The sequence below is a fragment of the Mariniphaga anaerophila genome, assembly GCF_900129025.1.
Classification (GTDB): Bacteria; Bacteroidota; Bacteroidia; order Bacteroidales; family Prolixibacteraceae; genus Mariniphaga; species Mariniphaga anaerophila.
Map to the genome: position 1 here is coordinate 634,385 of NZ_FQUM01000002.1, position 57,671 is coordinate 692,055.

The 57,671-nt window shown below is 42.3% G+C and carries 41 protein-coding genes, 1 CRISPR repeat array and 1 riboswitch (1 of these 43 cut by a window edge); of the genes, 19 read left to right on the forward strand and 22 right to left on the reverse strand.

Going from position 1 to position 57,671, the window contains the following annotated elements; genetic code table 11:
* The 6 genes from BUB08_RS05730 to BUB08_RS05755 all read left to right on the forward strand — a co-directional run.
* Positions 1-167, forward strand: partial view of a sulfatase family protein gene (locus tag BUB08_RS05730; RefSeq protein WP_072999706.1) — the 3' end only. It extends 1,819 nt beyond the left edge of the window; 167 of the gene's 1,986 nt are visible here — the last part of the coding sequence; its start codon lies beyond the left edge, outside the window; it ends in the stop codon at positions 165-167.
* 11 nt (positions 168-178) lie between these two features.
* Positions 179-3,007, forward strand: a complete 2,829-nt coding sequence (locus tag BUB08_RS05735) for a polysaccharide lyase family 8 super-sandwich domain-containing protein (RefSeq protein WP_072999708.1) — start codon at positions 179-181, stop codon at positions 3,005-3,007.
* A gap of 2 nt (positions 3,008-3,009) precedes the next feature.
* On the forward strand, positions 3,010-3,252 hold the full coding sequence (locus tag BUB08_RS05740; protein ID WP_072999710.1) for a T9SS type A sorting domain-containing protein: 243 nt from the start codon (positions 3,010-3,012) through the stop codon (positions 3,250-3,252).
* A gap of 10 nt (positions 3,253-3,262) precedes the next feature.
* Positions 3,263-5,563 (forward strand): heparin/heparin-sulfate lyase HepB, encoded by a 2,301-nt coding sequence (gene hepB / locus BUB08_RS05745; RefSeq protein ID WP_072999712.1) that lies wholly within the window; start codon positions 3,263-3,265, stop codon positions 5,561-5,563.
* Positions 5,564-5,603: 40 nt separating this feature from the next.
* A complete protein-coding gene (locus tag BUB08_RS05750) occupies positions 5,604-7,085 on the forward strand; it encodes a sulfatase (RefSeq protein WP_072999714.1) in 1,482 nt (493 codons plus the stop codon).
* A 309-nt stretch (positions 7,086-7,394) separates the two neighbouring features.
* Positions 7,395-8,150 (forward strand): DUF4405 domain-containing protein, encoded by a 756-nt coding sequence (locus BUB08_RS05755; RefSeq protein WP_072999715.1) that lies wholly within the window; start codon positions 7,395-7,397, stop codon positions 8,148-8,150.
* A 384-nt stretch (positions 8,151-8,534) separates the two neighbouring features.
* On the opposite strand, the gene feoB is transcribed toward BUB08_RS05755, so the two are convergent.
* Both feoB and BUB08_RS05765 read right to left on the reverse strand, forming a co-directional pair.
* Entirely contained in the window at positions 8,535-10,769 is a 2,235-nt protein-coding gene (feoB, locus tag BUB08_RS05760) for a ferrous iron transport protein B (RefSeq protein ID WP_072999717.1), read from the reverse strand.
* 1 nt (position 10,770) lies between these two features.
* Positions 10,771-11,802: a metal-dependent transcriptional regulator gene (locus BUB08_RS05765; protein WP_072999718.1), complete on the reverse strand. Its 1,032-nt coding sequence runs from the start codon at positions 11,800-11,802 to the stop codon at positions 10,771-10,773.
* 141 nt (positions 11,803-11,943) lie between these two features.
* Here BUB08_RS05765 and BUB08_RS05770 point away from each other — a divergent pair, with 141 nt between their 5' ends.
* Entirely contained in the window at positions 11,944-12,606 is a 663-nt protein-coding gene (locus tag BUB08_RS05770; RefSeq protein WP_072999719.1) for a metal-dependent transcriptional regulator, read from the forward strand.
* A 57-nt stretch (positions 12,607-12,663) separates the two neighbouring features.
* Here the strand turns inward: BUB08_RS05770 and BUB08_RS05775 are convergent, their stop codons facing one another.
* The 9 genes from BUB08_RS05775 to crcB form a co-directional block, all read right to left on the reverse strand.
* Positions 12,664-14,544, reverse strand: a complete 1,881-nt coding sequence (locus BUB08_RS05775; RefSeq protein ID WP_072999920.1) for a mechanosensitive ion channel domain-containing protein — start codon at positions 14,542-14,544, stop codon at positions 12,664-12,666.
* Between the two features lie 338 nt (positions 14,545-14,882).
* On the reverse strand, positions 14,883-15,407 hold the full coding sequence (locus BUB08_RS05780) for a hypothetical protein (RefSeq protein ID WP_072999721.1): 525 nt from the start codon (positions 15,405-15,407) through the stop codon (positions 14,883-14,885).
* A gap of 111 nt (positions 15,408-15,518) precedes the next feature.
* Positions 15,519-17,930: a TonB-dependent receptor gene (locus BUB08_RS05785; protein ID WP_072999722.1), complete on the reverse strand. Its 2,412-nt coding sequence runs from the start codon at positions 17,928-17,930 to the stop codon at positions 15,519-15,521.
* Between the two features lie 81 nt (positions 17,931-18,011).
* Positions 18,012-19,298 (reverse strand): sensor histidine kinase, encoded by a 1,287-nt coding sequence (locus BUB08_RS05790; protein ID WP_072999724.1) that lies wholly within the window; start codon positions 19,296-19,298, stop codon positions 18,012-18,014.
* A complete protein-coding gene (locus tag BUB08_RS05795) occupies positions 19,295-19,981 on the reverse strand; it encodes a response regulator transcription factor (RefSeq protein WP_072999725.1) in 687 nt (228 codons plus the stop codon). The genes BUB08_RS05790 and BUB08_RS05795 overlap by 4 nt, the downstream gene beginning before the upstream one ends.
* A gap of 12 nt (positions 19,982-19,993) precedes the next feature.
* Positions 19,994-21,154, reverse strand: a complete 1,161-nt coding sequence (locus BUB08_RS05800) for an MFS transporter (protein ID WP_072999727.1) — start codon at positions 21,152-21,154, stop codon at positions 19,994-19,996.
* A gap of 16 nt (positions 21,155-21,170) precedes the next feature.
* Positions 21,171-22,451 carry a phosphopyruvate hydratase gene (gene eno / locus BUB08_RS05805; RefSeq protein ID WP_072999728.1) on the reverse strand — a complete coding sequence of 427 codons (1,281 nt, stop codon included), beginning with the start codon at positions 22,449-22,451 and terminating at the stop codon, positions 21,171-21,173.
* Positions 22,452-22,577: 126 nt separating this feature from the next.
* Positions 22,578-22,943 (reverse strand): DUF190 domain-containing protein, encoded by a 366-nt coding sequence (locus tag BUB08_RS05810; protein ID WP_072999922.1) that lies wholly within the window; start codon positions 22,941-22,943, stop codon positions 22,578-22,580.
* Between the two features lie 121 nt (positions 22,944-23,064).
* Positions 23,065-23,442, reverse strand: a complete 378-nt coding sequence (gene crcB, locus BUB08_RS05815) for a fluoride efflux transporter CrcB (RefSeq protein ID WP_072999730.1) — start codon at positions 23,440-23,442, stop codon at positions 23,065-23,067.
* A gap of 23 nt (positions 23,443-23,465) precedes the next feature.
* Positions 23,466-23,528, reverse strand: a riboswitch (Fluoride riboswitch).
* Positions 23,529-23,800: 272 nt separating this feature from the next.
* Here crcB and BUB08_RS05820 point away from each other — a divergent pair.
* The 9 genes from BUB08_RS05820 (at position 23,801) to BUB08_RS05860 (ending at position 35,302) form a co-directional block, all read left to right on the forward strand.
* Entirely contained in the window at positions 23,801-26,308 is a 2,508-nt protein-coding gene (locus BUB08_RS05820) for a TonB-dependent receptor (RefSeq protein WP_072999732.1), read from the forward strand.
* Positions 26,309-26,342: 34 nt separating this feature from the next.
* Positions 26,343-27,833, forward strand: coding sequence for a S41 family peptidase (locus BUB08_RS05825; protein WP_083570604.1), 1,491 nt, complete (start codon positions 26,343-26,345; stop codon positions 27,831-27,833).
* A gap of 153 nt (positions 27,834-27,986) precedes the next feature.
* Positions 27,987-28,547, forward strand: coding sequence for a DUF3267 domain-containing protein (locus BUB08_RS05830; protein ID WP_072999734.1), 561 nt, complete (start codon positions 27,987-27,989; stop codon positions 28,545-28,547).
* Between the two features lie 261 nt (positions 28,548-28,808).
* Positions 28,809-30,101, forward strand: coding sequence for a hypothetical protein (locus tag BUB08_RS05835; protein ID WP_072999736.1), 1,293 nt, complete (start codon positions 28,809-28,811; stop codon positions 30,099-30,101).
* 334 nt (positions 30,102-30,435) lie between these two features.
* Positions 30,436-31,698: a hypothetical protein gene (locus BUB08_RS05840; protein WP_072999738.1), complete on the forward strand. Its 1,263-nt coding sequence runs from the start codon at positions 30,436-30,438 to the stop codon at positions 31,696-31,698.
* Positions 31,699-31,712: 14 nt separating this feature from the next.
* On the forward strand, positions 31,713-33,017 hold the full coding sequence (locus BUB08_RS05845) for a phenylacetate--CoA ligase family protein (protein WP_072999740.1): 1,305 nt from the start codon (positions 31,713-31,715) through the stop codon (positions 33,015-33,017).
* A 10-nt stretch (positions 33,018-33,027) separates the two neighbouring features.
* A complete protein-coding gene (locus BUB08_RS05850; RefSeq protein WP_072999742.1) occupies positions 33,028-33,468 on the forward strand; it encodes a hypothetical protein in 441 nt (146 codons plus the stop codon).
* A gap of 32 nt (positions 33,469-33,500) precedes the next feature.
* On the forward strand, positions 33,501-33,680 hold the full coding sequence (locus BUB08_RS05855) for a symporter small accessory protein (RefSeq protein WP_072999744.1): 180 nt from the start codon (positions 33,501-33,503) through the stop codon (positions 33,678-33,680).
* 11 nt (positions 33,681-33,691) lie between these two features.
* Entirely contained in the window at positions 33,692-35,302 is a 1,611-nt protein-coding gene (locus BUB08_RS05860) for a sodium:solute symporter family protein (protein WP_072999746.1), read from the forward strand.
* 155 nt (positions 35,303-35,457) lie between these two features.
* A CRISPR array of direct repeats spans positions 35,458-40,338; the repeat unit is 30 nt; unit sequence ATTTCAATTCCAGTATGGTGCGATTAATAG.
* Positions 40,339-40,563: 225 nt separating this feature from the next.
* Here the strand turns inward: BUB08_RS05860 and cas2 are convergent.
* The 10 genes from cas2 to cas6 all read right to left on the reverse strand — a co-directional run bounded on the left by cas2 (position 40,564) and on the right by cas6 (position 50,746).
* The gene (gene cas2, locus BUB08_RS05865) at positions 40,564-40,827 is read right to left on the reverse strand and encodes a CRISPR-associated endonuclease Cas2 (RefSeq protein WP_072999748.1); all 264 of its coding nucleotides are present in this window, start codon (positions 40,825-40,827) and stop codon (positions 40,564-40,566) included.
* Entirely contained in the window at positions 40,827-41,831 is a 1,005-nt protein-coding gene (gene cas1b, locus BUB08_RS05870) for a type I-B CRISPR-associated endonuclease Cas1b (RefSeq protein ID WP_072999749.1), read from the reverse strand. Before cas1b ends, cas2 begins: the two co-directional genes overlap by 1 nt.
* Before the next feature lie 68 nt (positions 41,832-41,899).
* Positions 41,900-42,403 (reverse strand): CRISPR-associated protein Cas4, encoded by a 504-nt coding sequence (gene cas4 / locus BUB08_RS05875; protein ID WP_072999751.1) that lies wholly within the window; start codon positions 42,401-42,403, stop codon positions 41,900-41,902.
* A gap of 39 nt (positions 42,404-42,442) precedes the next feature.
* Entirely contained in the window at positions 42,443-43,027 is a 585-nt protein-coding gene (locus BUB08_RS05880) for a plasmid pRiA4b ORF-3 family protein (protein WP_072999752.1), read from the reverse strand.
* 144 nt (positions 43,028-43,171) lie between these two features.
* Positions 43,172-45,403, reverse strand: a complete 2,232-nt coding sequence (gene cas3, locus BUB08_RS05885) for a CRISPR-associated helicase Cas3' (protein ID WP_217651566.1) — start codon at positions 45,401-45,403, stop codon at positions 43,172-43,174.
* Between the two features lie 16 nt (positions 45,404-45,419).
* A complete protein-coding gene (gene cas7p / locus BUB08_RS05890) occupies positions 45,420-46,403 on the reverse strand; it encodes a type I-PGING CRISPR-associated protein Cas7/Csp1 (RefSeq protein WP_072999755.1) in 984 nt (327 codons plus the stop codon).
* A 27-nt stretch (positions 46,404-46,430) separates the two neighbouring features.
* Positions 46,431-47,948 (reverse strand): type I-PGING CRISPR-associated protein Cas8c/Csp2, encoded by a 1,518-nt coding sequence (cas8c, locus tag BUB08_RS05895; protein WP_072999757.1) that lies wholly within the window; start codon positions 47,946-47,948, stop codon positions 46,431-46,433.
* Positions 47,945-48,703 (reverse strand): type I-PGING CRISPR-associated protein Cas5p, encoded by a 759-nt coding sequence (cas5p, locus tag BUB08_RS05900; protein ID WP_072999759.1) that lies wholly within the window; start codon positions 48,701-48,703, stop codon positions 47,945-47,947. The genes cas8c and cas5p overlap by 4 nt, the downstream gene beginning before the upstream one ends.
* Positions 48,704-48,917: 214 nt before the next feature.
* Positions 48,918-49,565 (reverse strand): hypothetical protein, encoded by a 648-nt coding sequence (locus BUB08_RS05905; protein WP_072999761.1) that lies wholly within the window; start codon positions 49,563-49,565, stop codon positions 48,918-48,920.
* Positions 49,566-49,948: 383 nt separating this feature from the next.
* Positions 49,949-50,746, reverse strand: coding sequence for a CRISPR-associated endoribonuclease Cas6 (cas6, locus tag BUB08_RS05910; protein ID WP_072999763.1), 798 nt, complete (start codon positions 50,744-50,746; stop codon positions 49,949-49,951).
* Between the two features lie 280 nt (positions 50,747-51,026).
* Here cas6 and BUB08_RS05915 point away from each other — a divergent pair, with 280 nt between their 5' ends.
* The 3 genes from BUB08_RS05915 to BUB08_RS05925 are packed head-to-tail and all read left to right on the forward strand — an operon-like array spanning position 51,027 to position 56,314.
* Entirely contained in the window at positions 51,027-53,162 is a 2,136-nt protein-coding gene (locus tag BUB08_RS05915) for a S9 family peptidase (RefSeq protein WP_072999765.1), read from the forward strand.
* A 9-nt stretch (positions 53,163-53,171) separates the two neighbouring features.
* Positions 53,172-54,620: a GDSL-type esterase/lipase family protein gene (locus tag BUB08_RS05920; protein ID WP_072999766.1), complete on the forward strand. Its 1,449-nt coding sequence runs from the start codon at positions 53,172-53,174 to the stop codon at positions 54,618-54,620.
* A gap of 5 nt (positions 54,621-54,625) precedes the next feature.
* The gene (locus BUB08_RS05925; protein WP_072999768.1) at positions 54,626-56,314 is read left to right on the forward strand and encodes an MBOAT family O-acyltransferase; all 1,689 of its coding nucleotides are present in this window, start codon (positions 54,626-54,628) and stop codon (positions 56,312-56,314) included.
* A gap of 2 nt (positions 56,315-56,316) precedes the next feature.
* Here BUB08_RS05925 and BUB08_RS05930 read toward each other — a convergent pair whose 3' ends face one another.
* Positions 56,317-57,588 (reverse strand): DUF819 family protein, encoded by a 1,272-nt coding sequence (locus tag BUB08_RS05930; protein ID WP_072999769.1) that lies wholly within the window; start codon positions 57,586-57,588, stop codon positions 56,317-56,319.
* Positions 57,589-57,671 lie beyond the last annotated feature (83 nt).

Sequence of the window (57,671 nt, forward strand, 5' to 3'; positions counted from 1 at the left end):
ACAGAATGGGGCTGGGCGTTAAAGTGCGTTCCATTTTGGTGAATTTGGGCGAATTGCCGCTGTCTGAACTTTATACCGAGGAGGATCGCGAAAAAGGCATCGAAGCCAATAAAAAAGGGCGTACGTTTGTTTATCCTCCTGATATTCAACCTTCAGTTCACCAATAAAAACACAAACAATGTTGCAATTAATTAACAGAAAAGAGATTACCCGGATGATGAACAGAAAGTTTTTGTTGGTGCTTCTGTTTTTATTTACAGGAATTTGTGGCTTTGCACAAAATAAATGGCAGGATGCACTGGGAGTGGTTCACACCGCTCTTCCCAAAACGCAGTTGCTGAGTGCTGCGGATAGTTATTTTGAAGTGGAAGAATCGGCTCAACCGGGCGACGAAGTTATCGGAAGGGTAAATCTGGCGAACAATTCGTTCGAAAAAGCCGATTTTGAAATAACCGGAGGAACCGGTGCGAGTTTGTTTCGAATTGAAAAATTTGTGAACTCCCGCGGAAAACACTTTGGTATTCTGACAGTAAATCAACTGCCGCTTAGTAGCGACAAATACACGCTGCAGGTAAAAGCAACTTTTAATAACGGTGCAACCGATACGCAGGAATATACAATAACAAAGGTAGAAACATCTCTTGCCGAGAAGTACTTTGAGTTTGTTTATGACAGGATATCCCGGGCGCGCCGGTTGTATTATCCTGAAAAAGATGCCAAGCTGGAAGAGTTCCTCTCCAAGTTTAATGCTGATGGTTCTTTTTCGGATTTAACCTACGGTTTGTCGAAGGCAGGCTGGGAAGGCGCTAATGTTGGTGCTTTGCGAATCAACAACCTGGCAATGGCCTATCTCGACGAGAAATCGTCGTTTTACAAAGATGAAGCATTGAAGGAAAAGGTTTATACCGCGATTATTTTTAATGCTAACGAGTTTGCAAAATACCGGACCGAGTGGTATGAAACACACCTGTGGCGAAATACCGATTACATTGCCGGAATTGGTCTCAACTATTTCAGAATACTTCAGCAAGAGATGAAAAGCCAGGACGCTGAAGTTGCGCAACGGGCTGTTGAAGTTTATGATGCGATTATTGATAATTGCGACAATTTGTTTGCCGAACGCATGGACGAACGGCCTGCTATTGGAAATGCAAACCGCAACCACCGGATGCGGAGCCTGGCCGTAAGGGCTGCAATTTCGTACGATTACAACCGGGCGCTTACCGACTGGGATTTGTGGTACGACAAGGAAGATGTCCGTATCCCGGGATTTTACCCGACAGGTGCATTGGACGATTTAATGGAACTGGTTGAAACAGGTTTTGTTATTTCAGATACCTACAACAACAAAAACGGGTTTTTCCCCGACGGAACCATTTGTCATCATCCGGCTGTGGGAATCCAGTTTACTGCCGACGCCTATGGTTGGGAATGGCTTACCGAGTGGAGTATTCCTCTGGCCGATCAGTTTAAAAATACTCCTTTTCAGGCGCAGGATAAAACCTACAATACCATTGCCGAACGAATTCTGGATGCTTACCGCCCGTTAACCTTTTACGGGTATCTCGACATGTCGGTTGGCGGCTTGGAGCCCGACCGTGCAAAATGGGGAAGCCGACTGCTTTCTGCTGTTAAAAGATTGATTGAGGCAAAGAGTGATGAAACGGTTATTGCGCGCGAAAATGAACTGCTCGATTATAAAACCAATCTGGAAAAAGAAGGGTATGATGACCCGTTGGCAATGAGCAAAGCATTCTGGAATATCGATTACTTTGTGCAGCGCCGGCCCGATTATTTTGCCTCTGCAAAAATGATTTCGAAACGTTCCAGAGGATTGGAACGGGGAATTGAAAAACGGTCGTATTACTATTTGGGTGACGGCGCACTGTTCGTGAGGGTGAATCCCGACGATTACAACAATATTCAGAATTATTACAACTGGCATGCAATTCCCGGAACCTCTGCCGAGCAGCGGACTGACGACTTGCCTCCTTCGGCGGTGTCGGCTTATCCCGGAGCACCCGGAACCAATGTTTTTGCCGGGGTTGTGTCCAACGGCTCAGTCGGGTTTGGCGCATTCCGGTACGAGCGCAATCACCAGAGCGAAGCGGCTTTGTATTCAACGGTAAATGCCAATAAAGGCTATTTCTTTTTTGAGAACGAAATTGTTGCTCTTGGAAACAACGTGAGGCGCGTACGCCCGGGCGACGGAGCTGATATTCTGACTACCCTGAACCAGTTGGAATGGAAAGGCGATATAGTTTTTGGAAGGGCAGGAGAGGATCATGCTGAAACGGTTTCTTTTTCTGATGAAAATAGCGTTGAACATTTTGCTGTGGAGCAGCGCCCGCTTTGGGTTTATCACGACAGGGTTGGCTACGTAATAGTTCCCGGGGAAGGGCAAAAAGTTAATGTTGAGCTGGCTGCCGAAACACGGGCTCCCCGCTGGACAAATGCAACTGCCCCAAAGAAAATGTTTCAGCTGGCGATAAACCACGGCCCGAAAGTGACCGACGATTCGTACCAGTACATTGTGTTGCCGGCCACGAGTGTCGAGAAAGTCAAGGCCTTTGCCCAATCCATAGAAACAGGCAACATTAAAGTATTGAAAAATGAACCTGAACTGATGGCGGTGTACAATAAGGAGTTGCAAATTGTTGAAGCAGCTTTTTACGAGCCGGGAACGCTTCTTTTTGAAAACTCAGAAGGAGAAAATGTTTGTCTTGCAGTTGACCGTCCCGCTTTGGTAATGATGAAAGACAATGGAAAGAATCTGGAGATTTCTGTTACAGATCCGTGCCATTCAACCACAGCGTTAACCATCAATTTAGATGTAAACATAAAATTTAAAGGTGAAGCTTTTGATGAAACCAGCAGCCTGACTAGTGTTGCAGTTACTCATTCTTCGGAAGAAGTTTACGCCGGAAAACCGGTTGTGCAACTTTTCGAAACAGAAGGGCGGTTTTTAGCTGACGTTCAACCAGGTAATATTCAAAAAAAAAAGTAAGAGTGTATTTCAATAGCGCCAGCAAAAAAATCCGGCTCAATGCCGAAATCTCCGACGGAACAATGGATGTTTCGTTGTACAGTTTTGCGGGGCAGTTGTTGGAGAAAAAACGAATTTTTGGAGGTGGCGGCGTGGTAGATTCTGTAGATGTATTTTCCACCCGCGGACTGGTTCCCGGAATGTACATGGTAAAAGTAGAAACAGAGGACGCTGTTCAAAGCGATAAAATACTTGTTCATAATTAAATACAATAAAATGAGACGAATAATTTGTGGAATGTTTTTTCTGTTTGCCCTGAATGTATTTGCTTTTTCGCAGGTGACAAAATGCGAATGGAAAAGCGTTAACGGCGTTGAAATTCCTATTCCGCCTAAAGAGCATCCCCGCCTATACATAAGAGCACACCAAATACCAGAACTAAAAATGCGGTTGGAAAATCCGGCATTGAAAGATGCGTGGAATACACTGCTTGAAATGCAGGAAGACTGGAAACCCGAAGATATTCCCGAGGAAAAAGGCTGGCGTTTTTACGTGCAGCAAAAAGGGATTACCGTGCGTGCCGAACTCAATGCGCTGAAGTACCTGGTTACAAAAGATGAAAAGCTGGGGCGCGAAGCGATAAATTTGGTTATCGATACGCTGGAAACAGCTTCGTGGCCACACACCGGCGATATATCGCGGGCTGTGGGCCGGATGATGGTGTCTGGCGCTATTGTGTACGATTGGTGCTACGATTTGTTGACCGATGCAGAGAAACAACGTTTTGTAAAAGCACAGGTCCGGCTGGCAAAAATGATGGAATGCGGGTACCCTCCCGTGAAACAAAATTCGGTAACTGGACACTCGTCGGAATGGATGATTATGCGTGATATGATTTCGGCCGGGGTTGCCATTTACGATGAATTCCCGGAAATGTACAACCTGGCTGCGGGCAGATTTTTTAAAGAACATTTGCCAGTGCGGAACTGGTTTTATCCGGGGCATGCTTACCATCAGGGAACATCGTATTTTAACGTTCGTTTTTCGTGCGACCTGTTTGCGCTTTGGATTTTCGACCGGATGGGCGCAGGAAATGTGTACAACCCGGCGCAGCAGTTCGTGGCGTACGATCTTATTTACAAACGCCGCCCCGACGGGCAGATTATGCCGAGCGGAGATGTAAATCATACCCGGGCATCTGCAAAATATTACAGTCTTCCCATGATGCTGGCTTCCAGCTACTACAAAGATGAATACCTGAATTACGAGTATCAAATGAATCCGAATATTGACAGCAATAACATTTTGTACGATTTGCTTTGGCGCGACACCGAGCTGGGAACCAAGAGTCCGGACGACCTGCCTTTGACTAAATATTCGGGGTCGCCATTTGGATGGATGATTGCACGCACGGGCTGGGATGCAAACAGTGTGATTGCCGAGATGAAAATAAATGAGTACAATTTTCTCAATCACATGCATCACGATGCCGGCGCTTTTCAGATTTATTACAAAGGGCCGCTGGCTATCGATGCCGGTACTTATCAGGGCTCATCCGGCGGTTATAACAGCCCGCATAACAAAAACTTCTTTAAAAGAACAATTGCCCACAACAGTTTGCTGATTTTCGATCCGGACGAAAAATTCCACTCCATTGGTTATGGTGGAGCTGATAAATCAGAATATGTGGAAAACGACGGTGGACAGCGTTTGCCCGGGTACGGCTGGTTTCCGCCGCAAAATCTGGATTCGTTGCTTGCGCAGGATTATGAAACCGGGAAAATACTTGCCCACGGTTTTGGCCCTGATTTTCAGATGCCCGATTACTCGTATCTGAAGGGCGACATCACCAAAGCATATTCGGAGAAAGTAAATGAGGTAAAACGTTCATTCGTTTTTCTGAATCTGAAAGAGGAAAAAATACCGGCAGCATTTGTTGTTTTCGATAAAGTGGTGGCATCTAATCCGGAGTTTCAGAAATACTGGCTGTTGCACAGTATTGAAGAGCCTGAAATTGAAGGGAACAGGATAACCATAAAACGAACCAAAAACGGCGACACCGGAATGTTGGTCAATACAGCGCTGCTTCCGGCTGCTGATGATTGTGATATTGTTCCGGTGGGAGGAAAAGGAAAAGAGTTTTGGGTGTTTGGCACCAATTACGAAAACGAATCGACCCGGACCGCCGACGAAGCCAACGAACGCGGAGCCTGGCGGGTAGAGATTTTGCCGAAAAAACCTGCTGCTGAAGATCTCTTTCTGAATGTGATGCAGGTAACCGAAACCGGGCAGAACAACCTGCATGATGTGAAGAGTATTGAAAACGAAAAAATAGTTGGTGCGCAACTGGCTAACCGGGTTGTAACATTCAGCAAAACCGGGCAGATTATTGACCGTCCGTTTGAGCTGGAGGTAACCGGCAACGGAACGTTTAAATTTGTATTGACTGACCTGGATGCCGGAACCTGGCAGGTGAAAAGAAACGGAGAAGTTTATTTGCCCGGAATTCCGGTTTGCTCTGACGACGGAGTGATGTATTTCGAAGGCGAAGCGGGAGACTACAAATTTCTTCGGTAATGGTTAATATATTTTGAATCGGAAATTATAGATTATTCCAATGAAACAGGCGAAAGGATTTTTAATACCCATATTGTTGCTCGTTTTGTCGATGGGCATCCAGGCACAGAAACCCAATGTTCTGTTTATTATTTCAGACGATTTGAATACCCGGATTGGGCCTTACATGGACATTGAAAAACATACTCCTAACCTCGACCGCCTGGCAGAGGAAGGGGTTAAGTTTTCGCGTACCTATTGCCAGTATCCTTTGTGTGGCCCGTCACGGACGTCGTTAATGAGCGGATTGTATCCCGAAAGTAATGGTGTGCTGGCCAATTCATACGTTTACGGCAATTACCGGGCAATGAATTCCAACCTGAAAGAGCACCCGTCGATGACCGGCTTTTTGCGGGAGCAGGGATATTTTACGGCAAGGGTTTCAAAAATATACCACATGGGAGTTCCCGGAGGAATTGAGCGGGGAGAAGCCGGTCCTGATGATCCTGATTCGTGGGATTATGCATACAACGTAATGGGACCGGAAAAAAACAGCCCCGGAAATATGGAACTGCTTTCTCCCAAAAACCCGCATTATGGCTCCAATTTCGCCAGGATGATTATTCCCAATAATCTGGATTATACACAAACCGATTATCTGGCGGCAAACCAGGCAATCGCCATTTTGGAAGGACGGGCAGGAAAACTGATTTCCGATGCCCAGGATAAACACCGGCTGAAAGAAAATGCGCCTTTTTTTCTGGCTGTGGGATTGGTACGACCGCATGTTCCGCTGATTGCGCCTCAACGGTGCTTTGAGCATTATCCCACAGAAAATATGGAGTTGCCCGAAGTAGTAATAGGAGAGAATGTTCCGGAGGACGCGTTGCAACGCAGAAATAATGAACGATGGGGAATGAGCGAACTTCAGCAAAAAAAAGCCATTGGCGCTTACATGGCAAGTGTCCGTTTTATGGATGAACAGGTGGGGCGACTGCTGGATGCGCTGGATCGAATGGATCTCCGCAAAAATACCATTGTTGTTTTTGTGTCTGACCACGGCTATAATCTCGGTGAACACGATTGCTGGTCGAAAGTTAGCCTGTGGGAAGGAAGTGTCAGAACCCCGATGATTATTTCTCATCCGGGATTTCCTGAGAAACACGGCACAACTTGTAGCAGTATTACAGAGCTCATCGATCTTTACCCGACGTTTGCTGAATTTTGCGGATTCTCGGAAGAGCAACCTGAAATTCTTCAGGGAACAAGTCTGGCTCCGTTTCTGGAAGGCACTGGCGAAGTGACAGAAAAGGAATGCGCTTATACGGTGAGTTACGGCGGAAAAGCCGCAACCATCCGGACAAATAAATGGCGGTACACGCGCTGGGGAGAAAAAGCGGGCGGCACAAACGAAGAATTGTACAACCACGAAAACGATCCGGAAGAATTAACCAACCTGGTTGGTAACACTGCATCCCGAAAAACACTTAACGAGATGCGCCAAATGTTTGATAACAAAAGAAATAGTATTCAACGATATTAGTGCGAATTGCGAGTTCGTACTTTTTACATGGGAGTATGAGGTAAGAAGGTGATTAATAGTTGAGAAGAGCTGCGCCGATTCGGTTTGCAGCTCTTTGTTTTTGTATCCTTTTGAAGTGCTTTTTTGTTCAGAACGATTCATGATCGTCGATTTTTTTGTTTTCTAAAAGTCCGTGTTTTTTTCTTCTTTATTGAATTGTTTTTAATAATACAGAATGTTGTATTTTGAGCAAAAGTTTAATTAATTTTGCTTTGTATTCTTATTTCGAGTGCATTTTAAAAAGAAAGTAACAGAAAGGAAACAGTATTTATGAGCAAGAAAAGTAAACCTCAAATCAACCTTATTCTGGATGGAATTATGTTGATACTGCTGGCATTGATTGCCGGCGTAGGTTTTTTAATAAAATATGTGTTGGTACCCGGATTCAAACGAAATGAACTGTATGGTAGCGGTGTAGAACTTAATTTGTTCGGGCTCGACCGGCACCAGTGGGGAGATATTCATTTATATCTCAGTTTTGCGTTTTTATTGCTGATGTTGCTGCATATTGTTCTGCACTGGAAAATGATTTGCTGCATTTTTAAACAGATGGTTGGCCGGCAATCGTCGCGAAGAACAATTTCGGTTTGCGTTGGAGTAGTGACCTTGCTTTTGCTGGCGGCTCCGTTCCTGATAAAACCAGATGTCTCTCCGGTGGAACGAAAATACTCCCATAGGCAGGAGATGCTGCAACGAAACGAAATATTGCTGGAAGGTTCGTTATCGCAACATTCTGCTTCGGTAAACACCGGAAAATTGTCGAATGAAAAACAGGCAGTAGAAAAACGCCGCAAGAATCAGTCAGGGGTTCGCCACGAGCATTCGAATTCTGAGCTCGATATTTTTGGAAGTATGACGTTGACTGATGTTTCAAAAAAATACGCAATTTCTGAAAGCAAACTGGCAACTGCAATGGGAATTCCTCAGGGTAAATCAGGTGAGCGAATCGGACGGCTAAAAAGAGAGTATGGATTCGATATGTCAGAATTAAAAAGTAAGGTTGCTGAGCTGCGCTTGAACCGTTGATTTTGTTGCAAAAACGAAAATTGGCAAAGGGCCGGAAATGTATGCGGCATTGCAATACTCGCCTTTGTCGTAGTCTTTTTGTTTTTGGTTGAAAATATTTTTTATCCCCGGCATAAAACTGCATCTCAGTTTCATTGCCAAAATGATTATCGTGTGAGAATAAAATATCGGCAACTACAAAGTAATTTGTTTTAGCGGAGGGCATGAACCAGAATTTTTCCACTGCTGGTCAACTTGTGAGCGTGTAGAAAAACAACATTATTTACAATGAATAATCCGACTGACAGCAGCAGTATTCCTGCCATCAGCCTTTTTTATCCTGTTTATGAATGCTGTTTGCATAGCCACGAAGAAAGCAAAAATTGTTAGTGGTTTATAGTTTATTTAGTGAATCAGTATCATCCATATTTGTGTGGTCAGGAAACAAATCATCAATCCCAAAATAATGGGTAAGAATGTGGATACCAATGTCCATTTTAAGCTTTTGGTTTCTTTGTAAATGGTGTAGATTGTAGTTGAACACGGATTGTGCAGTAAGCTAAACAACATGAGATTTACGGCGGTGAGAAGTGTCCAGCCTCCGGCACGAAGGATTTCTCCGGTTCCGTTTATCGAATCCAGTTCGAACATAACTCCGTTTCCGCTTCCAATTCCTGTTAATCCGCTGGATAGTACAGTTAACATAAGTACTGTCGGGATAACAATTTCGTTTGCCGGAATGGCAATAATATACGCCAGTAAGATAACACCGTTCAGACCGAAAATAAGTGCAAACGGATTGCTCCAATTGATGAAATGTTCGGCAATGCTTAGTCCGTCTACCTTTAGATTGGCTACCAGCCAGATTACAATACCGGCCGGCACCGCAAAAACGATAGCTCGCCATAACACAAAAACAGTACGGTCGATAAGTGAAGTATAAAGTGTTTGCAGTATTCGTGGAGGACGGTAGGGAGGCAGTTCGAGGCTGAATGCCGAAGCTTCTCCCCGCAGTACAGATTTGCTTAACCCCCACGAAACAACCAAACTCATGAAAATACCAAACAAAGCTATTCCCACAACTGCCCCGGCAGAAACAAGCCCTGCAATACCTGCCGGAACTGCTCCCCCGATAAATATGGTGGCAATCAGAATTTGTGTAGGCCATCTCCCGTTGCACAGCGAAAAGTTATTGGTAATAATGGCAATCAGGCGTTCGCGGGGACTGTCGATTACACGTGCAGCCACAACGCCGGCGGCATTGCAGCCAAACCCCATGCTCATGGTAAGTGCCTGTTTGCCGTGTGCCCCGGCTTTTCGAAACATTTTGTCCATGTTAAACGCCACGCGGGGCAGGTAACCCAAATCTTCCAGCAAGGTGAAAAGTGGAAAAAATATAGCCATTGGCGGTAGCATTACAGAAATTACCCACGCCATTGACATGTAGCCGCCATCGATTAAAACACCGCTGAGCCACCAGGGCATGTTAATGCTTGTTGCCGCTTCTTTAAGCACCGGGTGCAGTTTGTCTATGAGTAAATTAAACAGAAGGCCCGAAGGGTAGTTGGCTCCCGAAACGGTAATCCAGAAAACTCCTGCCAGTAGCAGAAACATGATTGGGAATCCCAGCCATTTTCCGGTTACAATTTTATCAATTTTTATGTCCAGCCCGTAAGCGGATTTGCTTCCTTTTTGGAAAACGGTTTTTTTTGCGATTTCCGAAGCCTCTTCATAAATCGATTCAATAACGGAATCGTGAAAGTCGATTCCCTGTTCCCAGCGGAGGGAGTTGGCTGTGGAAATTATGTTTTCTCTTTCTTGCTGTTGGGTGTTACTATCTTGTATTTTTTCTGAAACCGTTGAAGGCAGATCTTGTTTTAAAAGCCCCAGATCGCCCGAACGGATGGCGTCAATAATACTCTGGTCGCCTTCGAGCAAACGTAGTGCCACCCAGTTTATGTTTGGTAAATCAGAAAATTGTTCGTTCAGTTTTTCTGTAATTACTGATACGGCATGTTTTAATTTGGCAGGCTGGTTTTTTGCGCGCCTGGGCTTGCAAACATACTTTCCTGAAGCTACTTCTTCGATGGCTGCCAACAGCTCCTGCATGCCCTGTCTGCGGCGGGCCGAGGCTGCAATTACCGGAATGCCCAGTTCTCGGGAAAGGGCGCGTACATCAATTTCAATATCGTTGCGTTTGGCTTCATCCATCAGGTTCAGGCAAAGCACGGCGCGGTCGGTTATTTCCAAAATTTGCAGGGCAAGGTTCAGGTTGCGTTCCAGCCGGGTGGCATCGGCAACAATTACCGTAACATCGGGGCGGCCAAACAAAATAAAATCGCGCGCTACTTCCTCGTCGGTACTGGTAGAAAGCAACGAGTATGTTCCGGGAAGGTCAACTACTTTGTAACGTTTTTCGTTGTACGAAAAACCGCCTTCGGCTCGTGTTACCGTTTTTCCCGGCCAGTTTCCGGTATGTTGTCGCAAGCCGGTGAGGTTGTTAAACACGGTACTTTTCCCGGTGTTGGGGTTTCCGGCAAGTGTAATTACAAAATCAGAATTTTGCATGTCCACACCTAAGCGAGTCAGGTTTTCTTTGTGGTGTACGGGGCAGTTTGCGCAATTATTTAGAGTGTTCATTTTAGCTTACTTTGTTTTTTATGAAAATTTGGTCGGCCTGGCTTTTTCGAATGCCAATGGTGGTTCCCATAATGCGGTACCCCACCGGATCGCCCGAAGCGCTTTGCATGATGGCAGCAACCCGGCGGCCGGGAACAATGCCTAAATCCATTAACCTCCGGCGCTGTTGTCCTCTGAAGTTGGGTGATATTCCGGCAATTTCAGCTTCTTCGCCAATATTGAGAGACGACAACTGCAACGGTTTTTCCGAAGTGAATTTGTCCTTATCGATGGCTTCAACAGTTATGCTTGCAGCAAATTGAGGAATCAGAGTGCATTCCTGTCCGTCGGCGGCAAAAGTAATTTTGTCCTTTTCGGCTTTAAGCACATACACCTGCATTCCGGGGTACAGTCCTTCTGCGGCCAGCTGTTGGTATACTTCCACCGGTTCGTCTTCAATATGAATAATACGGGCAATGCTTCCTTTTTTAAGTTCGCTCAGCGCTTTCCCTTTGTGGTCGGGCAGTTCGCCATTTGATGTCGGAATCGGGTCGCCATGCGGGTCGAAAACAGGGTTGCCTATTTGTGCAGCAAGCTTGTCAATTTCGTCATCCGACATTTTGTGTTCCAGGTAATCTGCTTTTGTGTGCCACTCTGTTTGGTTCAGCCCTGTTTCGTCAGCCAGGTAGCGTTCCCAGATTCTGTGCATACGAACCACGCGCAATGCATACGACCGCCCGGCATCGTTTAATCGATACGTATTTTCTTCTTTTGAAACCAGCTCCATTGTTTGAAGCAGTTTCAACAACTTTTCCGATTTCTCTTTTGTGGTATTTAAATTTTTGGCCAGATCCTGAATTTTGTATTCCACTCCTTTGTATTCACAATCGTACAAAAATTTAAGCGTGTCTTCCAGTAATACCCGGCGGCTGTTCATGTTTAATTTGCTCAGCTTTGCCCAGAGGCCTTTCTGCGGCCACAGCAGCCAGAAAATAATTGCTATTGCAACAAGCACAAGCAATATTGCTATTATCGGGTTGAAAAAAGGTTCCATAATTTTTCAATAATTATTTATGATCCGATTCGAAACCGGGATTCAAATTCTAAATTGTTAGTTGACGCAAATATATAAATTTAGATGATTCTAACTTTGTTGTTTTGATATTCTTTTATCTTTGTAAGAAATTCTTAATAGATGCCTTTGAAAACGAAAGAGAATTACTTGAAAAGCATGTACCTGATTGAGGAGCATGTGGGAACTATAGCAGCTTCGGAACTTGGAAAAAGGCTGGGCGTAAGTGTGCCAACAGTTAATAGCATGGTAAAAAGGCTTCAGGACGAAGGCTGGGTGGTTTACCAAAAATACAAACCGATTAAGTTGACGAACCTGGGGCGGAAAGAGGCCGCGTTAATTATTCGGAAACACCGGATTGTTGAGATGTTTTTGGTTGAGAAGCTGAATTTCGGCTGGGAGGAAGTGCATGAAATTGCTGAAGAGATGGAGCATATTCATTCCGAAGCACTTTTTGAGCGGATGGATGAGGTGCTGGGGAATCCGGTTTTTGATCCTCATGGTTCGCCAATTCCTGACAGGCAAGGGAAAATACACTTGAGGCATAGCCTGAAATTGTCGGAAATGAAGGTGGGGGATAAGGTTAAATTGCGCGCATTACTGCATAGTAACAGCGATTTTTTAATGTACCTGAACAACAAAAAACTGGAGCTTGGCGCCGAAATTACAATCACTCACATCGAATCTTTTGATGGCAGCATGACTATTTCTTATGGCGAAGAAACTTCGGTAACTCTTAGCAGAGAGGTGTGTGAACGGCTTTTTGTTGAGCAACTGAATGTTTGATTTTTTAAACGAGGCTTTTATTTCTGCTTACACGAAAACAGAATTCGCTTCAGTATTTTATTGAGTTTCCTTTTCGTTGTCAATTTCTACTTTAAAGCCGGGAGCTTTGTAATCCTTTGGCAAATAGTCGGCCGGAATTGTCGACGTGCTTCCGTCTCTTGCCGCCCGATAGTGGGGCGACATGATTTCGATTCCCCGTTCGTTGCACACATCCTGAATATTTTGGTGCAGTATCGAATAAATTAATGCCTGTTTACTCGCTTCTTTTGTGTATGCGTTAATTTGGTACGATACGTAAAAATCATCGAGACTGGTTTGTAAAACAAATGGCGCCGGTTGGGGACGAATCATTTCTGTTTTCAGCGCAGCATCAATTAAAGCCTGGTGCACCGTTTTCCACGGAACGTCGTACCCAATAGTAACTTTTGTGTTGACAATCAATCCTTCCTGCTGCGATACAATGGTGTAATTTGTTGTATTTCCGGTGAGAACAGACGAATTGGGAATGGTAATAATTTCGTTTTTAATTGTTTTGATTCGCGTGACCAAAAGTGTTTTTTCAACCACATCGCCGGCAACATCTCCAATTTTTATGCGGTCTCCAATTTTAAACGGACGCATGTAGGTAATAACCAGTCCGGCAATTATGTTGGCGATTGCCGATGACGAACCTAATGAAAATAGAATTCCGATAAATACAGAAACTCCTTTAAAAATGTCAGAATCGGAGCCGGGCAAATAGGGAAAAATCAACACAAACATAAATGCATACAGCAAAAACCTAACAATGCTGTACGTTGGCATGGCCCAGTCGGGATGAAAACCTGAAATTTTAAGTTTCTCCTTTTCAATTTCGCCGAATATGTATTTTACAAATCGGATTACATACCTCATTACAAAGTAGATAACCAGAATGCTGAATAGTTTCGGGAGGTACTCCCATATTGCAACCAGTACCCCTTTAAAAGGCGACCAAATTAAATGGAACAAGGCATCTGCCCAGTCGCGCGAGAAAGGGAAAATGCTGAAAATAATGGGCAGTGTAATGTAAAGGAGGACGGCGTAAACAAACCACCGGAGCAGTTTCAGCAGCAGAAGAATGACTTGCAGCTCCTGCTCAACCGCCAGAAATGTATAATCTCTGTACGACAAATCTTTAAGCCACTTGTCTTTTTTTAGTTGAATTTCAATTAAAAGTTTTGCGTAACCTTTTCCGATCAACCAGATAAAAAGCCGAGCAATAATAATAACAAGTATCACCAGTCCAATCCGCCCGATAAACTTTAGCCAACTGTTCTCTTTCCGGGCTTTTACAACCGATTCTTTGATGGTGTTTTTAAAATCGCCGGCCAACTCCGGCATACTTTTTCCGTACCAAAGTGCGTCGTTTTCAGAAACGCTCATAATTATTGTTTCGCCGTAAACAATATCGTAGGTGTTGTCTGATTTTTGCACCAGTATGGAATCAGCTTTGAAGTAATTGTCGTCGTACAGCGCTTCTATTTTTTTGCTGATGTTTGTGGCTCTTTCGCCGGGAACAAAAGCGCCGATTTTTGAGTAAATCAGGAATAACGTGTCCTTTTTTACTCCAATTACAGGAAATCCTTCATTCGAATTTCTTAACGAATCGATGTGCGCTTTTTTGTACGCAATTCTGCTTTTGTTGTTTTCTTCAATTTCTTTCAGTTGTTTTTCCAGGCTCTCTTTTCTGAGATCGTTTGCCGATTTTAGTGCCGCCAGCTCCGATTCCAGTTCTGCTTTCCGAAGCGAGTCTGCAATCCGCTGTTTTTCGGCCTCAATAAGTTTTTGGTTCTGTTCCTGAAACTGAGCAATATTAACAGAATCCGTTGTTTGAGTTGTGCTGTCAACTTGTCCCGAAGATGCAAAACTCCACAACACTAAAAACAGCGGCAATATTTTCGCGAATATTTTCTTCATAGTCAACATATAAATTGCTTCATCGAAAGCCCGATTTTTGTATAACTGCAACATCCTTTTTCTTTCTGGTTCCGGAAATCTGTCTCTGACAAAGTTTCCGTTACAAAGAAAAAACGCACAAACCTGAAACAGGTTCAATGCAGCTTTTCCGGTACTTAACGGCAATTTATTAAAAATATGGCTGAGTACAATGAGGCGCAAAACGTTACCGGTAGTTTTTCTTTTTTCCTAAATAGCAAAAACCTGCCGGAGTTGTTCTGAAAATGTTCGTCGGTTGACTTATTTCCAACATGAAATCACGAGGAAATCTGCAACCGGGAATGTAAGCTGTTACCGCGTTACATCAACACAATAACAAGCAACATTGCGGTTACGCCAACAGCTACATAAATCATACTTCTGCGAAATACTTTTGTTCCGGATTTTATCATCCAGAAAGAAGAAATTGCCAGGAAAAGCAGCAGCACGCCAAAAACAACTGCTACCCAATGCACCGGACTGCCGCTTGTAATTTTATGAAGTCCGACCAGTTTGTTCATCCACCCAGGCAACTCTTTTGACGTATATTTTGCAATACCGGTTTCCTGGTTGTATTGGCCCAGGTTAAAGTAAACGATGCCATTTTCGGTTTTCTCCAACTGAAAATTTTTCAAGCGCAGCATCATGCCAAGTTTCGACTCTTGGATATCAGGAGGCAATTGTTTTTCGATTTCCCGTTCTGTTTTTAAAAAGTCAGTATCGCGGTAAACCAACACAATGCCGCTTAAGCAGTAAATACAAACAAACCCAATCATAAAAAAACCGATGTCGCGGTGAAGCATTCGCATGTAGTAGGCCAGTGATCTTTTTTTTCTGTTTTCCATAATCTGATAAATTTAAAAGCCGGAAAGTGATCCGGCTTAATGTATCGACTACCTAATTTATTTCTGGTTTAATCGAGTTGCCTCATTTTGGCAAACTATTTACGTTTAGCGTCAGAATTTGTATTTTATCCCAAGCGTAATTACCTGTGTTTCGTAATAGTTTTCTGTGTTTAGTGTGAAATTTTCGCCCTCGATAACCTGACTGATTCCGAAGGTATTAAAAAGGTCGACGGCTGAAAGCATGAGTTCAGCTTTTCCGTTCATCAGAATTTTTTTTAGGCCAACGTCAAACGAAAAGCGATCTTCTGTTTTGCCCTGCGGAATAATATCAGGGGCGTAGTAAATGGCGGTTGCCTGCATTTCTGTATTCCACGGAAGTTCCAGATTGTTGTTCAGTTTGAGATTCCAGGTGTTGCTTTTATTCTCTTCAAAATGGAATGGCTGTGGTTGCGGGTAAATGCTCGTTCCCGAGAAAGCGTTTATCTGGTTGGCATACCACAGAAAACTTCCATTCATATTCCAGAAGCTGGTTATTTTGTGGTCAAAAGCCAGTTCAAAACCCAGGTTTGAACCCTTGCCCAGATTTTGCGGAATGGTGTTGATGATTGTTTCGCCGGTTGTGTTTCCGTTGGTGTAAATGCGCGAGAAAATATCGGTTATTGTGCGGTAAAATCCCGACAAATAAACCGAACCATTTGTCCAGTTTGTTTTATAAGCCAGCTCAAATGTGTTTGTAAATTGCGGGCGAAGGTACGGATTTCCGGTTTTTAAAATTTCAGGATCGTCGTACTTCGGGAAAGGACGAAGTTCAAATTCTCCCGGGCGGTCAACGCGGCGGTTAACAAATGCAGAGAGTTTGTTCCCTACGTTGATTTTGTAGGTAACCCGCACATTCGGAAACAGGGAGAGATAGTTGTAATCGTCGTTTGTTGTGTAGTAAATATTTTCGGGGTCGATGTCGTATTTTACGCCGGTATTTTCCAACCGCATTCCTCCTTCGATGTCCACTTTTTTCGATTCGAAAACATAATTGCAATACAGGGCGTAAATGTTTTCGTTGTACTCAGACCAGTCGCCAAGATTCGGATCTAGAATAGAATTTTCTCCCGGATTAATTTTGTAGGAAATGGGGATTCTTCGCAGTTGAACTTTGGTGCCCAATTCTACTCTTCCTGATCGAAGAGGCTTCACATAATCGACATTCCAATTGGACACAATTTCGTCTACCTTCAGGTGGGTTTCGTCTGTAGAATTACGCACGGCACTGGAATCTGTAAACGGAAAAAGCTCGTCTTCGCCTCCTTTAGTGTACAAATATCCGGCTTCTATTTCGTGCCCGGGTTCCGCAAATTTGTGTTTAAAGTTGGCCGCATAATTAATAAAGCGTGTGTTTTCGTCTTCTGCCCATGTCCAGAATCTTTTCCGTTTGCCGTTCGTCAGATAGTCGTACGGAACATGCCCGCGGTCTATGTGATATTCATCCTCAAATAGTGCGAAAAGGGTGAGTGTATTTTTGTCGTTCATAAACCAGTCGAACCCCACTTTTATGTTGTACTCTTGCTGGGTTCTGTTTTCCAAAAACTGAGAAATAACATCAGGCGTTCCGTCGGAATATTTACGCGTTGAGAACTCATTGCTGTTCACTTTTGAACGGACAATCCCGTCGCTCTGCAAAAACAGATTTGCTTTTTCTGTGCGGTAGTTCAGGCTGATTGAAGGGTTGTATTTTGGCGTGAAAGAGTATTTGTCCATGATGTTGGGAAGGTTGGATTTCCGTTGCGAAAGTTCTCCCAGTCCAAAATTGAACCCGGCTTCTCCGTTAAATCCGGTCTCTTTTTCTTTTTTATAAATTATATTGATGATGCCGGCCATTCCTCTTGCATCGTACTTTGCCGACGGGTTGTTAATGATTTCTATTTTTTCGATGCTGGAAGCAGGAATATTATCCAGCCCTTTTTGGTTGCCAAAGCCGGTGAGGCTCGACTGTTTTCCATCGATTAACACCGAAACCTTGTCGCTGCCCCTCAACAGCACTTTGCTTTCCTGGTCGATGGTGACCCCGGGCAGGTTGCGCATGGCATCGAGAACAGAACCACCTGATTGCGAAACGTTTTTGGCAACATCAAAGCTTTTTTTGTCGAGGCCCGACGAAACAATCTCCTTTTTTGCAGATACAATTACTTCGTCGATGTTTTCGGATGAAGGTTCGAGCGTAATCCTGCCCAAGTCAAAAATAGTATTCAGCCTGCCAATCAACAGCGGAATTTCTTTTGAGTTGTAACCCACAAACGAGCAGGAAACCGTGTAGTTGCCTTCGTTCACGCCGTCGATTGTGAACCTTCCGTCTACGTTTGTAACAGTGCCGGTAACCAACTGTTCTTCCGAATTGACGGTAACGGTTGCATAAGGTAACGGCTCTTTGGTTACGCTGTCAATAACGCGTCCGGATATTACTCCTTCGCCTTTTGCGAAAACTTGAATGCTGCAAATGCAAATAAACAGCAACGAAAAAAAGTGCTTCATTTTTCCAGGTATAAAATTGTTCGGCCTAAATTAACGGCCCAATTCTGAAAAGATTTTGAATTTGATGCAGTGTCCGAAATATTATTTCAGAATAATTTTGAAGCAATGCCGGTTGGGCTTTTCAAAATTGTATTCGATTTTAAGCTGAAGCAGTTCGCAAATTCGGCTGGCAATGGCAAGCCCGAGTCCGGAGCTTGTTTCGCTGGTTCCTTGTTTGTAAAATCTTTTGAAAATAGCGTTTGCAGGCAACGGCTGTTCATCTCCGCTGTTTACGATTTTAAAAAATCCGGCGTTCAGTTCTATTTCAACAAACCCGCCGTGAACATTATATTTGACTGCGTTTTTTATCAGGTTGGTAAAAAGCAGTTGCATCAGGTAGGAGTTGGAGAGAATAACCGGATGATGATTGAGGTTTTGTTTTAGTTGAATTCCCTTCAACCCGATTTGTTCCGAAAAAATATCAATGGTTTCCTGTAAAACTAAAAACACATCTGTTTTTTCGTTCAGGCTAAACTGGTCGTTATCAATTTTCGCCAGCAGCAGCAGGTTGCGGTTCAGTTTGTTCAGGTAGGTAATATTTTTGTCCATCTTCTCCACAATTCTGGCCTGTTCTTTTGTGAGATTTTTGTCCTGCGCAAAAAGGTCTGTCTGCGTTCTGATAACTGCCAGCGGGGTTTGCGTTTCGTGTGCGGCATTCTCCGTAAATTCTTTTTGCGCTTTATACCTTCTGATGTTGTTTTTTGTCAGCTCCGAAACCGAATTGCCCAAATCATTAAACTCGTTAATGTTTGATTTTTCAGGTTCAATGGGTTGTTCTTTGTCGATTCGAAAAGTGTTCAGCCGGGAAACCAGGTGATAAAACGGGCGCCAGGTTTTTTTTGCGAAATAGTTGTTCAGCAAAATCAGGCCGGCCAGCAAAACAAAAAACAGAATTGACTGGGTAATTGCAATTCCCCGGATAAGGTCGGCGCTTTCCACCAAATCTTTACGAATTAAAATTTCGTAGGACCTGCCGTCTACATTAACAACAGATTTTAATTCTCTGAAAGGCTCGATGTGGGTGCGAGTTTCGTCGTAAAATTTGTTGTAATAAACAGAGTCTTTTTCTGCTGCATTTTCATTTAACGGGAAAACCGAAATGCCCAAGTCAAAGTCGAGCGCAACTCTGGTGAAATTATCGATAGCCAGCGAGTCGATGCCCGAAGTGCTGATTCCAGCGATGATTTTTTCTTTATGAAAAAAAAGCGAATCGTCTACATCCTCAATCCAGAGCTTCTCAACAAGAAAATAGAACAGCGGGATGCTGATTATAAAAACGACTATGGAAAAAGTGAGGTAAATCTGTAGTGTTTTGTGAAACAACTTCATAGTCCTTCAACTTTAAATTTGTAGCCCATGCCGTAAATGGTGTGAATATATCCGGGGCATCCGGCATTTTTTAATTTTTTCTTCAGGTTTTTTACATGGGCGTACACAAAATCAAAATTATCGAACGTGTCGGCATTGTCGCCGGCCAGGTGTTCGGCAATGCTGCCTTTCGACAAAACCCGATGAGGCGACGAGATAAAAAGAATGAGCAGCTCGAACTCTTTGGGCGAAAGCTGTTCTACTGTTTTTCCGTTATATTGTACAATTTTTTCGGCCAGGTCAATATGTATTCCTCCTTGTTGAATGATGTTATTTCCGTTAAATTTTCGTCGCCGGATGAGCGCCCTGATGCGCATTGACAATTCTGCCAAATGAAACGGTTTGGTAAGGTAGTCGTCGGCACCGATGGAGAGTCCTTTCAACTTGTCGTCAAGCGAAATTTTAGCAGAAATGATAATTACGCCATCCTGTTTTCCCAACTGCTTTAACTTCTCCAGAATTACAAAGCCGCTTCCGTCGGGCAACGAAATATCCAGTAAAATACAGTCGTACTCGTACAGTTGTATTTTCTCCAGCGCCTGCTCAACCGTTTGAGACAGTTCGCAGTGGTAGCCTTCGTCCGACAAGTATTTCTCAATTCCGGAAGCTAAATCAGTGTTGTCTTCAATCAGAAGAATTTTCATTTTTCCTGCAATTTACGCTTTCCGGTTGGAAAGCCTTACAAAGATAGGAATTGATGCTAATTGGAACGACATCGAAAAAACAATTAACCAGGGTATTGAAACATCGTACAACCATCCCATAAAAAAGCTGCCTAAAAACCAGAATAGCCCGAATACTGCGTTGAAAACACCAAATCCGGTTGCCCGCTTTTCCACAGGAATTGTGGATGCCAGCACCGCACGAACTACCGATTCCTGTGCCGCCATTCCTACGCCCCAGCAAACCATTCCCAGAAGCGCCGTGTAGAAATTTCCCATAAAAACCAGCGGGACAAAAAACAATGAAATCAAGGTGCTTCCAATGAGTATTTTAATTCCGTGTTTATCGAAAAGAGACCCCAGAAGCAGGGCGGCAATTGCATCTACTCCCATGGCAATGGCGTACATCACCGGAATCATTTCGGTTGGCACCTGCGCTGTCTTTTCAAAATGGAATGCAATCAGCGGATAATCGGCAAATCCGGCAGCAATTAACGAGAGGGCAATTAGATAGAGAATGAAGAATTTTTTTGGGAATTTTTGTTGAGTGTCCGGTTTCTCCACATCCAGAATTTCGGGTGCAGGATATTTTAGCCGTGCAACAAGTAATATGGAAATGGCGATAACGGCCGGTACAAGTAACACTGCGAACGAGCTGTTGTAACTGCCGGAAAAATAGTAAACAGCGCCTACAATCAACGGCCCGGTAACTGCGCCAATCTGGTCAAGCGCTTCATGAATTGCAAATCCGCGTCCGTGGCCAACAGACGAAGTGGCGTGCGACAGCATCACATCGCGTGCCGGATTGCGAATTGCTTTTCCCAACCGTTCCATAATCATGAACACCGCTGCCATTTGCCAGTTTCCGGCTAAAGCTAACGCGGGCACAGCAAGCAGGTTAATTAAGTAGCCTACTATTGTAATTGTCCAGTACTTTTTTGTGCGGTCGCTAATCAGGCCGGAAATCAGACGCAACGCATACCCGGTTAATTCGCCAAACCCGGCGATAAAACCAACTGCAGTGGCAGTGGCTCCCAATGAGGCTAAAAAAGGCCCGGTTATTCCCCGGGCCCCTTCATGTGTCATGTCCGAAAATAAACTAACAACCCCCAGAAGCACAATAAATGCCCAGGGCGATTTTTTAAATCGTTTCATTTACGGATTAGTTCTGTTATGCATTTTTAAACGCTTTTTTGCCTGCAAATTTAGCAGCGCTTCCAAGCTCGTTTTCGATACGCATTAACTGGTTAAATTTTTCGATGCGTTCGCCACGGCAACCGCTTCCGGTTTTCAGGTGGCCTGCATTAATTCCTACAGTAAGGTCGGCAATAAAACTGTCGATGGTTTCGCCGCTGCGGTGTGATACAAAGCAGTTGTACGAATTTTTGTACGCCAGTTCAATGGTTTCCAGCGTTTCTGTAACTGTTCCAATCTGGTTCAGTTTAATCAGAATAGAGTTGGCAACCTGTTTTTCTATTCCTTTAGCCAGAATAGCTTTGTTTGTGCAGAAAAGGTCGTCGCCCACAATTTCTATTTTCCCGCCGATGGCCTGGGTCAGGTTTTTCCATCCTTCCCAGTCGTTTTCAGCCAGTCCGTCTTCCAGCAAAACAATAGGGTATTGGTCAGTCCAGCTTTCCCAAAGTTTTACCATATCGTCGCTTGACACCAGTTTGCCGGTGCTTTTAAACATTTTGTATTTCCCGTCTTCCCACATTTCGCTTGATGCCGGATCCAGGCAAATACTTACTTCGTCGCCCGGTTTGTAACCTGCTTTGGTAATGGCTTCGAGAATAACTTCCACTGCTTCGTCGTTGGATTTCAGGTCGGGAGCAAATCCGCCTTCGTCGCCAACTCCGGTGCTGTAGCCTTTTCCTTTCAGAACCGATTTCAGTGTGTGGAAAACTTCAACTCCCATCCGAATTGATTCTGCAAAAGTGGGTGCACCGTGGGGGGCAATCATAAATTCCTGAAAATCTACGTTGTTGTCGGCGTGTTTTCCTCCGTTAATAATGTTCATGCACGGAACCGGCAGCAGGTAGGCATTGCTTCCTCCGAGGTATTGGTAAAGGGGCATTGCGGCAGATGCAGCCTGTGCCCTGGCATAAGCCATAGAAACGCCAAGAAGTGCATTGGCACCCAGCTTGGCTTTGTTGTGTGTTCCGTCCAGTTCAATCATGCGGTAATCCAGTTCGCGCTGGCTGCTGAAGCATTTTCCTTCCAGCTCTTTAGCCAGAATTGTGTTAACGTTGGCAACGGCCTTCAAAACCCCTTTACCGCCAAAGCGGTTTTTGTCGCCATCGCGTAACTCGGTTGCTTCGCGTTCGCCTGTTGACGCTCCGCTGGGAACCATTGCCCGTGCGGTTGTTCCATTTTCCAGTTTCAGATTAACTTCTACTGTCGGATTCCCTCTGGAATCAAGAATTTCCATCGCCCGAATTTTTCCTATTTTCATCTCATTTAATTTTAATTTGTAAAAGTATTCAATATAAATCGCAGGTTTATTTCGAAAAAACCTGTTCTTCTGATAATCTTTCGGTGCTGTTTGTTAGGTAGTTATCTGGTTTCGCTTTTGACTGATTCAAAAGTCAAAAAACTTTTTCTGCCCTGATTCATACATCAGAACGTTTATTTCCTGAGTGGTAACAAGGCATCCGTACCTGGTCGATTCCAACGTTGGACGGATGGTCTCGAAAAAGTCCATAATTTTTTTTTCCTCATCCGCTATTTGAATGAGTGTGGGTACTTTTTCAGTTACTTCCCAGAACTTATACGAATGAATAATTGAACTGGCGCCAAAACCGAGTATTCCTTTATGAACGGTGGCTCCGGCCAGCCCTGCTTCTTTCGCTTTAAAAACGATGTGTTCGTATAAAAGATCGTGTTCGGTTTTATCGGTTGAACCAATAAAAATCTGAAGCAGCAGCGCTTTGGTATTGTTTTTCATCTGTATAAAATTTTTTGATTTATGAGTGTTCAAAAAATTTGAAGACATTCAGGAACTCACATAAATTTTTATCATTTTTTTTTGTGAATTTTGAATGAAGAAAGTTCATATTCGTTTCATATTAAAGAAGTTTAATGAGTGTACGACCCAAAAAAACAGCCAGCAATCCGAGCATAAAACTGAGTGATGCATAACCTGCAAAACGAAAAAACTCTTTGCTTTGAAAAAGTAGAAAAGAGTCGTTTGCGAGCGATGAAAAAGTAGTAAAGCCACCGCAAAAACCAACGGTCAGAAACAACCTCCATTCAGCCGACATGAAGTTCCCTCTTTCTGAAATTCCAAAGAAAATTCCGATAAGCAGGCTTCCAATAATGTTGACAGTAAACGTTCCCCAGGGAAATACCGAAGTGTATGAGATTTGAATGAACCGGGATACCAGGAACCTGGCCCCCGAGCCTAAAAATCCGCCAATTCCTGCAATTATAAATGACTTTACCATAAGCACAACTTTTAAATTTGTGATTGCTGGTAGAAGTCATCAGCTTTTTACGGCAGTTAATGGCAGACCTCATTGCCTATGCAAATTTAGTAAAACGCAACAGCGGGACGAAACGATTTAAATCTTTTATGTTTTGCTCTTAAACATTTAACGGTGAGTTAAATTATGAACCCGTTGCATTAATTGTAACATTGTGAAAAAAACACTGTAATGTTCTCTTTTTTCTTATTTTAGCCGCAAAATATCGAAAAAAACTAGAAAAGCGGTGATGAAGCGCGCATGACAATAATTGGAAAAGAGTACGATTAATGCCGCTGAGAGTTTCACATAACACTTTTAAAACAAAGAAATCAATCCTATGAAAAAAGCCTTATCTGCAATTTTGCTCCTGTTGGTATTTAGTTTCTACGCCAAATCTCAAAACAGTAGTTTACATGGAAAAATTTTCGATTCAGACAATAATATTCTGCCCGGTGCAAGCGTAATTATTTTGGGAACAGGCAGCGGAGTAAATGCAAACGAATCCGGCGAGTACCTGTTTAATAGGCTTTCGGCGGGAGAAATAACGGTTCAGGCTTCGTTTGTGGGGTATAAAACCCAGTCGGTTCAAATTGAAATCGGGCCCGGAGAAAATACTCGTGATTTTGTGTTTGAAAAGCAGGAGATTACGCTCGAAAGTGTAACTGTTACTTCGCAAAAACGTGAACAGCAGATTATTGATGTTCCCATTACCATGAGTGTTTTGAATTCGCGTTTTATAGAAGATAATAATATTACCGGACTGAACGAACTGTCGGAATTTGTGCCCGGTCTGCTCGTACGCATGCAGGGAACAGACCGTCCCAGCTTTGTAATTCGCGGACTCACCAGCGACGAAGTAAGCCCTACTGCGCAGCCGCGGGTTTCGGTATTTTACAACAATGTTCCCATCAGTCGCATTAGTGGAGCTGCGGTAGAACTGTTTGATATGCAGCAAATAGACGTACTGAAGGGCCCGCAGGGAACACTTTTCGGACGGAATGCACAAATTGGCGCTATTCATTTCATCAGTAAAAAACCAGACAATAGTTTGAATGGATTTGTTAATGCCGGAGCAGGCAGCTACAACAGAAAAGAGTTGAGTGGCGCAATTAATATTCCGGTAGTGAAAAATAAATTGCTGGTGCGGGCAGCCGGAATTTACGACTACCGGGACGGATACATTAAAAATACGTTTGGCGGAAATTTGAACGGAAAAAATACTGTTGCCGGACGATTTTCGGTGCGCTACCTGCCTTCTGCAAAAGATAAAATTGACTTGGTGGTTAACTATCAAAAAGATGACGACCCCGGACTGGGTTTCATGAGCATGAATTATCCCAATACCGAGGGGAGCAAAAATCCTTTTGATTACACCGCATCGCTCGAACAGGGCGACAACCTCGCCACTGAAAAAGAGATATTTGATGCTACTCTGTCGGCACGGCATTATGTAAACGAAAATAATTTCTGGACATCGGTGAGCTCTTTTCGGAAAATTAGTGCTTACTCGCGGTGGGACGGAGATGGCACGGCCGCAGCAGCCATTGATATGAGTGAAGATGACGGAGCCCGACAGTTTTACCAGGAAATCAGGTACAACTATTCTGTTAAAAACAGATTGAACGGCAGCATTGGGGGAAGTTACTGGAATGAACATGCCAGTCAGGATTACTGGTTTTCGCCCAACGACCAGGATATGTTTCACCTGTTTTTTGATACGGGTTACCTTGTTACTCCCGACGGGCAGCCGGCGTCGATGCCCAATCTTCCCAACGACCCGCAGTTAGGCCCGCTCGCCGGGATGCCGCTGGGTACCAATCATCAGGAAGAAAATAACAGCAGCGCCGTAAATCAGGCATTCGAAGGTTTTGCCGATGCTACATATTTGCTAACCAACAAACTGAGTGTTACCGGAGGGTTTCGTTTAATCAGGGAATGGTTTGAACTTACCAGCGAAGCAAAAATGACCGGCGGGGAACCGTCAACTCTCGGAATGCTTTCTGGAAATTATCCCAACCTGTTTTTCAAACCAAGCGAAGAGAAAATCATTTCGGAATCGGCAACGGCTTTTACATGGCGTGCAGGTTTTAAATATGCTTTTAACGAAAACAACAACCTGTTTGCCGGTTTTTCAAAAGGGCACCGCCCAAAAGTGCTTCAGTTTACTTCGGCAGGAGAGGAGCAGGTTCTCAGTGAAGAGAAGGTGTACAGTTTCGATTTGGGATTTAAAACAGCCGGTAAACGGTTGTGGTTCGACATAGGCACTTTTTCTCATCGCTACCTGAATTTTCAGACGTCGGCATGGGTAGCAGACGCCAACACCGGGGAGTTTAATTATATTGTAAAAGACGGCGGAAAAGCATCGGCATTTGGTGTTGAAACAAACCTCAGGTATGCCATTTTTAATGCACTGCATATTTTTGGAAATTATGCATACATAAATGCTGTTTTTGCCGACAAAGATACTGATGGCGCAGAACAGGCTTACGCCGGAAATAAGTTCAGGCTGACTCCGGACCACAGCTTTTCTGTTGGGCTGAACGGCCGCATCGGAATCACCAAAAACCTGAATCTATTTGCAGTTCCGTCGTGGTCGTACAAAACCAAAATATTTTTTGAGGATGCCAATACTCCAGGACTGGAACAGGACGGCTACGGGTTACTCACCTTCAGAGGCGGGATTGAGTGCCCGGCTCAAAAAATTACACTGGCTTTTTGGGCCAGCAACCTGCTTAACGAAGAATACATTGTGAGTGCAGGAAACACCGGAAGTCTGTTTGGCAACCCGACCTGTATTCCAGGCGCTCCCCGAATGTTGGGAACAAGAATATCGTGGAAGTTCTAATAGATAGTTAGCCCCAATTTTTACAAACAACGCAATGGAAGGCATTATAAAGTTTACCCTTTTATCAAGTTTAATTTTATTGATTTCTTGTAAAAACGGAAATGAAAATCAAAACTTAAAAGAGAATAAATCCCTATCAAAACAAGAAATGCTTCAAGACTTTGAGGTATTTGAAGCCATTTATCAAAAAGCAAATGCCGGACTTTACAAGTATCGTTCAATGCACCAAATTGACAGTGTTTTTGCAGAAAATAAGGCAAAAATAACAGACAGTTTATCCTACAGAGAATATTATAATCTGCTATGGAACGTTATTGACTTTACAGGCAGTTGCCACAGTCATCTCGATTTTTCAAATTCGCTATTTGATAGTTTAAGCAAAGAGAAAATATTTTTTCCAATTCCTTTAAAATATATTGATGGAAAGTTGTTTACAAATCTCGCCTGCGAAAAAATTCCTGCTGGAAGCGAAATAATTTCTGTTAACAACATAAAAGCCAATAGTTTTTTAAGACAAGTTTCTAAGTACAGAAGTACAGACGGGAATAATAAATCGGGGAAATACAAGTGGGTTGAAACAGATTATTTGCCTTCATACATTTACTTTGCATTAGGAAAGCAAAATGATTACACTATTGAATACAAACAGTATAACTCAAACGAAATTGAAAAAATAAAAGTTGAAAGCACAACTTATTCCGACTTTTATGAAAATTTCAATAACAGACACTCTAAAGAATTAGAAATTCAGAACAATAAAGAGTACTCCTATACATTTATAGATAGTTTAAAAACAGGATTTTTAACGGTTAAATCCTTTGCGATGGGCGAATCAGAAACGGAAGGACATAAAAAATATGCTGCTTTTTTAGATTCAGTATTCGTAACAATTAAAAATCAGGAAGTAAAAAATCTAATTGTTGACATTCGCGGAAACGGTGGGGGAAATGGTGTAAACATACTACTTCTCTATTCATATTTAACACAAAGAACGTTTCGGGAAAATATTTCAGCATACACGTTATTTCAAGAGATACCTTTTCAAGAATATTACATTTACGATGACGTGGAAGATTTAACAAATTTCTTTAAAGAAACACATGCTGTATTCAATAACAATAAATACTATCAAACTCCTGAGTTTAATGAAGTATGGCATCCTAACGCAAATGCTTTTCAAGGAAAGATTGTTTTGTTGATTGACCCGATTGTAGCTTCAGCAGGTTCACATTTTGCGAGTTGGATGAAAAGTGATGAAGTTCCAATAATCATTGGCGAAGAAACAATGGGAGGCTATTACGGTCATACCGGACATATGCCAATGACTTACGAGCTTCCAAACTCTAAATTTCTACTAACATTTTCAGTTGTTGACCTTAGACAAGACGTTAAAGAATTACCAGATGAAAAATTCGGCGATGGCGTTATACCCGATTTTAAAATTGGTCAGTCCTATGAAGATTTTATTAATAACAAGGATACTCAGCTGAATTTTGCCATCGAAAAAATAAAAAACTGTAGCTAACATTGTAAAAGCATAATGCGGGATAGAACACTGATTTTAAATAAATGGAATTTAAATAAATGTAAGAGTAAACTGAAAGTGAAGTTCTACTAATTTTGCACTACTTTTTACTTTACCGTTGCGTGCGTGTTAAGAAAAGATACTACTGAGAATATGGAAGAAACAGCAAAACCGGAGAGCAAAAAAACAGAAGATTATACGATGGGCATGGGAAAAGTAAATTTGATTGCCGTGCTATTGGCTTTTCCTATAACAGCAGTAATTCTTTACCCATTTGTTTTAGTGTGGGGGTACGAAACATTTAAGGCTGGAAAAGAAGCATTTGATGACTATTTCTTATTGGTATTGATTGCTGGAATACTAGTACATGAGTTGCTACACGGATTAACATGGGGATACTTTGCAAACAATGGATTCAAATCAATTCGTTTTGGAGTAAAATGGAAATTTCTGACCCCGTATTGCCATTGTAAAGAACCACTAAAAGTAAAACATTACAAAATTGGCGCAGCAATGCCATTAATTATCATGGGTATAATTCCATCAATAATCGGATTCGTAATCGGACATGGTGGAGTTCTGGCTTTTGGAATCTTTTTTACCTGGGCAGCTGGCGGAGATATTATTGCACTGTTTATGCTGTGGAAACTCGACAATAATATTTATGTTTCTGACCATCCTGACAAGATGGGGTTTGTACTGGAATTTGAATAAAAGTTAAAAGCTACACACAACAATACGTCTACTCAGCGTATGAAATCGTTAACTAAACAGAGGTACGAGTTGGAATTCATGCCGCTTAGTAAATAGTTTTTTGTCTGCACTACGCTTCAGGTAAGGCACCTTGCCAAAACCGTTTTATGTTAACTTTTTTTTAAAGGCCGCCAATTTAAAAATTGAACCGGTTCGTTTATGCTAACTTTGTAGGCAAACATAAAAGAAAACCAAAACCCTTCAGCGGTAAAAAGGAGTATTATGCGGGCATCACAAATTATTACATTTATTGTTCTTATTTTTTTCTGTTCTGTTGCGAAAGGCAAAAACAACTCATCCCTTACAAAAAATAAAGGCATTATTATTAAACTGAATGAAGACGGATCTGCTTACTCAAAGTTTTCATTTGCATCGCAGTTTTGGTTCAGACAGACACAACTGAACCCGGGCAGCAAAACGGCAAGTGGCGACCCGGTTAATGCTGAGGCCGATTTGGCATTGCGCCGCACGCGTTTTTCCATGTTTAATAAACTAAACGACAACATCATCTTTTATACGCAGTTGGGATTTAATAATCTGAATGCTTCTAACCCCAAGTCAGTACTTTTTTTTCACGATGTTTGGGCAATGTACGATTTCGTGCCAAAATCTTTCAGTGTGGGAATCGGATTGAATGGCTGGAACGGAATTTCGCGGTTAACAAACACCAGCTACCAGAAAACAATGACTTTGGATAATCCGGGGTTTAGCATCCCCGCGGTGAATCATACCGATCTCAATATTCGTCAGTTAGGCATTTTTGCAAAAGGCACTGCCGGAAAGCTTAATTACCGGTTTTCAGTTGCAAAACCGATGATTTACAATAGCGTTCCAGAAAATCCCGAACAAGAAAAAGGCTACGAATTTCCCTCTACTAACCTGGCGTACAAAGGATATTTTGCCTGGCATTTTTGGGAAAAGGAATATTTTCAAACATCGTATGTTCCGATGACTTATTTCGGAACAAAAAAAATCTGTAACGTTGGCGCCGGCTTTGATATTTTCCCTGATGCAATTGCTGAATTCGACGAGGAAGGCAATCGGACATTAAACGACCGTGCTTTATTTGGAACAGATTTTTTTATGGAGCTGCCTTTTGAAAACAATCAAACAGTGTCTGTTTACGCGGTTTTTTACGATTACGATTTCGGGAAAAACTATTTGCGAAGATCCGGGGCAATGAACTACTGGCACGGCGGAACTCTTGCCGAAGGAGCTGGAAACAATGAATTTAAAACCGGAACAGGGAATATATTGTATGGCACTTTTGGGTACCTTTTTCCTCAGAACCTTTTTGAAAAAGCCGGTCGGTTACAGCTTTTTTATGCGTATTCGCACAAAAATTTCGAGGCACTGCCCAGGGCACTTTCCAACCACGATTTTGGCGCCAACCTGTTTGTTAACGGGCATAAACTGAAACTGTCTGTGCAGTACTCGCTCCGCCCGATGTCTGACAATGCCGACGGCGCAGATCATTTGGGAGCATTTCTGTTTCAAACCCAGATTGTAATATAAATCCGTTTTACATTTTTTTTAGCCTTTTTTGCCGCTGCTTTACACCGATGTACAAAATTGGTTTTAGTGGATAAAAGAATCTTTTTGTTCGGTCTGCGGAGTCTGTTTTAGTGATTTTGGGAGTAACTATTTTTCGGCCTGTTTTTTTTGCACCGGCTTCATTAACAGAAATCTGACAAAATATTTTTCAAAATATTTCAGATAAATCGTAAGAATAATTGCCTTATTAGTTAGCAATGTTAATTTTGTAGTCGCTTTATTTGTTAAAGTGAAACTAAAAATCAATTTCGCCAAAAAAACCGTGTTTGCTAAATCGTATCATTAACCAGATTTTATGAATAAGATTATAGTTGCAGGGATAGCTTTGCTGTGTGCTTTCGCTGCGAGAAGTCAATCTGACGAAAAACCCAAAGTAGATATTTATGGATTTGTGCGGGTCGACGCTTATGTGGATTCATACAAAGGAGTTGATGCAGGGCACGATATTTTTTATTTGCTGCCGTTGTACGTGGTTACCAACGGGGTAGAAGTGAACAAGCAGCCAAGCTCCAATATTTCGGCGGTGGCGTCGCGCCTGGGTGTTCGCGTTAGTTTCCCCGAAGTACTGAATGCCAAGGCAACTGGTTTAATAGAATTTGATTTTGCCGGGAACCTGAAATCAGACCCAACACTTTTCAGAATTCGCCAGGCCTATTCCCTTTTTTCGTGGGAAAAATCGTCGTTGCTGGTTGGGCAAACCTGGCATCCGTTTTTCGGAGGAAGCGCAGTGCCTGTGGTAGCAGGGCTCAATACCGGAGCACCTTTTAGTTGTTTCAACCGCTCGCCCATGATTCGCTACAACATGGCATTGGGCAGATTTTCCGTGTCGGCAGCGGCTGTTTCCGAGATGCAGTATTGCTCTCCGTTGGCCGATATGGCTGACTTTTCATTTTTGCTTACTACCAATCATGCAAAACGAAACGCGCTGGTTCCCGAGCTGGTATTTACCACTGAATACAACCAGGCAGCGGTTACTGTTGGCGCCGGCGCCGGTTATAAAAGAATAAAACCCAGAATGCTCATAAGTGGTACTGAAGAAAGCGCCGTTGCCGACGAATTTCTTTCCAGTGCAACTTACATGGCGTACGGACGATACAAGAAAGATAAGTTTATGTTTTTGCTCAAAACATATCTGGGGGAAAACATGTCGCATCTGGTAATGCCCGGTGGCTACGGAGTTGCATCTTTAGACCCGCAAACCGGCCGCGAAACATACACCAGTTACACAACCTACACCACTTCGTTAAGCGTTGTGTATGGCCGCAAATGGCGGGTTGGAATGTTTGGTGGCTACGGTGGAAATCTGGGAACCGACAAGCCTCTTTATAGTGACGACGGCAAGGCAAAAACTTACGGATCGTTTCTGAACATGCAGAAGATGTACCGCGTTGCCCCGCATATTTCGCTTAACCTTAAAAACTTCAGGTTGGTGGGGGAGTATGAAATGACTGCTGCCAATTACGGCACCGGTACAATCGATTTTTCAAACGGCCTGTTTTCTTCCACACACAAAGCAATAAACAACAGAGGTATTATTTCGCTGACTCACAGTTTTTAAAAGAGATATTTATAATGAATTATTGGGAAAAAGAAATTGAAACACTCCCGCGTGGTGAAATAAACAAGGTTCAGGTAGAAAAACTGAACCACATTATCGGCGTTGCCATGCAGTCGGAGTATTACGGGAATTTGTACAAAAGCAAAGGGATAAAACCCGGAGATATCAAAAATATTGAAGATGTAACCAAGCTCCCTTTTACAACAAAACAGAATTTGAGAGATAATTTTCCGTGGGGATTTTTGGCGTGCAACAAAAAAGAGGTTGTTCGTTTGCACAGTTCGTCGGGTACAACCGGAAATCCGACCGTAATATTTCACACGGCTGCCGACTTGGACAACTGGGCCAATTTAGTGGCCCGTTCGTTGTTTACAGCCGGGGTTAGAGATACCGATGTTTTTCAGAATGTTAGTGGTTACGGCCTTTTTACCGGAGGACTGGGGTTTCAGTACGGAATTGAAAAACTGGGAGCCCTCAGTATTCCTGCCGGCGCCGGAAACAGCATCAGGCAGATAAAACTGATGCAGGATTACGGAACGACCGCTATTCATGCTATTCCCAGTTACCTGGCGCGGCTTTACGATGTATTTCTTGAAGAAGGCCTCGACCCACGCCGCGACACCAAACTGCACACTTTTGTTATTGGCGCAGAGCCGCATTCGGAAGAACACCGACGCCGGATTGAAGAGATGTTTGGCGTGAAAGCATACAACTCATTCGGTTTGTCGGAAATGAATGGCCCGGGAGTGGCCTTTGAATGTACTTATCAGGACGGCCTGCATATTTGGGAAGATGCTTACATTGTAGAAATTGTTGACCCGGTGACACTCGAACCTGTTCCGGATGGGGAAGTAGGCGAGCTGGTAATGACCAGCCTCAACCGGCAGGCAATGCCGCTGATACGTTACCGCACCCGCGATTTAACGCGTTTTTTGCCCGGTGATTGTCCCTGTGGAAGAACACACCGAAGGCTGGACCGAATTTCGGGGCGCTCCGATGATATGTTTATTGTAAAAGGGTGCAATATTTTTCCGATGCAGATTGAAGGGGTTCTTATGAAAATTCCCGAAGTGGGTAACGACTACCTGATTACGCTGGATACCGTGGGTGATAACGACGAGCTTATTGTTGAGGTGGAAGTTAAACGCGAATGGTTTTCCGGAGATTTATACAAACTGGATAAACTCACAAAAGACATCATCCGTAAAATTAGGGATGAGGTGCTGGTGAAACCGTTTGTTAAGCTGGTTGAGCCGGGTTCTCTTCCGCAGTCGGAAGGAAAGGCTGTGCGGGTGATTGATAAACGAGTAAAAATTTAAATCTGGAATTATGGCTTATCAAGTTTCTGTTTTTCTTGAAAATAAAATAGGGCATTTCGAACGTGTTACCGGCATTCTTAAAGATGTTGGCGTAAATATTCGTGCAATAACTCTGTCGCATACAACGCAGGGTTGGGGAATTTTAAACCTGCTGGTAAACAACCCGGAAAAGGCAAAAGAGGCACTCACCGAAAAAGGAGTATCGGCAACGCTCAGGGAAATTGCTGTTTTTGCAATGGGCGATATTCCCGGCGGGCTCGATGAACTTCTGAAGAAAATTGCTGCTGCCGGTATCAATTTTACCAATGCCTACGGGCGAAATATCGAAATAGGCGTAATGGCTTACCTGGCCGTTGATGTTGAAGATATTGAAGGCGCAGAGGAAAAGATTAAAGCAGCCGGACTGCAACTGGTTCCGGATGACGAAGTGTATGGATTAAAGGATAGTTAGGGTTCAGAATAAAATCAATTAAAACTTTTGTTATGATAGGAATAAGCGACTCGTGGATTTTGCTGGCGTACCTGCTTTGTGCTTTAAGCACAATTGCCTGTGTGGTTTATGGCGTGATAAACTGGAATAAAGGCGCTAAGAGTGAATCCGATGATTTTCAGGAAGAATCGGATTGGAAAAAGAAGGAGTCTGAAATTGAAGAATCATTATAGGAGAACAGGTTATGCTGGGAAATACAATCGCTTTGTTGGTCTATCTTTTTATCATAAGTTTTTTTGGTTTTTTGGGATACCGTCACACAAAAACCTCAACTGATTACCTGCTGGGAGGCAGACAGATTCACCCGATGATTATGGCGTTGTCGTATGGTGCTACCTTTATCAGTACATCGGCCATTGTTGGGTTTGGCGGAGCTGCCGGAACGTTGGGGATGGGGTTGCTGTGGCTTACTTTCCTGAATATTTTGCTGGGTATTTTTATCGCTTTTGTGGTTTTTGGGAAACGAACACGAAGGATGGGTTACAGTCTTGATGCCCATACTTTTCCCGAATTGTTGGGAAATCGTTTCGACTCAAAATTTATTCAGGGCTTTGCCGGAGTCGTTATTTTCCTGTTTATGCCGATTTATACCGCCGCAGTGCTCAAAGGCGGAACTGATTTCATTCAAACGCATTTTGGAATTTCATACGAAATTTCGTTGCTCTTTTTTGCCGCTGTTGTTGCGTTGTATGTGTGGATGGGCGGATTGAAAGGAGTGATGTACACCGATGCTTTTCAGGGAGGAATTATGTTTCTGGGAATGATTTTCCTGATTATTTATACCTATTCAAAATTGGGAGGTGTTACCAGCGCCCATGATCAACTTACGCATTTGTTTGATAATCCCGATGTACAGGAGCAGACAGCAGGATTGGTGAAGGGAGGTTTTGCGGGGTGGACATCGATGCCTAAAACCGGTTCGCCAACCTGGTGGTCGCTTATTACAACAATTATTATGGGAGTTGGCATTGGAGTACTTGCCCAGCCTCCGCTGGTGGTGCGGTTTATGACTGTAAAAAGCAACCGGGAGCTGAACAGGGCAGTGGTGTCCGGAGGGATTTTTATTCTGGTTACAACAGGTGTGGCATACATTATCGGCCCATTGTCGAATCTTTTCTTTTTTGAGGAAACGGGCAGTATTGCAACAATTGCCGCCGGAGGAAACGATAAAATAATTCCGATGTTCATAAAAAACTATGTTCCGGGTTGGTTCGGAGTTATCTTTTTTCTGGCGCTGGTGGCGGCAGCCATGAGTACGCTGAGTTCGCAGTTTCATGCCATGGGTACCGCCGTGGGGCGCGATGTGTACGAAAAAGCAATGAACAAAAAAGGAAACACCATTCTGATAACCAAAACGGGTATTCTTGTGGCCATATTAATTAGTGTTACTCTTGCTTACCTTGCCAATCAGCTCGATACAAGCATGCAGATTATTGCTACCGGAACGGCAATGTTTTTTGGCCTGTGTGCGGCGTCGTTTCTGCCGGCGTATATTTCTGCGTTGTTTATTCGCACTATTTCAAAAGAAGCAATTATTGCGGGAATGGTTACCGGTTTTGTTGTGGGTATTTTTTGGATATTCTTTATTCACGAAAAAGAAGCTTCCAGCTTGCAGTTGTGTATGGCTTTGTTTAATAAAACTTCCCTGGTGAAAGAAACCGGTTTGGCTAAACTGGCAATGGTCGACCCGATAGTTGTAGCTCTTCCGTCGTCAGTAATTGCAACAACCATTGGCGCACTGGTTAAAAAATGCACGCTCTCGCAGCAGCATCTTGATAAATGTTTTAAAGCGTAACACAATTGGAGGAGGTGAGTAGTTAGGGGAGGCTGGAAACTGGAGACAGGAAACTGGAGACAGGAAACAGGAAACAGGAGAACGGTATGAGCATATTACACGGTATGGTGAGGTTTATAGCATCGGGCGGAGAGCATGGAGCAGAGGGGAGAGAGATTTCAATTCCACTATGGTGCGATTAATAGTAAAATTGCCAGCCGTTGGAAAACTATCGACGAAATTTCAATTCCACTATGGTGCGATTAATAGTAAAATTGAGCCGCCAACCTGGTACAGCTGGTTTATTTCAATTCCAGTATGGTGCGATTAATAGCTTGAAAGAATTGTGATAGTTGCTTATGCGGCTGCGATTTCAATTCCACTATGGTGCGATTAATAGCTATTGCCGGGTTAAAGACAATGTCATTAAACTGCATATTTCAATTCCACTATGGTGCGATTAATAGAATTCTAAGTAAGCCCACCCGATAAAAACAAAACTAATTTCAATTCCAGTATGGTGCGATTAATAGCCGCTGATTTCATATTGCGGAGAGTGGAGACAAATATTTCAATTCCAGTATGGTGCGATTAATAGTTTGTGCATCCGACTGCGGATTAGCCACAACAGTATTTCAATTCCAGTATGGTGCGATTAATAGGAAGTGTGAGCGTTATAAATGTAAGTTTAAAAAAAATATTTCAATTCCAGTATGGTGCGATTAATAGAAACGGGCGAAATGGCTAGTAAGGTCGTTGGCGAATTTCAATTCCAGTATGGTGCGATTAATAGTGTGACGTCCAAACACATTCCGTTGTCATTGATTTATTTCAATTCCAGTATGGTGCGATTAATAGAATAACCCCCTTAATCTCCGACGTACCTCAATCGAGATTTCAATTCCAGTATGGTGCGATTAATAGGCTTGCAATTCATCTGGTCGTATCGTTGCTGCTTTATTTCAATTCCAGTATGGTGCGATTAATAGGGCAAATGCTGTTTATTGTAGATGTTCTGGAACTATATTTCAATTCCAGTATGGTGCGATTAATAGTGCGCTCCTCCGTTGTTGCTTTCTATCCATGCTTGCATTTCAATTCCAGTATGGTGCGATTAATAGTTCCAACTTGAAAATGTCACGCCCCCGATACTGCATTTCAATTCCAGTATGGTGCGATTAATAGACTATGAAGATAGCGACAAGGTAACAGAGCTTGATAATTTCAATTCCAGTATGGTGCGATTAATAGTATGGGATGTATTAAATCTTAAAATGACTAAACGATTTCAATTCCAGTATGGTGCGATTAATAGGTATTATCATCTTCCTTAAAGATGTGGTATATCTATTTCAATTCCAGTATGGTGCGATTAATAGTTCGAAACGGACACGCCAAACGAGACGAATTTTGAATTTCAATTCCAGTATGGTGCGATTAATAGACCAAGAGCGAAATTTCATCAAAGCAGGTCAGGTATTTCAATTCCAGTATGGTGCGATTAATAGTCGCGAAATCGGCGCTTCGAGTACAGCTCATCCAGATTTCAATTCCAGTATGGTGCGATTAATAGGGATTATCCCAGGGGAGTTTGAACTCTCCGCCCAATTTCAATTCCAGTATGGTGCGATTAATAGTATGAACCGTTTTGATTTGAATTGTATTTTTATGTATTTCAATTCCAGTATGGTGCGATTAATAGATTTATTCCGCCGTTCTTAATCTCCTGCACCAATCGATTTCAATTCCAGTATGGTGCGATTAATAGCTTTCCGTGAAGCGATAATTTAATGCCTTGTTTGTTCATTTCAATTCCAGTATGGTGCGATTAATAGTTTTCGTAGCTATGCAAGAAATAGAGGCGCTGAGATTTCAATTCCAGTATGGTGCGATTAATAGTCGAATTGCAGGAGATTGAATACAAGTGTCATTCGTGATTTCAATTCCAGTATGGTGCGATTAATAGTATAATTATTTACCCCCAATTCATCAGGGTAGTCTGTTATTTCAATTCCAGTATGGTGCGATTAATAGCTGGCGTCGACACTCGACCCGCTGACAGGCACCGAATTTCAATTCCAGTATGGTGCGATTAATAGAGTGAGGGCGTTCACAATTTCCAGCGCCTGTGCGCCCGATTTCAATTCCAGTATGGTGCGATTAATAGAGTGAGGGCGTTCACAATTTCCAGCGCCTGTGCGCCCGATTTCAATTCCAGTATGGTGCGATTAATAGAGCGTATAGTAATGTTTACCGACCACGGTGGATATCTATTTCAATTCCAGTATGGTGCGATTAATAGTCGCCTTTGCCTGCTTGTCTGTAAGCTTACTAAAATTTCAATTCCAGTATGGTGCGATTAATAGCGGATGATCCAGGACAGGGCAAGACCTTTCAGACGATATTTCAATTCCAGTATGGTGCGATTAATAGAGGACTTACGACATTTGTATGTGACGAGGGAGAGGAAATTTCAATTCCAGTATGGTGCGATTAATAGAATGAGAAGCATTGCAACATCGATAGCTAAAAGCGCATTTCAATTCCAGTATGGTGCGATTAATAGACGGTTACCCGTTTATTTTCTGGCAAAACCAGCCATATTTCAATTCCAGTATGGTGCGATTAATAGTCCTCCGGGTTCTGCTAGCTCTGGCAGTAGTACTACGATTTCAATTCCAGTATGGTGCGATTAATAGAAATCATTCGTTTGAATAAAGACCAGATTTGGGAATTTCAATTCCAGTATGGTGCGATTAATAGACTGTTATCCCTAATGTATTTTTTGCCGATTGTTCCCAATTTCAATTCCAGTATGGTGCGATTAATAGTTGAAACCGATGTGGTAAGAGAGAATAATCAAACGTAATTTCAATTCCAGTATGGTGCGATTAATAGTGGTGTGTAATGGCAAAATCTATGACAACTAAAAAAGATTTCAATTCCAGTATGGTGCGATTAATAGCTGGTGAACTCATGACAACACTTGATGCTATTAAACATTTCAATTCCAGTATGGTGCGATTAATAGTAATACCTGTCCACTCTATCAGCAAAATATTGACATTTCAATTCCAGTATGGTGCGATTAATAGGCATTGCTTGTCAAGTACTGGCGATATGAGGGAGTAATTTCAATTCCAGTATGGTGCGATTAATAGCTTATACTAACGATAATCGAAGCAGCTCGCGACCGTATTTCAATTCCAGTATGGTGCGATTAATAGTTGCCGGATTAATAAAGACGATGTCGCTCTTTGCCATTTCAATTCCAGTATGGTGCGATTAATAGTAAATGGAAGAATGTCATTTGATGAAATCACAAAATTTCAATTCCAGTATGGTGCGATTAATAGCAAAAACGACAGCTTAAATCCATCAATCTACATTAATTTCAATTCCAGTATGGTGCGATTAATAGAAGTAGCTAAATTACAAGTATCATATGCACGCCTATTTCAATTCCAGTATGGTGCGATTAATAGCAACAAGCAAAAATGGGATAATGCCCTGTTGCTCGTATTTCAATTCCAGTATGGTGCGATTAATAGGGTCCGGTTTTGACCTGGAAAAAGGAAGGCAGACAAATTTCAATTCCAGTATGGTGCGATTAATAGCTCTTACCCCCTGACATTAGAAATCGTTTAATGTATTTCAATTCCAGTATGGTGCGATTAATAGTCTTTCTTTTGTTCCGGCATCGAACAGGTGGCCGATTTCAATTCCAGTATGGTGCGATTAATAGTCTTTTACTTCGTCAAATATCCTTCCTCCTCTTTCTATTTCAATTCCAGTATGGTGCGATTAATAGTAAATACCCCGCCTGACCTTCAATATTAAAATCGTTATTTCAATTCCAGTATGGTGCGATTAATAGCTTTTATTTGCAGATTGTGCTTTTTGCAGATTGCTTATTTCAATTCCAGTATGGTGCGATTAATAGATGTCAGTTCAAACCCTCTCTCCATTTCTTCAAAAATTTCAATTCCAGTATGGTGCGATTAATAGCGCCGGAGGAGGGCGAATGAAGCCTAACGGACAGATTTCAATTCCAGTATGGTGCGATTAATAGTACTTCAACCGGGCTTGATAATTTCTTCGATAATCCATTTCAATTCCAGTATGGTGCGATTAATAGATTGCACGTGCAACACTGTCAGGAAGTTTATTTATATTTCAATTCCAGTATGGTGCGATTAATAGCCATCTGAACCAGCGACTGGCTTTGAAATACCTGATTTCAATTCCAGTATGGTGCGATTAATAGTAATCAATATGTGTTTGATAGCCAGTCTGTTTTAGGATTTCAATTCCAGTATGGTGCGATTAATAGCCGAAGGCGGCGTAATATGGTACCATCCAAACATGCATTTCAATTCCAGTATGGTGCGATTAATAGATACAATCTATCACCTATGATGTTAACTATATCCATTTCAATTCCAGTATGGTGCGATTAATAGTCATTATTTATTCAGCATAAATCCGGTAAATTTTATATTTCAATTCCAGTATGGTGCGATTAATAGGGAAATCCGATGATGGCTGACCAAAACATTATAGACAAATTTCAATTCCAGTATGGTGCGATTAATAGACAAAAACGACAGCTTAAATCCATCAATATACATTAATTTCAATTCCAGTATGGTGCGATTAATAGGACTTGATTAACGGCATTGAATAATAGCTCACCTAATTTCAATTCCAGTATGGTGCGATTAATAGAGCGCGGTTTTTCCGTAAGATTCGACGTACTAAGTCATTTCAATTCCAGTATGGTGCGATTAATAGAAGAGCTATTTGCAAAGTTGTATGTTTTTTCTCTAGATTTCAATTCCAGTATGGTGCGATTAATAGTTAACACGAATCATTCATATGTGGTATACCTGCCGCGATTTCAATTCCAGTATGGTGCGATTAATAGTCCGTAGGCAAAGCCATTCAGGAGTTTGCCAAACGATTTCAATTCCAGTATGGTGCGATTAATAGCAACTTTTTTCACAAACTAAAAACAAGTAAAAAAAATTTCAATTCCAGTATGGTGCGATTAATAGCCGTCAAAATTATAAAAAAAAAGAGCTGATTATAAATAGTATAGAAACTAAAATATTCTTCTTTTTTGTCTGATAAGTTGTCGATGGGTGATGCTGTAAAAAAGCCGAGGTTTCGACAACCTGTCATAAAATATTGTTATTCAGTATGTCAAAGAACTGGTGTTGGGCAAGCCGGAAAGTAGTTGAACAAAGCCTCTCCGTTTATTTGGGGGTCGACAACCTGTATTATAAAAAATTGTCGATACTGCTGCGCTCTTTGCCCACAACTTCTTTCTCGAGCCATTTTTCCTGCCGGGTTCTGAACAGGATAAAACTATCGGTTTCTTCATCCATAATCTCTTTGGCCCGTATTTTTAATTCTTCAAGTTTTACCTCGCTAATTTCTCCTTCAAACACTGAGTTTTGAATCCAGTTGAGGTACTGGCGGCAAAGTTTTAACATTTTGCCCACTCGTTTTTGCCCTACATCGTAAACCGCAATAATGTACATCACCAATACACTTTAAATGGTTTGTAATCTTCTATCTGTAAAATGTGCTTAACCAATTTGTAGCATTCCAGTTTTATCAGGTGTTTATAGCTGACGTTGCGATTTAGAGTACGGTGCTTAATGGTTTCGCTAAGCCGGTTTTCAAACGCCTGCACAAATTTCTTTTTTCCGTTGGGTGTAAGAGTAACCGAGTTGATGCCTGTTTCGAAGTCGTGGGGCTGAATCTCTTTTTTGTTGATTACTTTAAAAATAACACGGTCAACCAACAGCGGTTTAAACACTTCGGCCAAATCGAGCGACAACGAAAAACGGCGCTCCCCCGGCTGGTGTAAAAACGAAATAAGCGGGTTGAGCTGTGTTTGGTGAATGGCTCGCAAACACTGGCTGTAACACATCATATTGCCAAAAGAAATAAGCGCATTTACCTCGTTTAGCGGAGGACGATAGCTGCGGCCTCCCATTTCAAAATGATTTAAAATCAGGTTAAATGCATCGTAGTAATAACGCCGTATATTGCCTTCTATTCCCATTAACTCGTCAATAGCTGTGGTCAACTGAATTTTTTCGGAGAGTTTTTCTATGGCTTCAATAATTTCCGCTAAATCTTTTCCGCGATTATCGTAATAGCGCAGATTTTTCAACATATTGAATGCAGCTCCGGTTAGAATTTGCTGTGCAATATTCAGTCGTTTTTTCGTGTTTTTATAAAAATCGGTTTGAGCCAACAACACTTTTCCCGAAAGCAAAGCCTCCCGCGGCATAAACGACCCCGTGTAGTTTTCGTAATAATCAAAAAAATGAATGGGAATTTGCTGCTGACCCAGGAAATTGTATAACGCCGAATTGGCATCAAGATTTCCAAAGCAGTATAGCTCTCCAACATTTTCAACAGGGAGGAAGCGCGGCTTTTGTTCGTTCCCTTCTTCGTCGTAGGGCGTAAATTTCAGCGTATTGTCGCGGCGTTGCAAACGGCCCGGATTAAACAGGTAATAAGTGCGTTTCATAATTGTTTGGCGTTTTTTATGGTTGAAGGATGCTGAATTTTCGAGTTGTATCGTGCCTGATTTAGTTTTTACAGTTCACCGGAATAGCAGAAATCGAAGTAGGAACATCCCCGGCAGCGGCTTATTTTAATCTTTTCGGGAGCTTGTTCCCGGGCTATTATCTGTTCTATCTTTTTTGTTGCTTCTTTAATATACTCCCGGTCAGGAGTAGTCAACAGCACCTCTTCTTTTTTGCGAAGCCGCGGATATTCAAGCAGCCCGCTGGCATTAATTCCGTTTTGTTCCAGTACATAGAGGTAGTATTTAACCTGCCAGATGTGTGCCTCTTCGCGTTTGTCTGATTTTTTTATTTCGTGTACCACATTCTGCTTCGTGTCGAACCAATCAATTTTAATTCCTCCCGTGGAAATTTCTTTAAAGCGCTCACTGCGTTGTTTATAACTGGTTTCGTGAATAAGTTTTCCCTCATATACCGCCTCCGACGTGTGTTCCATGTTAATGCCGCTGGCAAACAGCCAAAGCTTTCGTTGGCAAATGAGGTAATAGTTGAAGTGGGTGCCGGTGACTTCCATAATCAATACAGGTTATTATTTTTTGAACGGACTAACAGATTATTGTTTTAAAAAAACTTCAGTTAAAAGTTGGCGGCTTTCTTCGATGTTAAAGCTTTTGGCATCCCACTCTTCCTGGCCAAGCCATTCCTTTACGCTTTGGTAGTCATCCGATTTAGGATTTGCCAAAACTTCTTTCAAGTCTTCATACCCCCAGGCGCCCCCGCAGTCTTCCGGTGGGCATTGCCCTTTTCCTGCCAGAATCCGGGGATACATGGTTCGCTCCGGGCTGATTTTTTCGAGAACAATGGTGTGTAGCCAACTGTCTCCAAAATCGTAGATGTAGGTGAACTTTTGCCCTTCGCTATCGAAAATTTTTTCAACCTTTAGTTCTTCGGCATCCAGAATTTCTCCACTATATAGGAAGCCCCTATCGTCGAAGTCATCATCGAATTTTAGTTTTATCTGCGGATAGGTGCCGTAACCCTGCGGCGAAAACTGAAACATATGTTCGTTCAGCCAGCCAAAAGCAATCTGAATAACAACATGGAAATCGAAAAACGAGTACCCCCGGGGAATGGTAACTCGCCGCCACACAGGAGGTTTTGTAATGCCTTTTAGTTGAATCTTAAATTGAAATGTCATTGTTGTTGGTTTTTATTTAAAATTCTTTCGAAATAGTTCGGTTCCTTATCTGTTTAACGCTGTCAAGTCCTGCGGACGTTGACAGGTTGTAGCTTCTTTTCTGTCACCCGACAGCGTCGTTAGACCTGTTGGCGTGAAGAAAAATCACATTAATTGGTTTTCTTCAACAAATGTTACACCCATTGTATTATTATAAAAATTTTTACGTATTACAAAAATAGGTTCTTGTTCATCTTTTATCGTAATATGTTTAATATCGATTTTATGTTGTTTTTTGCCTTTCTCAATCAAATAAATTGGCAATTCCAATGAATATTTTAGCTTCCAGCTTTGAAAATCAAGATAATTGTAGAAATGAAGCGATTCCGGTTCTTTTACAAATACCGTGTCTTGTGGCGCAATATTTCTGCTTTTCCAAAAATTAGTATCGATATCATCTGTCGCTGGTTTTTGCATGGGATTAATGAGCCAGTTATATTGAAAATACTCTTTTAAATCTTTTGCATTAGAAATAGCTCTGGATGAAAATGATGTCTCAGCAGCATAAACTTGATTGAGCATTTCCACAAGCTTATTCGCATTATAGAATGTTGTTTCAAGCATTTTTGCTGTCTTTGTAAAAACCTCGCATGGAACCCATGCTTTTGCCTTTTTATCATATTCACCATAAGGAGCCGGATAAACCAAATCATTTTTTTGAGGAATCAACACATACAATTCGCCAATTTTTGACTTATCGAAACGGCATAACCGGCCTGTACGTTGAGTTAGACGGTCAATAGGACAAAGTTCCGAAATCATTAAGTCAGCGCTTATGTTGATACTCATTTCTCCGATTTGCGTTAATATGGCTATACCTTTTGCACTCCCTTTTTTCCACGCTTTTTTTCCTAGAGCATTAATCAGTTCATCTTCTTTGTCTTTTTTGTCCGGCTCGGTAAAGCGACTGTGATAAAGAATTGGATTTGCATTTCGTTTCTCAAACCAATCGTAAAACAACACAGCTTTATCAACGGTGTTTGCATAGATTATAGCTGTTCTTTTTTCGACACACTTTTCAAGTAAGTTTTCTATTTCCGAAAGTTCTGTATAGTTCTGAATTGCTTTTATTTCAAACCTGTTTCGTAGATTATCCGATGTGTCCTCCACTATTTGATTGACTTTATAGCCGATTTTTTGATACGAAGGCAAAACGGATTCGGGTAGTGATGCACTCATTAATAAAACCGGAACATTCCAGTATTTCAGAATTTCAAGCAACACCAAAATGTTTGCCTGTGTAAAATCATCGTAAAAATCGGCTTCGTCAATAACCAGACAGGAGTTAGCCATATTGAATGCAATCAAATGATGGTCTTCTCTGGTTAATGTCAATGCCATTAAAAGATGGTCGATAGTACAAACTGTAATCGGAGTTTGAAGTAGCCGGGCAAACTCGTGAAGTTTATCTGCTTTCTTTTTTTCAATCGTACCATCTTCTATTTGTTCCTGAAATTTGTTGAACCATGCGCTTGAGTGGTAAAGCCCTGTGTCGGATAAGCTTTCCGCAACATTAATTGCCAAAGCGTTTGAAGTAAAACGGGTAGGCATAGCAATTATTAACCTGTCTGCCCTTTTATTTGCTATCTGTAAAGATGCCCATAATAAGGAGGCATCTGTTTTTCCAGCACCGGTTGGTGCACGAACCAACAATAAATTATCTCTCCAATATTTATCAACTAACTTCTGAACTCCTGTTTTTTCATTCCAAGGAAATTTATAACTGAACTTTGTAAATTCCGGAACTTCTTCTTTTTCTTCTTTTGCGCTTACACGATGGTCAACCAATTGCAACAACCCTCTTGGTCCGGCAAATTCGTAATGATTTTTTGCGCTAATCTCTAACGAATATTTTTCAATTATCCGGTTACTCTCTGTTTCAAATACCTTCCAGAAATCAGACATCTTTTGATTTGCCCAACGCTCCCTGAAATTAAATCCTAGTTTTCTATGATGCGCAGCAATAGCAGCCAGAAGGGCTAATGGAAGCTTTGCCTTTTTTACCATATGTAACGAATGCAATTCATGTCTAAAGTTTGCTTTACGAATATGCTTCCCTGAATCTTCCTTAATTGCATATTCTTTAAATGAGCCACCATGTTGCGATTGCCATTCAAGAAAAGCCTCATAATCTTTCTGACAAGCAGATTGCCAAGGTTCTGCTTTTTTCCCGACATCATGATATTCGCATACCACTTTTAAACGGTTAAATAAATTTTTACCTATGCGTTGCTTATACTTCTGAACGACAAAAGGAGTTTGTTCTAGCAACAATTTCCCTTCCGACATTACACCTTGAGTATGTTGTTCAAGGGTAATGCCGGAAGGTTTTGCCAATATGGGGTACTTATAATCAGTCACGACCAAATGCTTGTTCAAAAGTTACTACCTCCGCATCATTTGAAGGATCGTACAATGTATTTGAAGCTAAGAATTCCAAGGCGGCTTTATAAGCTTTATGAACACTTTCGACTGTTGTATCATCGCCAATGAAATATTTTGCTTTTCGTGCATTCAATTCATCTAAAATATTTTGTTGCTCTTGTTCTCCTACAACAAAATACCGACTTGCTTTGCGACTCAAAACGGTATCGAAAACGATCAAAACTTTTTGCGGTTCGCCACTAACTGCATTGCGGGCTTGGCTTGCATAATCGTTCATCGATTTGGTTGCTTCCAGATAAAGCCGTGCGCGACGTTTCCGTTCAGTATCTTCTGCATGTTTAAAATACTTCGTCCCAAGATTGAAGCTCCTTTCATACTTGAATGCTTTGGAGATACTCAAGGCACTAATATCTAAAAAGAAATTCATATGCATAAGGTCGCATTCACTATATTCTTTAGTAGCTAATGCCTGTTTTTGTCCGTCTGAGTCTGCTGCATCTTTTGTTGTTTCTTCATCACGGATTATATAACCATCCGAATAAACTTTATCTCCTTTGACATTATTCTGGATTCTAATCAATAAATCTCTACCAACTTCACTTTCTTTCATGGCGACTGCCGGGGTTACCGATAACGGGGCAGTTCTTCTTCCTGAATAATCGCCTTTTGAAGGGTGCATAAATCCACCCATATCTGCTCGTAAATCTTTTTCAATTAAATTGCTGATACCATCTCCATTTGAGACAAACGTTTCTCCTTTTGCTGAATCAGCAGAATTAATACGATCCATTGCCGAGAAAAGGACATGACGCTGCATTTGTCCTGAAATATAAACCCGTCCATCCGGTCGCCTTTTAATTGAAGATGCATTTCCCAATAATTTTTCGCCTCCGTTGGCTATATGGTTTTCAAACGGGGCAAGTGCTGTTACTAAAATTCCTTTAATTTCCATTGTTTTTATTTTTAGTTGATTTATAATTTAAATTTCACTTTGGTCTGGTAATTCCATTTCATCATCCTCTCCTTTTAACTCTTCTGGAGTTTCTTGCTTCTCTGTTTTATTTGTCAATCGAGAAAAAGCAATCAGAAGGTTTTTAGCGTTCTCAAGTGGCAGTTCACCACTTGCCGTTTTCTCCATGAAAAGAGCTGCAGCTTCCGGGGCATCCATACCCGACAAGCGTCCAGCCCTTGTAATGGCTTGGGCAATTAGTGCATCTCCTGATTTTGATGAGAAAGTAGAACTTTCCAATTCTACCAAGACTTTTGATTTTACTCCTCGCAGTTTTTCCCAGTAGTTAGAGGAACCTGCTTCTATTTCAGCTTTAGCAGCAAAATAGGCAACCTTATTGAGCCATTTGCCTAAAGACCTTGCTGACGATACAATTTGTGGATCAATTTTTTCCATTTTAATAAAGTATGTGTTAAACAATAGTGTTACTTCTTTAGGATACTCTGCCCTGAATGCAAGGAAATCCTTAAAAGCGGCATGATTAAATAATTGGAGGAAACGACTTGTAAACAAATCGAATTTTTGGTATTCAACATCTTTCCCAAATCTTTTTCCCTGATTATATAATGTTGAGTAATATAGACTATCAACAATTGTTTTTAGTTTCCCCTGTTTAGCCAAATCGACAACATAATGATTATAGAAAAAGGGTTTAGCTCCTCCACTTTCAATTTGATACATCGTAGCGTTTTTGAGGCTTTCTAAAACTCTTTTAGCCTGTTCCGAGTATTCGGATTCTTTTGTAAACTCACCTATTGCTCCCAGCAGGGCTACGCTTCCTAATGCAAAACTTTTAGGCGCATTTGGGAAATTTCCTGCATATAAATTAGGCCTATTGGGTTTGTAAGTTTTTCTCTTTCCTTTTTCAGGTGGCAGAACTTTACCAATAAAAAAATCTTTTTCTTTAGTTAAATACATCCGTTTAAAGAACTGTATAAAATCTACTATCTCATTATTTTCTGACAAGTCTGGAATTAAACAAAAGTTAGAACTGTTATCCCAAAAATAAATTGACGGTTTGTTGGATGTCATTACTGAAATAAGGGAGAAAGCTATTTCTACCAAATTTAAACCGGCATTTGCCTTTGTTGTCCCGCCTGTTTCAGTAAACTTCATATAATCACCCGCCATCGGGGTGGTGGCATTTAATGCCCCAAAAGTTTTATTCTTTCCTTTTCCCAATAACGCACAAACTTCTTTGGCATATTTCCAAGTAGTAGCTGCAGCCCCATCAGAAGTTATGACATGTGGCGATAGATAAATTCCAAAATCAGGTTTGTTTTTTATTCCTGATACAGAATCTTCATTTGTATAGCTAAACTTGATATTTTCTTTTTCTTCAAACGTTTCGGACGGAATGCATCTAAACTTCTCCATACAAGCCTCCAGTGTTTGCTTTATGTGGACATTAGTAATTTCATCAACCTTTGACAGATTGTTATCTTCGCATACTATTGCTTGCCCGTATCTTATAAATGGATGATTCATACAGTAAATTCTTTAATCGTTAAATGTACCCATCCTTCATTGCTTCCTAGATAACCTATGTTTTCTTTTACAAGTTTATTTGTTAACTGTGCAAACAGACTTTCATCCATCGAAAGCTTTATCTGGAAATTTCCATCATATTGAGTGTATTCTCTTCTGGTTGGTGTGCTGTAATACATTGGGAAATACCCCATATATCTTTTAAATAACTTGTCAAGTAAAGTATTCTTTTCCGTTGACTTTCTTTTAGTATCCGAAGCAACCTTGGCTTTTATCAGATTCCACTTTTCGATGAAATCAGTATCCATATATCTTGTGCCAAAAGTATGGCGATGTGAATCAGACCTACGAAAAGCTCTACTCCATAAATCATCATAATGAGCCAGTTGTGATGGAATAAAAGGCAATTCTATTTCAAAATACTCATATAACAATGGGATATAGGTTGAGCCAGTTTGAAAACTCTCAATGTTCTTTTTTATAATTTTCTTGGCATCTCCCCCTTTAACTCCTTTTTGACGAATTTTGATTAAGTCTTTTTGGATAAGTTTCCTGTCGACAATGTCGATATGCCACCCCAATACATTCTCAAAAAGTCCGCAAATCATTTTTTTACTAGGACTTTTTAAAGACTTATAAAACGATCCCGGCAGCTCACTCACCATAGAGAGCGGTGCCAATGGCTCGATTTCCAGAATTACTTTTAAATTTTGTTCCGGTACTTTCTCCAGAATTGATAAATCTAAATTTTGCATATATTATCTATTTATATTTTCCCTTCACTGAAAGATATTGAATGACATAACCTCCTGCATCGGCAAACGGGTCGCCGGTTGGTTTCGTTAGCCATTCGTAATCAATTGTTTTGTGCGTATGCTTCATGTTTTATCGTTAAAAGTTTCCTTCTATTTCCAATACCCCCGGCGGAGCATTCGTAAAACCGCCGGGGATTATGGATATTGATACCAATTAATAATCGACCACCATTCGTGCTTTTATGTAGCCATTGTAAAAGGTGGGGTCGCGACGTTTAAAAATCTTCAACAGGTTGTCGAGCTGATTTGCCAACAGGTTACTGGCTTCGGTAAACAGCTCTTCGAGTGAGAGCGTAGCCACGCTCGATTTAATTTGGTACTCGCGCGGCTGCCCGTTAATTTCCAGAAAATGGTCGTAGTCGGCCTGTAGTCCGGTAATTTGCTCGGCTGTCAGCCCATACTCATCAACCAGCGGAGTCTGGTTTTGTATGGCCACATCGATAATCTGTTTTACCCGGCGCAACATATCGCTGTTTTTCAGTTTAAACAGGTCAGAAGCGCTGTCGGCCATGGTTTGAGCCAGTTTTTTGTCGCCGTTCATTATGGCAAACACCTCCACAATGTCGTTTACAATGTCGGCTTTTTCGCAAATGGTGCGTTTTAGCGCAACTTTAATTGCGCCCACATAAACCTTTGCCTCCAACTGTTCGCCTGCTGCGGCGTCAATAGCCAGGTTAACATCGTTTAGCTTGTTCACCACTTCGCCAATTTTGGCAATGCTTTGCCACTTGGCCGCGTTTTCGTTCAGGAAAGCCAGGGTAGCTTCTACCATGTGCTTTCGGTTACTTTGAGAAAGGTTCATAACATTAAATTTAAATTAGTAATATGCCCGGAAATTGGAAATTCCCTGTGTTGGGCGGTTATTTCGGAGGGTATTGTGTGCGTTTCCATGTGGCGTGTGTATATTTCCTTTCGTTGTGTTGGTATTTCCGGGTGTTGTGCAGTTATTTCCATCTGTTGAGTGAATATTTCGGTGCATTGAGCGAATATTTCGGTGCATTGAGCAGGCATTTCCATGCGTTGAGCCGTTGTTTCTGTGCAGCCGGCAGTTGTTTCCGTTTAATTACTGTCGGGTGTGCGCATTTGCTCCGTTTTCATTCGTCTTTTTTTTTAACGAATTTTTTCGGAAGGGTCTGTTCCAAACAAAAAACCGGTATATTCTACCGTTCGGCAAAGTTGCCGGCATCAGCCTGTTTCTACCCAGCCGAACCCACTGGCATTTTTCTCTCCAAATCCGGAATAGAGCACCAGTTTGTGGATTTCTTCGGGGGCTGTCAGCGAAAATTTATAGAGGTAACCTCTTACTTTGGTTTGTTGTGCCGTAAAAGGCTTTATCGTAATTAATTTCGATTTAGGTTTGCTTAACAGGGTAAACGCTGTTTCGGTGTTTTCGGCAAGAGGAGCCGCGCCCGGCACTGTTTGGTATTTATGAAACAGGTGTTGCCTTACCCACCCGGCATACCCTTCATCTTCGGGCGAAAGGTAACGGGCATATTTATCGTTCTCGGTTTTACTGCTGAACACTACCGGCGACTTGGCATGATACCCGATGGTTACCGGGCGCCCGGCTGTGGTATTGCCATGTGAAAAAGGGTCGGGCAGCCTTTCAATTCCTGCAACCTTAAAATTTGTGCCGTTGAATCTGTCGCCCAGGTAAACCTGTTGGTTGTTAAACAGGCCAATAATAAATTTCTCTGCTGCATCGTTCAGGAAAAACGAAACCTTAAGGGTGGCCGTTCCTGTTAACGCCTCAATAAGAGCCCGGTCTTTGTGTATTCTATATTTGTTGAAAAAAAGAGGGGAGTAATTGAAAAATTTGAAGCTTTTATTCCCGTTCCGGTAGCCCTCAGTATGTAAAAACCGGGCAAAATCGGGGTCGGCCTCTCCAATTATTTTGTATATCCATGCGCCAATGTAGTATTGATAGTCGATAGGCAATATGCATTGCTTTTCAGTTGTATTCAGATGAATGAGGAATATCATAGTTCACCAGTTTTAGTTCTGTTTCGGGGTGCTGTTTGTCAGTTTTAACCCAATTAATCTACCGAATTTACAAATTATTTTTATAATTCCCGTTTCTGATTATCATAACTCATTTTTCATTACAGCCGCGCTATCCATAGTATGAAAGTGTGCTGGCTCTGCGTTTTTATCCCGAAAAAGAAACAAATGCATCAGTTTTTTGGGGGGAGTTGCCATCAACTCTTTTTAAGCCCGATTGCTTTCGCTATTTTCGCATTTCAATCAAAAAACGAAGTATAAAATGCAGAGAATATTGGTGATTTTACTGCTGTTTATTTCCGCAGCAGTAGCAGCCCAGCAGAAGCAAATGTCGTTAGAAGACGCTATTCTTGGTCGGTATTATTACCTCAATCCGAAATCGGTTAACGGGCTTGAATGGAAATCTGATGACCGGTTTACATTTATTGAAAACAATACGCTTTGGGAGGAAAGCGCAAAAAAAGGCGAGCGGACTGCCGTGGTTAGTCTGGATGAATTAAATTCATTGCTGAACCATTCAGGCAACGAGGCCTTTCGCCAGTTTCCGTCCTATTCGTGGGCAAAAGAAGATATGCTGGTGGTTCAAAATCGCAATGGTTTTTTTGCGATTAATGTAAATGCCAAAAAAGTTGAATTTCAGGTAGAACTGCCTTCTGATGCAACAAACAGTGTTTTCAACTTCAACGGGCGGTTTGTAGCTTATACAATCGACAATGATTTATTTGCATCCTTTGCGTCGGGAAAAACCGTGCAGATTACCTCCGACGGTGGCGCCGGCATTGTAAACGGACAAACGGTGCACCGGAACGAGTTTGGCATTGGCAACGGAATTTTTAATTCGCCCAAAGGCAACTACATTGCGTTTTATCGCAAAGACGAAAGCATGGTAACCGATTATCCGCTGGTGGATTACATGACACGCGCGGCAGAATACACTCCGGTGAAATACCCGATGGCAGGCATGGACAGCGAGCACGTAACCGTGGGTATTTATTCCGTAGCAACGGGCAAAACGGTTTTTCTGGCTACCGGCGGCGATCCCGAGCATTTTCTCACTAACCTGGCGTGGTCGCCCGACGAACAGCATATTTACCTGGCCGAACTCAATCGCGGGCAAAATCACATGCAAATGAACTGCTACAATGTAGCAACCGGCGAGAAAGCAAAAACGCTTTTCGAAGAATCCGACAATAAATATGTGGAACCGCTCTATCCGGTTCGGTTTTCGACCGTTAACGATAATGAATTTTATTACCTGACCCGCAAAGACGGATGGTTTCATGTTTACAAGTACAATACCGACGGGCAACTTATTCGCCAAATCACAAAAGGCGAGTGGGAGGTAACCAACATTTTGGGTTTCGACGAAAAAGAGAAATACCTGTTTGTGGAAGCCACCAAAGAGAGCCCGCTGGAACTGCATATTTACCGGGTAGATACCAAATCGGGGAAAGCAGAAAAACTTACCGACGGCGAAGGCATCCACAAAGGAAAGCTGAGTAGTAACGGAAGCTGGCTGATTGATGCTTTTAACGGCCCGGAGGTTCCGTCGCAAACAGATGTGATTGCTGCCAACGGAAAAAACAGGCGGAACCTGCATCGTGCTGATGATCCGCTGAAGGATTACGTGTTGGGCGAAAACAAACTGGTTCCTGTTTTGTCGGCTGACGGTAAAACCGAACTGACCGGACGGCTGATTCTACCTGTTGATTTCGATCCTGCCAAAAAGTACCCGGTGATTGTTTACGTTTACGGCGGGCCGCATTCGCAACTGGTGAACAAAGGCTGGCACAACAGCGCGCGGTGGTGGCAGTATTACATGGCTTCGCAGGGGTATATTGCGTTTACCATGGATAACCGTGGCACGCTTAACCGCGGAAGGGATTTTGAAACCAGCGTGCACAGGCAACTTGGAATTTTGGAAACAGAAGACCAGATGAAAGGTGTTGAATACCTTAAATCGCTGCCTTATGTAGATGCAGATCGTATTGGCCTGCACGGATGGAGTTACGGTGGTTTTATGACCCTCAACCTGATGTTGCGGCACCCCGGTGTTTTTAAAGTGGGCGTGGCAGGCGGCCCGGTTGTCGACTGGAGCATGTACGAAATAATGTATGGCGAACGATACATGGATACGCCGCAGGAAAACCCGGAAGGATACAACGAAACAAACATGTTGCATCATGTTTCTGCACTCGAAGGAAAACTAATGCTGGTTCATGGCGTACAGGATGAAACCGTGGTAATGCAGCACAGCATGAAGTTTTTGCGCGAATGTGTAATGCTGGGCAAACAGGTCGATTTTTTTGCGTATCCCACACACCCGCACAACGTACGGGGAAAAGACAGGGTGCATCTGATGGAGAAGGTGAGCACCTATTTTTTCGAGAATCTATAATAAAATTGAATGAAGCCCATAAAAACAGTATTCTTTTTAATTGGAGTGTTTCTTTTGCTGGCAGTGGCAATGTGGGCTACTCCTGCCGGCGGTATAAAAGTGGGCACATTTACTTTTCATCTGCCGTCGTTTTCAGAAATGTTTCTGGATGAGGGCCCGCAATATGTTGATGTTTCGCATATTGTTGAAGAGCAGTTCGACATTGATTCTGTGCTGATGCCCGGAAATGAGGAATCAACGCCGGAAATATTGGCAGCAAATTATGATTCGTTGGTTGCAAAAATTCACCGGATTGAGCTGAACGATACCGCAAGGCAAAACTTATACGGCTTTTTCAAAAGGCTGGAAAAAGATACGTTGGTTCGCATAATGCATTATGGCGACAGCCAGATTGAAGGCGACCGTATGACGGCGTTTATACGAAACAGGCTGCAGAAAAAATTTGGCGGAACCGGCATTGGCCTGCGTCCGGCATTGCAGCCTTACGATTTTGTGCTTTCTGCCGTTCAGGAAAATTCGGGCAACTGGATGCGGTATCCGCTTTACGGAAGAATTGACTCGACCATTCAACATAACAAATATGGTCCGATGGCTGCTTTTTCGCGGTTTGCTCCTCCACAGCCTGACACGCTTGCAACAGATTCGCTTGTTTATTATGAAGCGTCGCTGGCCATCGAAAAAGCTTCGGTGGCTCTGGATTCTTCGCGGGTTTATAAGCACTTTAAACTGTATTACGGGAACACGAGTGAGCCGGTTTCTGTGCAGTTGTTTTCAAACGATACGTTTATCGCACAGGATACGCTTCTGCCAACTGTTGATTTTGCCCGGCTGGAAATCGATTTGCCCGATACCACCAGTCAGGTTTCTGTGCATTTTAGCGGTTACGACAGCCCCGACATTTATGGCTTTGAAGTGGCTTCCAAATCCGGTGTTATTATGGATAACATCGCATTGCGGGGCAGTTCGGGGGTGTTTTTTACCCGGAACGATTTTTTGCACAGTCAAAAAGCTTACAAAGCGCTCATGCCCGATTTATTTATTCTGCAATTTGGCGGCAACACGGTTCCGTACCTAACCGAAGCCGAAAAGATAGTCAGCTACGGACGCTGGTTTAGGGCGCAAATTGCCCGGTTGAAAAAAACTTGCCCCCATGCAGCTATTATTGTTATTGGCCCCAGCGATATGTCCACAAAGCAGAAAGAATTTTATGTGACATACGAACATCTGCCCGGGCTTGTGGAAACATTAAAGCAGGTGGCGCTTTCTGAAGGTTGCGGGTACTGGGATATGTTTGATGCCATGGGGGGTAAAAACAGTATGCCCTCGTGGGTAAATGCAGACCCTGAGCTGGCACGCCCCGATTATGTGCATTTTTCGATGCGTGGCGCCAGGCTTATTGCCAACATGTTTTACAACGCACTGATTTTTGAGTACAATAATTATTTGCAGAATAAGTAGTAAATATGGAGTTCTTTCAGCAAATAGAGTGGGGGAGTTTTATTCGGAATATTTTTCTGTACAACGAATCGAGCCCGCTTATATTTACCCGGTTCTTTTTCTGGGGATTTTTTGCCATTGTTCTTGCCGGATATTCACTGGTTTACAATAACAAGAACCGAACCTTGCGGGCGGGTTACATTTTTGCCGCCAGCTTGTTTTTTTATTACAAGTCCAGCGGCTTTTTCTTTTTTATACTGCTGTTTAGTACGCTGACTGATTTTTTTATCGGAAAGTGGATTTATGCTTCAAAACGAGCATCGCTGCGTAAAATGCTGGTTGCGGCAAGTGTTGTTATCAACCTTTCGTTGCTGGCCTATTTTAAATATGCCTACTTTTTTACTGAAAGCCTGAACGCTATGTTCGGTACAGATTTACATGTGATAAACTATTTGGCGCACTGGGTGAATGCAGCAACCGGCACCCATTTTAATGTGAACCAGATTCTATTGCCGGTGGGTATTTCGTTTTTTACTTTTCAAACCATCAGCTATTCGGTAGATGTTTATCGCGGCGAAACGAAACCTGTTAATAACCTTATCGATTTTGGGTTTTATGTATCGTTTTTTCCGCAGCTGGTAGCCGGGCCAATTGTGCGCGCGTCGGGCTTTGTAAAGCAGATTTACGAAGATTACCACGTGTCGAAACAGGAGTTTGGTTGGGCCATTTACATCATTTTGAAAGGGCTGGTAAAGAAAATATTTATTGGCGATTACATTGCCGTGAACTTTGTGGATCGCGTGTTTTCGGCTCCGCTTTCGCATTCGGGTTTTGAAAATCTGATGGCGCTTTTCGGGTATTCGCTTCAGGTTTATGTTGATTTTTCGGGATATACAGATATCGCAATCGGGGTGGCTCTGCTCATGGGATTCCGTTTGCCTGAGAATTTCAATTCGCCGTATAAAGCCAAAAATGTGGGCGAGTTTTGGAAACGCTGGCACATGTCGCTTTCGTCGTGGCTGAAAGACTACCTGTACATTCCCATTGGCGGAAACCGAAATGGTTCGGTGTTTAGTTACCTGAGCCTTGGAATTATTTTGGCAATTGTGGTTCTGCTTGCCGGAAAACTCATTTTAATTCCGGTTTTTACCGGAATTGTTTTGCTGTTTGCCGCATTAGCGCATTTTTTCCCGGGCGTAAAGCGGCATATCAACACCAATATTAACCTGATGCTTACCATGCTGCTGGGAGGGTTGTGGCACGGCGCTTCGTGGCAGTTTATTATTTGGGGAGGACTGAATGGCGTTGGCCTGGTGGTTTATAAATTTTGGCGGAAAATCAGTCCGTGGGAAAAGAAAACCGGGTGGTTGGCAACATTGTGGAAGATTACCATCACCTTTTGTTTCATTACGGCAACCCGCATTTTCTTCCGTTCCGAATCCATGGAAATTGTAAATGGAATGATGCACCAGATTGCCAACAACATGGAACTGTCTATAATTCCGCAGGTTGTTTCAGCGTATAAATGGGTTTTTCTGATGATGTTGTTCGGCTTTTTTACACACTGGGTTAGTCAGAAGTGGAAAGACCGGCTGAGGGATGCTTTTATTGCTGCTCCGCTTTGGTTGAAAGTGGTGATTTCGGCAGTGGTGGTTATTATCGTTTACCAGTCCATTTCGGCAGATATGCAGCCGTTTATCTATTTTCAGTTTTAATGCTACAAAATTGAACCGATAAAAATTCCCAGGTACGACCCGAATGCAAAACCCAAAATACCGATGGTCAGCCCACCGATAATCACTTCTTTGTTTTTCAGAGCCATTGCAACCGCCGGAACAAATGGCGGAGAGTAGGTGAGTGCGGTTATGGCAATAATAGTGGTGTCGGTATCTACTTTAAAAATGCGGGCCAGCGCAACATGAATAATCATGGAGCCGACAACAACCCAAAGCACAAATAAAAACAACTCCAGAAATTCTATCTGAAACATGTTTTTTAAGTTGGCCATCGACGAGAGCGCGAGGCAGAACACAATAATAAAATACATTCCCAGGGGAAAGCTGATTTTTAGTTTGTTTATCGGCCTGATTAACGATGCCAGCAACCCCAGGGTCGTAATTGTCAGAATCACCCATGTTACCTGCGACTGCTTTGGTACAAGAAAAGAAATACCTCCGCCAATTGCGAAAATAACGATGGAAACCAATAACGATTTTGCCACTTCCGGAAGATTTTTTCGGCTGAACAGCCCGTCGTAGTTTTCCATGTTGGTGTCCTCTTCCTCGATTTCTACCTGCATTACATTTTCCGCTTTTTTTATGAAATTGTATTTTGGTAGAAACGTGTTAAAAAGGCGCTGGGCAATGGTCATAAGAAACAACAAAGCAACAGAACCTATTATCAGGTCGTAGGTGTGGGTCAGAATAAAAGTATTTGGGCTTACATTCAACGCAGTGCCAATTGCTGCAAGGTTTGGTGTTCCGCCGGTATAAACACCGATTAACATCCCTGTAACTTTGTTTGATTCGGTTATATTGTGCGCAAACAGGTAGTAGCCAATAAAAACCGAAATCATTAACGAAACCATTGCCAATACCAGTGAAATTATGGTGCTGTGGGCATTTTTCATCCATTTACGCAGGTTTAGCGAAAACAGCAAAAGCGGCAAAGCAATAAGTATGGTGTAATTCATAATGGACTCCTGCACCTGGGCAATCATATTGTAGGTCAAATCAGAATCAGAAAAGCCCGGAGCATTTATTACCGCCAGAAGTTCTTCTTTGGGAATGTAGCTTCGTGTGCCGCCGAGTAATTTCACCAGGCCTTCGCTTGGAGTGGGGAGAATCCCAATGTTTCCGAGAACTAGCCCGATGGCGTAGGCGAGTACAACAGCTCCTATTCTTTTTAATGTGTCAGATATTTTACACAAGTATATGAGAAGAACCGGAGTTAACAGGTAAAAGAGAATTAATGTTGCCGTAATCCACATAAACTGGTTTTTTAAGCTTTCAGGATTACAAAAATATATTTTTTATTCAGTTTGGAGGAACTGATTTTTGGTTGGCTGATTAA

Excerpts from the sequence above, each read along its gene's own strand:
- BUB08_RS05795 (WP_072999725.1), bottom strand. The coding sequence starts at position 19,981 with ATGAAAATTCTTCTGATTGAAGACAACACTGATTTAGCTTCCGGAATT.
- BUB08_RS05880 (WP_072999752.1), bottom strand. The coding sequence starts at position 43,027 with ATGACATTTCAATTTAAGATTCAACTAAAAGGCATTACAAAACCTCCT.
- BUB08_RS05750 (WP_072999714.1), top strand. The coding sequence starts at position 5,604 with ATGAAACAGGCGAAAGGATTTTTAATACCCATATTGTTGCTCGTTTTG.
- BUB08_RS05810 (WP_072999922.1), bottom strand. The coding sequence starts at position 22,943 with ATGAAAAACAATACCAAAGCGCTGCTGCTTCAGATTTTTATTGGTTCA.
- BUB08_RS05915 (WP_072999765.1), top strand. The coding sequence starts at position 51,027 with ATGCAGAGAATATTGGTGATTTTACTGCTGTTTATTTCCGCAGCAGTA.
- BUB08_RS05850 (WP_072999742.1), top strand. The coding sequence starts at position 33,028 with ATGGCTTATCAAGTTTCTGTTTTTCTTGAAAATAAAATAGGGCATTTC.
- cas7p (WP_072999755.1), bottom strand. The coding sequence starts at position 46,403 with ATGGAAATTAAAGGAATTTTAGTAACAGCACTTGCCCCGTTTGAAAAC.
- feoB (WP_072999717.1), bottom strand. The coding sequence starts at position 10,769 with ATGAACACTCTAAATAATTGCGCAAACTGCCCCGTACACCACAAAGAA.
- BUB08_RS05775 (WP_072999920.1), bottom strand. The coding sequence starts at position 14,544 with ATGAAGAAAATATTCGCGAAAATATTGCCGCTGTTTTTAGTGTTGTGG.
- BUB08_RS05770 (WP_072999719.1), top strand. The coding sequence starts at position 11,944 with ATGCCTTTGAAAACGAAAGAGAATTACTTGAAAAGCATGTACCTGATT.
- BUB08_RS05735 (WP_072999708.1), top strand. The coding sequence starts at position 179 with ATGTTGCAATTAATTAACAGAAAAGAGATTACCCGGATGATGAACAGA.
- BUB08_RS05830 (WP_072999734.1), top strand. The coding sequence starts at position 27,987 with ATGGAAGAAACAGCAAAACCGGAGAGCAAAAAAACAGAAGATTATACG.
- BUB08_RS05765 (WP_072999718.1), bottom strand. The coding sequence starts at position 11,802 with ATGGAACCTTTTTTCAACCCGATAATAGCAATATTGCTTGTGCTTGTT.
- cas5p (WP_072999759.1), bottom strand. The coding sequence starts at position 48,703 with ATGCAAAATTTAGATTTATCAATTCTGGAGAAAGTACCGGAACAAAAT.
- cas6 (WP_072999763.1), bottom strand. The coding sequence starts at position 50,746 with ATGATATTCCTCATTCATCTGAATACAACTGAAAAGCAATGCATATTG.
- BUB08_RS05905 (WP_072999761.1), bottom strand. The coding sequence starts at position 49,565 with ATGAACCTTTCTCAAAGTAACCGAAAGCACATGGTAGAAGCTACCCTG.
- BUB08_RS05930 (WP_072999769.1), bottom strand. The coding sequence starts at position 57,588 with ATGTGGATTACGGCAACATTAATTCTCTTTTACCTGTTAACTCCGGTT.
- BUB08_RS05800 (WP_072999727.1), bottom strand. The coding sequence starts at position 21,154 with ATGAAACGATTTAAAAAATCGCCCTGGGCATTTATTGTGCTTCTGGGG.
- BUB08_RS05920 (WP_072999766.1), top strand. The coding sequence starts at position 53,172 with ATGAAGCCCATAAAAACAGTATTCTTTTTAATTGGAGTGTTTCTTTTG.
- cas1b (WP_072999749.1), bottom strand. The coding sequence starts at position 41,831 with ATGAAACGCACTTATTACCTGTTTAATCCGGGCCGTTTGCAACGCCGC.
- cas8c (WP_072999757.1), bottom strand. The coding sequence starts at position 47,948 with ATGAATCATCCATTTATAAGATACGGGCAAGCAATAGTATGCGAAGAT.
- BUB08_RS05820 (WP_072999732.1), top strand. The coding sequence starts at position 23,801 with ATGAAAAAAGCCTTATCTGCAATTTTGCTCCTGTTGGTATTTAGTTTC.
- BUB08_RS05790 (WP_072999724.1), bottom strand. The coding sequence starts at position 19,298 with ATGAAGTTGTTTCACAAAACACTACAGATTTACCTCACTTTTTCCATA.
- BUB08_RS05925 (WP_072999768.1), top strand. The coding sequence starts at position 54,626 with ATGGAGTTCTTTCAGCAAATAGAGTGGGGGAGTTTTATTCGGAATATT.
- BUB08_RS05825 (WP_083570604.1), top strand. The coding sequence starts at position 26,343 with ATGGAAGGCATTATAAAGTTTACCCTTTTATCAAGTTTAATTTTATTG.
- hepB (WP_072999712.1), top strand. The coding sequence starts at position 3,263 with ATGAGACGAATAATTTGTGGAATGTTTTTTCTGTTTGCCCTGAATGTA.
- cas4 (WP_072999751.1), bottom strand. The coding sequence starts at position 42,403 with ATGGAAGTCACCGGCACCCACTTCAACTATTACCTCATTTGCCAACGA.
- BUB08_RS05755 (WP_072999715.1), top strand. The coding sequence starts at position 7,395 with ATGAGCAAGAAAAGTAAACCTCAAATCAACCTTATTCTGGATGGAATT.
- eno (WP_072999728.1), bottom strand. The coding sequence starts at position 22,451 with ATGAAAATAGGAAAAATTCGGGCGATGGAAATTCTTGATTCCAGAGGG.
- BUB08_RS05785 (WP_072999722.1), bottom strand. The coding sequence starts at position 17,930 with ATGAAGCACTTTTTTTCGTTGCTGTTTATTTGCATTTGCAGCATTCAA.
- BUB08_RS05845 (WP_072999740.1), top strand. The coding sequence starts at position 31,713 with ATGAATTATTGGGAAAAAGAAATTGAAACACTCCCGCGTGGTGAAATA.
- crcB (WP_072999730.1), bottom strand. The coding sequence starts at position 23,442 with ATGGTAAAGTCATTTATAATTGCAGGAATTGGCGGATTTTTAGGCTCG.
- BUB08_RS05855 (WP_072999744.1), top strand. The coding sequence starts at position 33,501 with ATGATAGGAATAAGCGACTCGTGGATTTTGCTGGCGTACCTGCTTTGT.
- BUB08_RS05840 (WP_072999738.1), top strand. The coding sequence starts at position 30,436 with ATGAATAAGATTATAGTTGCAGGGATAGCTTTGCTGTGTGCTTTCGCT.
- BUB08_RS05835 (WP_072999736.1), top strand. The coding sequence starts at position 28,809 with ATGCGGGCATCACAAATTATTACATTTATTGTTCTTATTTTTTTCTGT.
- BUB08_RS05780 (WP_072999721.1), bottom strand. The coding sequence starts at position 15,407 with ATGGAAAACAGAAAAAAAAGATCACTGGCCTACTACATGCGAATGCTT.
- cas2 (WP_072999748.1), bottom strand. The coding sequence starts at position 40,827 with ATGTACATTATTGCGGTTTACGATGTAGGGCAAAAACGAGTGGGCAAA.
- BUB08_RS05860 (WP_072999746.1), top strand. The coding sequence starts at position 33,692 with ATGCTGGGAAATACAATCGCTTTGTTGGTCTATCTTTTTATCATAAGT.